Raw genomic sequence first — 57,671 nt, 5'->3', positions numbered from 1 at the left:
GGTCAGATGCCTGTGCGGTGCTGCCACGGCGCGGTGAGCAGGTCGAAGCGCTACGTCGAGTCACGTGCTGGCTCGCTGAGCGCGACGCCGAACGGGGGGCGTGATGAACGCAAGTGAGCGCTTCCCGCTGCTGTCGACGATCGAATCTCCCGCCGACGTGCGGCGGCTGCCGGCGACGCAGCTGCGGCCACTGGCCTGTGAACTGCGCGAATTTCTCATCGAGACCGTCAGCCGCATGGGCGGTCATTTCGCCGCGGGGCTCGGCACCGTCGAGCTCACCATTGCTCTGCATTACGTGTTCGACACGCCGCAGGACCGAATCGTCTGGGATGTCGGCCACCAGGCATATCCACACAAGGTGCTGACCGGTCGGCGCGATCGCCTGCACACCATCCGCCACAAGGGCGGTCTGCTGCCGTTCCCCGGGCGGCAGGAATGCGAGTACGACACCTTCGGCGTCGGCCACTCCAGCACGTCGATCAGCGCGGCGCTGGGAATGGCGATCGCCGCTCAGCGCAGCGGCTCGCCGCGCAAGATCGTCGCCGTGATCGGCGACGGTGCGCTGAGCGCAGGCCTCGCTTTCGAAGCGCTGAACCATGCAGGCGCGACCGACCTCGATCTGCTGGTAATCCTCAACGACAACGAGATGTCGATCTCCGAAGCCGTCGGAGCGATCTCGAACTACTGCGCGAGCCTGCTGTCGGGCCGGTTGTATTCGCAGCTGCGCGAGCGGAGCAAGCGCGTGCTGCGCAATCTGCCGAGCGCGTGGGAGCTGGCGCGGCGTTCCGAGGTGTTCGTGAAAGGCATGGTGCTGCCGGGGACGATCTTCGAGGAGATCGGCTTCAACTACATCGGCCCGGTGGACGGGCATGACGTCGATACGCTCACCGCGACGCTGCGTAACGTGCGCGATCTGCGTGGCCCGCAGCTGCTGCACGTGGTCACGCAGAAGGGCAAAGGCTATGCACCTGCCGAGAGCGATCCCATCAAGTGGCACGGACCGGGCAAGTTCAACCGCGAGACCGGTGAGATCTTCAAGGAGCCGGCACCGGGGCTCACTTACTCACAGGTGTTCGGTCGCTGGATCTGCGACATGGCGCAGTCCGATCCACACATCGTCGCGATCACGCCGGCCATGCGCGAAGGCTCGGGCCTGGTGGAGTATTCGAAGCGCTTTCCGGATCGCTACTTCGATGTGGCCATTGCCGAGCAGCACGCGGTCACGCTGGCGGCGGGACTCGCCTGCGAGCAGTGGCGTCCGGTCGTGGCGATCTATTCCACATTCCTGCAGCGTGCCTACGATCAGCTGATTCACGACGTCGCCTTGCAACGCCTGCCGGTAGTGTTTGCGATCGACCGCGGCGGGCTGGTCGGCGGCGACGGCGCGACACATCAGGGTAGCTACGACCTGACCTATCTGCGCTGCATCCCGAACATGGTCGTGATGGCGCCGGCAGACGAGAACGAGTGCCGACAGATGCTGTACACGGCAACACGGTGCGGCTGTCCCGCAGCCGTGCGTTATCCGCGGGGTACAGGCCCGGGCGTGCCCGTCGAGAACACGATGACGGAGTTGCCGATCGGCCGGGCGCAGACACGCCGTACCGGTCGGCTCAAGCTCGCGGTGCTGGCATTCGGCGCGATGGTTTCGCTCTGCGAGCGCATCGCCGAGCGCCACGACCTCACGCTGATCAACATGCGCTTCGTCAAACCGCTCGACGAGGAACTGATCTTGCGGCTGGCGCAGACGCATCGCGCGCTGGTCACCGTGGAAGAAAACGTCATCGCCGGCGGCGCTGGCAGTGCAGTGAACGAGTGCCTGCAGGCGCATTGCATCTGCATTCCGGTACTGAACTGTGGCATTCCGGATCGCTTCATCGGGCATGGCTCGCGCGAGGACAATCTGCAAGAGGCCGGGCTCGATCAGCGAACGCTGGAGCTTGCGATCCTCAAGTGGTGGCGCTCGCAGTTGCGTGTGATCCGCGCCAGTGCCTGCGTCAGTGCGTAGCAGAGCGCATCGAAACAGTGCGCGTTCGCAAGTCACGGCGCGGCCGACACAGTAACGTTGAGTTTGCGCCGGCACAGACACTCGGGAGTGTCGCTTGTTAGTCGCTTATCTTGCCAATTTCGCGCGCTATCGAATCCGGCGTTGTTCACTGGCCAAAAAACGCAGAGTTGTATGCAACGGTTGCTGTAAGGCGAGGGTTGTTTGGCACTAGAAGCCGCTGGATGGCGTTTTCAGCCGGCGTCGTCTGTGGTTTTCCGGCACGAGCGCAACAAAATTTCCGAGTGTCAGCTACGTTTGTATGCTGAACCAAACATCGGTGTCGATCGCGGCATTCGTGTGAACTCGTTGAATATAAATATCTATTTGTGAATTTCACGACGTAGTGCGCAGCAGGCTGGGCGCTTCCCGCAACATGCGATGCGTCAGTACTCTCCGCGCGGCCCAGGGCGGGCGCCGGACCGACACTCGTTGTCTCCCAAGTTCGCAGGGCGTGGCCATCGCAGCGGCGCGATGAGCCGCTCACATGTTTCTAAAACATCCAAGAACCGCGGAGAAACAGTTAATGACCTGCAACAAGGTGATCCAACGCGCTGTGCGGCGTGCACTATTAACGGGCATCGCAGCTGGCCTCGCAGGGCCAGTAGTCGTACACGCTCAGGACCAACAGATCCACGAGGTGGTCGTCACCGGCTCGCGTATCGCCAAGCGAGACGCCATAGCCGACACGCCGATTCTCACCATCGACCAGGAAATTCTGGCCGATAGCGGCCGCAACACCGTCGATCACTACCTCAATACGCTGCCGCAGATTTCGCCCAGCTTCGGCTCGCAATCCAACAATCCCAGCCAGAACGGCCGCGCACACATCGATTTGCGCGGACTGGGCATCAACCGCAACCTGGTCCTGATCAATGGCCGTCGCGGCATGGGCTCGGGCATTCAAAGCGGCGGTGGCGTGGTCGACGTCAACACCATTCCCGCGGCGCTGATCGAGCGCGTCGAACTGATCACCGGCGGTGCCGCCGCGACCTACGGTCCGGACGCGATCGCCGGCGTGACCAATTTCATCCTGAAGAAGAACTTCGACGGCTTCGCGGTGAACAGCAGGTACAACATCACCGAAGAGAACGACGGTCAGGAGTGGGGCGCCGACGCGACGTTCGGCGGCCAGTTCGCCGACGGCCGCGGCAATGCCGTGTTCAACATCAGCTACTTCAAGCGCGACCCCATCTACAAGGGCGCTCGCGAGTTTGCCCGCCACGCGTCCAACACGACCGTCGCGTTCCCGAACGGCTCGTGGACGACCGGCGTGAATACGCCGAGCGCGGCCGCGATCGGTCAGCAGTTCAGTGGGCCGTGCGCCGCCAACGGCGGCTTGGGCGGCTTCGGCTTCAACCCCGATGGCTCGATGTTCTGTACCGGCAACGCCACCCTGCCGATCGTCGACTACACCGGTCCGGCGGAGCACAAGGCCCAGGCGTTCCCGCACTTCTCGTTCGAGTTCGAGCCCGACAACATCCTGGTGTTGCCGATGGAGCGCTGGAGCCTGTACTCCAGCTTCGACCTGGAAATGAACGAGCACTTCAAGCCGTACGCGACCGCGCAGTTCACCAACTACAACGCCTTGCAGCAGCTGGCGCCGACACCGGCCAACGGCACCACGGGCTTCACCATTCCGGTGACCAATCCGTTCGTGCAGGCCAATCCGCAGCTGATGGCGCTGCTGGCGTCGCGAGACAATCCGAACGCACCGTTCGCTTTCAACAAGCGCTTCAACGCGCTGGGCGGCCGCACTGGCTACAACACTCACGACGTCTGGCAGTTCACCCTGGGCACCACGGGCGACATCGTCGGCAGCTGGCAGTATGACGTCTACGCGTCCTATGGCCGCTCGGTGCAGAACGAAGCGCAGGGTGGCAACGTGCGTCTCGACCGCACCCAAGCGTTGCTCAATGCGCCAGACGGTGGCGCCTCGGTGTGCGCGGGCGGCTTGAACCTGATCGGCGCGGCGCCCATCAGCCCCGAGTGCGCGGCCTACATCAGTCTGGAAGCGAAGAACCTCACCACCATCGAACAGCACATCATCGAAGGCGTCGCCAACGGTGCATTGTTCAATCTGCCTGCCGGCGAAGTGCGCGCCGCCATCGGCGCGAGCTATCGCGATCTGATGGCCGACTTCCGACCGGATAGCGGTCTGCAGCCGGGCATCGTGGCGGGCTTCAACCAGCAGCTGCCGATGAATGGCCAGCTGAACTTCACGGATGTGTTCGGCGAACTCTCGATTCCGCTGTTGTCCGGACTGCCGTACATGGAGAGCCTGTCGTTGACGCTCGGCGCTCGTACCACCGACAGCAACGTGACGGGCTCGGATGAGACCTGGAAGAGCACGCTCGACTGGACGATCAACCCCTGGGTGCGGATGCGCACGGGCTTCCAGCATGCCGTGCGCAGCCCGAACATCAACGAGCTGTACGCGCCGGAGACCAACAACTTCCCGACCTTCACCAACCAGGATCCTTGCAATACCAGCGGCCCGATCGCGGCGTTGTATCGCAACGGACCGAACGCAGCTCAGGTCCGGGCGCTGTGCGCGGCGCAGTCGGCGGTCGCGGGTGGCGCGGCCTACGTGCAGCCCGCGGGCCAGGCCAACGGTCTCGTTGGCGGCACTGCGAATCTCACACCGGAGAAGGCGGAGTCCTTCACCTTCGGTGTGGTGCTCAACTCGCCTTGGAACAGCAGCCCGGCGCTGGAGCGTCTGTCGCTGTCGATCGACTACTGGTCGATCGATCTGAAAGACGTGATCCTGCCGTTGGAGGCCGCGACCATCGTGCAGCGCTGCTTCAACTTGAACGGCGCCAACCCGACGTACGACATCAACAACCAGTGGTGTCAGATGTTCAATCGCGACGCGGGCAACGGCGGCGTGATCGAGTTGGAGCAGTTCTCGGCGAACCAGGCATTCATCAACACCAGCGGCATCGACCTGTCGTTGAACTGGGGCCTGGGTCTGGGCGGCTTCGGCGAGCTCGGCTTCATGCTGGTCGGCACCTGGCTTGAGAAGTACGAACAGCAGACCGACCAGGCCTCGCCATCCTTCGACTTCGGCGGCACCATCGGCGCGCTCACCGGCCAGTCGCTGCCGGAGTGGCGGGGCACATTGGTGACCAGCTACTCGTACGACAACCTCAACGTGCAGGCCACGACCCGGTACATCGGCTCGATGGATCATCGCAACACGAGGAACGGCGGCTCGCCGATCTCGAACACCGGCGTGCCGTCGACGTGGTATGTCGATCTGTCCGGTCGCTACGAGTTGACGGAGGCCGTTCGGCTGCGTTTGGGTGTGACCAACCTCACCAACCAGCTGCCGCGTCTGTACGTGCCGAACGTGCAGTCGAACACCGACCCGGGCCTGTACGACGTGCTCGGTCGCAGCTACTTCGTCGGCTTCGAAATGCGGATGTGATCGTCCTCACCGGATGATCTGTCCGGGTCGATTGGGGCGGAGAGGGAGCTCCGCCCTGCTTTACGTTGCTGCCGTGGCGCCCGGCGCCGATTAGAATCATGGCAATGAAAATCATGACTCGCTGTGTCTTTGCTCAGTGCGCGTTGGTGTGTGCTGCCCTCGCGCACTCATCCACACCGGATCCGGTCGCTGCTTGTCGTGCCAGGCATGCGGAGCAGCCGTCCGAGCACATCGCCTGTCTGGAACGAGAGCTGCGTGCCCGAAGTGATGCGCCCCAGGAACAAGCCATCGCTCAGCCCAGTCTCGGCGCCGAGCAGGTTCGCGCGGGCCGCTCGGAAGAAAGCGTCGACCAGATAATGGTGGAGATAGAAAGTGCGACTTACGGCTTCGAAGGCCTCGGGCTGTTTCGCATGACGGACGGCCAGGTCTGGAAAGCCTCGGAGAGCACGCCCCGCGAACAACGCCTCGAACCCAGCAAGCGCTACACCGCGCGCATCCAGCGCGGAAAAGTCGGCGGCTACAGAATGCACGTCGAAGGCGTGCGGCGGATGATCAAGGTCAGGCGTGTGGAATAGGGGCTCCTTGCCAATTCTTGGAATTGCGAGCCAATGCATGAGTGAGGAACGCACTCATTTGCTTCGGTAACGGCGCGGAGGCGATTTCAGCCTGTACTCAGGCGCGAAGTGGAATCTGTTCCAGTGGATCATGGCCGGCTCTGTATCTGTTCCAACTTGCCGCGCCTGCCTAGGCTTCATCTAGCACGTTCGGCTGACCACCCGAGTCCTTCAGGTCGGTCTGCCGTATGGATGAGAGATGAACATCAGCGCCATTCTGACCAGTACATACATCATTTCGATTCTGGGCCTTCTGGTTTTCATTTGGTCGCTGCGCAAGGGGGGCGGGCAGTCGCGGCCGACTGGCGGGCGTGTAATTTTCGAGCCTGGTGAAGTCGGGCAGATCGAAGAGCCGTCTGCCGATGCCGCGAAGCGCCAGTTACTGCAAAACATCAGCGATGCCGGCGGTGCTCACGCACTTGGTCCTGTCGAGTCGCGTGTGCGTCATGACGCCGATATGTCCACGGCAAAACCGGTGCTTCTGTTACTGAGCACCGCTGTGATCTGGTTGGTGGTCGGTTCGGTGGCGGGGCTCATCAGTTCTGTCAAGTTGCACGAGCCCGATTGGCTGGTGCGCCACGCCGTGTTGACTTTCGGGCGGCTGCGTAGCGTCCACTTGAACGCAGTTGCCTACGGCTGGACTTCCCTTGCAGCGCTAGGCATCGCGACCTGGTTGTTGCCGCGCCTGTTGCGAACCCCTCTGCGTGGCGCCCATTTCACGTATGCGGGGGCGCTACTGTGGAACATCGGCTTGATGCTCGGCCTGTATTCCGTCGCAATGGGAGTCACCGATGGCATGGAGTGGCTGGAGATCCCCTGGCACATTGGCGGACTGTTCGCCATAGGTGGCGCATTGATGGGGGTGCCGCTGTTGCTGATGCTGCCCCGCGCCCAGGTCGATCACCTTTATGTGTCCGTTTGGTATATCGGTGCGGCTCTGTTCTGGTTTCCGATCTTATATGTGGTCGCCAAGATCCCTGGTTTGCACGTAGGCGTACAGCAGGCCACGATGAACTGGTGGTTCGGCCACAACGTGCTGGGCTACTTCTTTACCCCGATGGCTCTCGCGGCGGTGTATTACTTCGTGCCGAAGGTCATCGGCCGACCCGTCCAGTCTTACGATCTTTCGTTGTTGGGGTTCTGGACCCTGGCGTTCTTCTACGGACAAGTCGGCGCCCACCATCTCATCGGCGGGCCGATTCCCGTTTGGCTGGTCACTCTGTCCATCGTTCAAAGCGTCATGATGGTCATTCCCGTCATTGCGTTCTCCGTCAATCAGCACCTCACGATGCGCGGCCACTTCAGCGCGCTGAAGTACTCGCACACGCTGCGGTTCGTGTTGTTCGGCGCAATGATGTACACGGTTGCTTCGGTGCAAGGCTCGATGGAGGCGCTGCGCGCAGTAAACAACGTCACTCACTTCACTCACTTCACCGTTGCCCATGCGCATCTTGGCATGTACGGTTTCGTAGCGATGGTGCTGTTCGGGGCCGCGTACTTTGCCATGCCGAGAGTGCTGGATATCGAGTGGCCCAGACCCAAGCTCATTTCGCTGCATTTCGGCTTGGTGCTGGCGGGTTTCGCTGTCTACATCATTGCTCTGAGTGCTGGGGGATGGCTGCAGGGGTTGGCGCTGCTGGATCCGGCACGCCCCTTCATCGACTCGGTCACGCTGACGCTGCCGTTTCTCAAAGGCCGTTCACTGGGCGGTCTGCTCATGACAGCAGGGCACTTGGTGTTCGCGTACCACTTCGGCTTGATGTTCGTAGCTCGACTGTGGCCCGCGTTCGTGCAAATCCCATCCGACCCGCCACGGCTCAATGCTCAGGCACAGAGCTGAGGTGAATCATGAATAGCGGCTGCAAACTCATCGCCGGTGCCCTCACGACGATGGCGCTAGCTACCAGCGCAATGGTGGTACTGCCTTATCTTCAGGTTCGTGACTTGGATCCTCCGCAGGAACTGCAACCCTACACTGCGCAGGAGCTCCGCGGTCGCTCGCAGTACATCACGCTTGGGTGCATGTACTGCCATACCCAACAGCCTCGGGGGGCGGAGAGCGGCGTAGATTTTCAACGTGGCTGGGGGCGCGCATCGCTCCCCCAGGATTACACGTACGACTCTCCACACCTGCTCGGCACGATGCGCACTGGCCCGGATTTGCTGAACATTGGGGCGCGGCAGCCGAGCATCGATTGGCATCTCGGACATCTGTATCAACCGCGGGCGTACGTCGTGGGCAGCAACATGCCTGCATTTCCATTTCTGTTTGAGCACAAGCTCCAGGCAGAGGCAGGGGAGTACGCGGTAACGCTTCCGCCGTCCGAAGCGCCCGAGGCTGGAGTGATCGTCGCCCGGCCCGAAGCGATGGATCTCGTGAAGTATCTGTTGTCGCTCGATCGCACTTATCCGGCGCCGAGCGAGTGACAGCGAGGACTCACACCATGAACAGCAGCCAAGTTCGTCATCGCGAGCGACCTGAGCCGCATGAAGCCGATGCAGGTATTCCTGGTTACATCTTTGGCTTGATCGCGGCGCTCGTGCTCTGGGGCGCTTACTATTTGTGGACCGCGCCGATGCAACGAGATCTGCGCATTCCAGCAGCCGCGACCACGGTGGATGGGGGGCAGCTCTTCGCGGCGAACTGCGCGGCGTGTCACCAGCCGACCGGTCTGGGTCTGACTGGTGTGTTTCCGCCCCTGGCGGGCGCCGAATGGGTGACCGGCGATCCGCGAGTGCTCGCACAAATTCTCCTCCATGGAATCAATGGCACATTGGCGGTGAAAGGAACTCTCTACTCGGGGGCCATGCCGGCGTTTGGAACGCAGTTCGACGATGCGCAGTTGGCTGCGATCGCCAGCTATATCCGCAGCAACTGGGGCAACAATGCCGAGCCCGTGCACGCCTCACTGATTGCAAGCGAGCGTGAGAGGTTCGCCACTCGTCAGGCCCCGTGGAACGGGCAGAACGAACTCGAGTCCACGATCATGGACGGTAGTTGAGTTCTCCGCATGCGCTCCATTGCAGCACTCCTGGTTGTGATGCTTGGCAGCGCTTGGGCTCTTGGGTGGGCCACGGACGGGTACAGCGCTCTGACCAGTGAGCAGGCGAGACGCAACACAGTCGCACGTGAGCCGCGCGTAGTTCCGGACGCGCGCGTGACTTTGCACGACGGTGTGCATGTCTCGCTTCGATCGCTCGTTGCGAAGCAACCGAAGAGCACGCTCATCACCTTCGTGTACACGCGTTGCACGACGATCTGTGTCGCACTTGGCTACGAGTTCAAGCGCCTGCAGGAGCAGATCGCGGACAGTGGGCTCTCGCAGAGCGTTCAGCTCCTGAGCATCAGCTTCGATCCTGAGCACGACACTCCACAAGTGTTGGCGCAATATGCCGGTCGCATGCGCGCTGATCCTGCCATCTGGCGCATCGCCACGATCGAGGATGAAAGTGAATTGGAGCAACTGCTGGACACCTTCGGTATCGTCGTCATTCGCGACGAGCTCGGCGGCTTTCAGCACAACGCGGCGTTTCATGTCGTCGCTCCCGACGGCCAGCTCTCTGAAATCGTCGATCTGGCGAAGCCGAATCAAGCTCTGCAACGCGCGCTTGCGAGGAGTGAGCGATGAGCGCTCGATCGCGTCTCCTCGCGTTGGCCGTGCCGATACTGCTGATGTGCGAGCCGCTGCGGACTCAAGCCGAAGCGTCTATGTTGCGTCACATGCTTGCAGTGTTTCCGTTGCTCTTTGCATCAGGATACGTTTGCGCGGGCGCGATTGGGGAGCGGGTTCGTGCAGCATTCGCACACTGGGATAGTCACGGCATTTCCGGGCTGGTGTTCGTGAGCGCGGTCTTGACGGTCTGGATGATTCCGAATGCTCTGGACATGGCCACGACCGGACTGCCCGTCGATTTGGCGAAGACCGTTTCGGTGTTCGCGGCTGGGCTCGTCTTTGCGCTATCTGTGTCGCGGGCGAGTGCGGTCATCCAGCTGTTCTTTGTCGGCCAGTGGGCGACCATGACGATCTTCGTTGGCGTGCTGTTTCAATCTCTACCAAGCCGGCTGTGTGCTGCGTATCTACAGACGGATCAGGCGCGAACGGGGGAGGGGCTCGTGGCGCTTGCAACCATCGTCGCAGGCACTTGGGCCTTCGGTGCGTGGCGCACACAAGCGCGTGAGAGCCAGCAAGCATGAAGCTGTACGAGCAACTGGTTGAAGACCTGACACGTCTCATTCGCGAAGGCGTTCTGCGGCCGGGCGATCGCATGCCATCGGTACGCAAGCTGACACGCTCGCATTCGGTCAGCCCAGGCACGGTGTTGCAGGCCTATGGTGTGCTGGAAGATCGCGGGCTCATCGAGGCTCGCACACGCTCCGGTTACTACGTTGCCGCACGCCGCAGCGCCGGCCTGCGCCCACCTTCTACTCATCGACCCGATGGCTGGTCGACGCCAGTGGACGTGAGCGAGCTGGTCTTCCATCTGCTTGCCTCCACCAGAGACCGCGATCTGGTCCCCTTCGGATCGGCGTTCCCAAGTCCACTGCTGTTTCCGTTCAAGCAGCTCCTCCGCGCTTTCGGATCGAGGGGTAAAGAGTTCGACCCGTGGCAGACGGTCAAGGCGCTCTCGCCGGGGAATTTGCAGCTGCGGCGGCTCATCGCGCGCCGCTATCTCGAAGGAGGGTGCTCGCTGAGCCATGAGGACATCGTCATCACATCCGGCGCAATGGACGCCTTGACGTTGTGTTTGCAGACGGTGACGCGACCTGGCGATGTCGTCGCGATCGAAACGCCCACCTTCCCTCCAGCATTGCAGGCCATAGAAGCAGCCGGCCTGCGCGCAGTGGAGATTCCTACCCATCCAATTCACGGCGTCGACCTGGACGCACTTGAACAGGCGCTACGGCGCCATCCCATCAGGGCTTGCTGGTTCATGCCTACGTTTCAGAACCCCCTGGGCAGCCTGATGTCCGACGCGGACAAGAAAGCGTTAGTCGAGCTGATAACGCATCACGACGTTCCTTTGATCGAGGATGATGTTTACGCGGAGCTGTACTATGGGAGCGAGCGCCCAAAGCCGGCTAAGGCCTACGACACCGCTGGCCTGGTGCTGCACTGTTCTTCGTTCTCCAAGAATCTGGCGCCGGGATTTCGCGTAGGTTGGGTCGCGCCCGGGCGCTACGCGAAACAGATCGAGCAACGCGCACTGATCAGCTCTCTTTCCGCCAGTGTTCCTGCGCAACTGGCCATCGCTGAGTACGCCAAGAAGGGCGGCTATGAACGGCATCTTCGGCAATTGCGACATACGCTCGGCGTCCAGCAACAGCAGATGCTGGAGTCGATCAGTCGGTACTTCCCTGAAGGATGTCGAGTCACGAGTCCCGCTGGTGGCTATTTTCTGTGGGCGGAGCTTCCGGCGACAGTGGATACTTTGGAAGTGCATCGCGAAGCGATGGAGGCGGGTATCAGCATCAGTCCAGGTCCGATGTTCTCTGCAAAGCGCGAGTTCCGCCACTGCCTGCGCCTGAATTACGGCCACCTCTGGTCAGAGCAGATCGAAAAGGCGCTGCAGGATCTGGGGAAAATCATCAGTCGTCACACCGCATCTGGGGCGAGCTAGAGCGATAGTCGCCTATCGTCGACAGGGCCGCCGATGTCTTCTCAGAGGATTTCCACCTGGTCGATGTTCGCCAGATCCTGACCGGTCGACTCGAAGCGGATCGTGTTCGAGGAGGTGTTGTTGAGCGTTACGCTCACGTCCTGCAGTGCCCAGGTAGTCCAGGCACCCGTCGAGTTGAACGTGATGTTCGTGCCGACTCCATTTACGACCAGGCGTCCCGTGCGCGCAGCTGCAACACCGAGGGCATACCGGATGCGCAGCGTCTTGGAACCACCGCCGCGGCCGTCGATGTTGTTGATCTGTGAAAAGCCGCCCGTCGTCGATGCGTTCACGTAGCCCGTGCCGTTGAATCCTGCATTCGTGCTCTCGAAGACCGTGCCGCCGCCCACGGTGCCATTCTCGGTTTGATAGACATTGTTCGCAGGACTGCCTCCGCATACGTTCAGCACGGCCGCGGCTTCCTTCAGGCCCTTGCCCGATCCCGCGGCGTTCAGCGCTATGCAACGCGACACATCGGGCGAATACGTGGTGTACGTGTACGGTAGTGCGATCGGAAACGTTGCTGTCGTCGTCCAGTCGGTTGCCTTTTGACATGGCGTGCTGCCGGAGCAGGCTGTCCAGCGAATGTTGAAGCGCGCGTTGTCTGTAGAGCTGCGGGCGTTGTTATTGCGCAGGTCCCATTGGCCGAGGATCGATGACTGCGAGAACACCGGGTTGAGCGCATTCTCGAAATAGTTGTTTTCGACCAGGACGTGCCCACCCATGCGCGGGTTGATGCCGCTGCCCGTGATGTTGTTGTAGTAGTTGTTGTAGACGTGCACATAGCCAAAGCGCTGGAAGGGCAGGCGCGAGCCGACGTTGTCGTAACGATTGTGCGCATACGTGACGCGACGCTCGGCGCTGTCGGTGTCGCTCGCGCCGATCAGGCCCACCTTCGCATGGTCGTGAATGTAGTTGTACGAGACGGTGATGAAGCTGGCCGAGTTCTTGATGTCCAGCAAGCCGTCGAACGTCGTATCGTCATCCGGCGTGCCCGGGCAGTTGATGTTCCGCGTATACAGCTCGTTGTGATCGATCCAGACGTGGTGCGCATTCGCCTCGATGCCGATGAGGTCTCCGTTGCTGGCGCCGCCCGGCAGCAGGCCGATCTTCATGTTGCGCACGATGATGTTGCCGGACGAGCCTTTGATGCGAATGCCGAAGTTCGCGGACGATCCATCCAGGCCGAGGACGGTGATGTCGTTCTTGCTACTGATCGACAGCTCCTGCGCGGGCTTGCTCCACTGGCCACAGATGTTCGCGAGGATCGGCGCTTCGTCGAAGGTGCCGTTGTAGTGCAGAACAAGGCCGCCGCTGCCCGAGTAACCATTGACGGCTGATTGCGCAGCCGAGAGCGTGCTGACCACGACCGGCGTGGCATTGCCGCCGCCGGTGACGTTGCCAGCGAAGCCAGGGACGACGGCCTTCGCGGGTGCCGCGCCGAGCAGCGCGGTCACCACCAGCACCTTCGCATGTCGAAGTTTCATCTCGTCCTCCTGTGGCTCGACTTCCTTGTCGATTTGGATCGTTCCCGTTACGGAGAGATCTTGCCGACTCCGGCGTTGCCCGTGACGATCGATGGAATGTTTGCGGAAGGGTCGAGTGTGTACGAGTAGGGCACCGTCACCGTGCACGTCGAGTCGAACTGGCCATTGGCAATCACCGGAATCACCAGCGCGCCATTGCCCACCGAGCGGCTGTAGCTGATGGAATCCAGCGTGTTTGACCGGGTCTGCCAGCAGCCGGCTTGCGGGGAATCATCCGAAGCAAGCAGCGGATTGTTGGAATTCTTGAAGTAGTTGCCTTCGACGAGCACCCGGCCGCCCATGCGCGAGTTGATGCCGTGGATCATGTCGCTGTTGCTCACGTTCGACCAATAGTTGTTATAGGTGTGCACCAGTCCATGGCGCAGCAGCGGCGTGCGCTGCTCGATGTTCTCGTACCAGTTGTGATGGAACGTGATGTTGGTATTGGCAGCGTCGTCGTCGCTCGATCCGATCAGACCGGCTCGGCTCGAGTTGCGATAGTGGTTGTAGGACACGGTGACGTTCGTGACGCCTGCCTTCATGTCCAGCAGCGAATCGTAGCCGCTGGATTCGCCACCGCTGGCTTCCAGGGTGTTGTGGTCGACCCAGATATTCGTGACCGAAGACTCCATGCCGATCGCGTCGCCGCCGTTGGAAATGGGCGAGCCGCTCTTCTTGACGTTCTTGATGTGCAGGTTCTGGATGATGATGTTCGAGGTATTGCGCAGATGAATGCCGATCTGATCCAGCACGCCGCGATTGGCGACGCCGATCAGGCTGACATTGCTGACGCCCTTGAACTGAATTTCCGTGGCGGTGGTATCGCAGCTGCCGGTGGCTCGGGTGGTATTGGCGTGCGTGATCGTCCCGTCGACTCTGATGATGAGCGGCGTGCTCACGCTGGCCCGAGCGCACAGCGCAGCGTTGATTTCGGCGCCGGTGCGTGCGGTCACTACAGCGCCACCTGTGCCGCCCGTAGCGGTCCTGCCAAATCCGACTGGACTGCCAACGCTGCCGCCGCCACCGCCGCCGCCCGATCCGCTCACCGTAATGGCAAAGGTTTGCGTCGAGCTTGCGCCACAGCTGTTGGTGTACGTCGCGGTCGCCGAACAGGAGGCAGTCGGATTGACAGTCTGCTGGCGCGCCGTCCCGGACGTGCCGCAGCCGCTCCACGACCAGCTACCGCCCGATGACGGCGTTGGAGCGAAGCTCACTTGTGCGCCGGAGCTGATGGTGGCGCTCGCGGTCTGAGTCCCGTTGATGAAGGGAGTGATCGCTGTGGGATTGCATGTGCCGCCGCCGCCGTCCGTCGCGCCGTACGAGCAATAGCGCGGAGTGCCGACATTGATCGTTGGAAACAATGAAGCGGAGCAGGTGAGTGGCCCGGTCAGCGTCGCATACACGAACGTGCCTGCCTTACCGTACGCCACCGATCGAGTGCCGCTGAACGTGCACGTCTCGCCCTCTTTGGCGCACTTTGTATAACCCGTTGGATAGTCGGTAGCCGCGTACGCGCCGCTTGCAAATACAAACAGCGCCGTGGCGCATAACGCCCTGACAATCATGAGCAGTCCCCCTGAGGTTCGATGTGTTCCGTCACGTGATGAGTGCGCAGCGGACGGCGTCGCTCGCCGCGCTGCCCTCATCATTCGGCGGCAACGCTAAATGCCGCATGACACCGGTGGCAAGTGGGGGATTCGCCGGGTGAGTAGCGAATTGCGTACGCGCACGCGGTGCTGAAACAAGCAGAGGCCTGTCGGCGAGAGTTTTTTTCTGCACGTCCTCTGGCACGCGTTTTTTTGGTTATTGGTTATTGGGCATGCTCCTCATACGCACTATCTTCGCGAGCTCAGCAGCGCTAATAGTCGTCGACGCAAATCCTGCTGCAGGCAGGGGATGCAGACCGCAGGGTTTGCCGTCATAGAAACCTGCACATTCCTCGTGCGAAGGAGACCAGCCATGGCCACCTACATCTCGCTGCTTCGATACACCCAACAGGGAATGGAGAAGATCAAGGAAAGTCCCGCCCGACTCGATGCGGCCCGCAAGGCCTTCGAGCAACTTGGCGCCACCCTCAAAGCCTTCTATCTGGTCACCGGGCAATACGATGCGGTCGTGATCGCGGAAGCCCCTGACCCGGCGACGATGGCGAAGGCATCTCTGGCGTTAGGGGCTCGCGGCAACGTGCGAGGCGAGACGCTCCTCGCTTTCACGGAAGATGAATTTCGCAAGATCGCTGGCGCGGTGCCGTAAGGCGCACTGCAATGATGCTTCCATCGTGGCGACGGCAGGCAAGAGGAATCCGCTCATGGCCAGATTCGTGGAAGTCGCGAAGAAGTCGCAAATTCCTGAGAACAGTGTGATTGGTGCCGAGGCTGAGGGAAAACTCCTCGCGTTGGTGAACCTCAACGGCGAGATCTACGCGCTCGATGACGCCTGTCCTCACGAGGCGGGTCCGATGTCCGAGGGAGCGATCGAAGGCGACGAGATCGTTTGCCCATGGCATGCGTCGCGCTTCGACGTGAGGACCGGTCGCGTCACGATGGACCCAGCCGTCGCAGGGCTCGCCACTTACAAAGTGCGTGTCGTCGGCGACGCCGTGGAGGTCGAGCTATGAGGTGGATGGAGCCGCCGGAACTGTTCACAGCTCGACTGTTTCTTGCCTGCGCCGCTCCATCGCCTTTGCGACTGCCTCGGCTCGTGTGTGTGCCCCGAGCTTGCGCAACAGCGACTCGATATGAAATTTGACGGTGTGGAGCGAGATCCCGAGCTCGCGCGCAATGGCTTTATTGCTGAGTCCCGCACCGATCGCGTCGATTACGTCGAGCTCGCGCGGCGTAAGGACGCTTTGAACAGCAGAATCGTCGAGCTCTTCGAAGCCGCGGCGTGGAGCTGAGCGGGCGGGCCGAATCGATAAGCCGGCTACCAGTGCACGGAGCGCCGCGTCCACTTGTCTCGGCGGGGCGTCCCACGGCAAATGATTTTCGGCGGGTGATCCCTCATTGCGGAATACGAGGGTCGGTCGCGACGGCGATGTTTGTTTCGCATCGCTGACGATCACGTCCGACTGTGCTGAGGCCACGACTCGATGACCGGCGTCTGCGACGAGCTTCGTTAGCGCCGCGCGTCGCGTTTCGTCCGTGGCGAGCACGCCGACGAGAAGCGGCATCGCATCGAGCATGGCGTCGCGCGCCGCAGGGCTTACGGACGAATTCCGATTTGCGCTGCCAGTTTTATGATGTGTCCGCCGCGTATGAGTCTCAGCTCCACCGATTGGCCGATGTTCTCTTCACTCAGTCGCGCCACGAGCTGGCGCATGCCGCGCAGGGCGATGCTATCGACCGTCAACAGAATATCGCCCGCAGTCACGCCCGCCTTTGCGGCAGGCCCGTGCTCTGCGATCGACATGACCATCATCGCGATCCGCTGACCTGCCTGGTCGACGAGCGCATCGGGTACGGCAATCGGTTGTAGCGCAACGCCGAGCCAGCCGCGCGCGACTCGTCCGTTCGCCACCAATTGCGGCACGACGCGGGTCAGCGTCGCGGTCGGAATCGCGAGTACCTCGCCGGGGCGGCCGAGTGTCGACATGCCGACCAATGCACCGGCAGCATCGACCACCGGTCCTCCTTCTTCGGTGCGATGGAGGCGAATATCAAGGGTAATCCGTTGATCGATGCTCCCGCCGGCCCGGCTGAACCAGCGATCGCCGACACTACGCACCGCGCCGACGCGCACGGCCGTCGTGCCGTCGAAGTTCGCCGCAAGCGCCAGCACCAGGCCGCCGATTCTCGGTAGTGCTGGACTACTCGGGCTCACGTCGATGCGCTCGCTCGGTCGCATGACGAGAATGTTCGTACCCGCATCGCGACCGATGATCTGCGCGCGTGTCGAGCGTCCGTCAGCGGTCACGATCTCATACTCGTCGCGCTCGCCGATGGTCTGCTCAGATGCAACGATCACATCCGGCTGCCAAACGAATCCGCTGGTGTGTCGATGCGAGGCGTTGCGAATTGCGACGACGCGATCTTTCGCCGTCGCGACGATCGCTTCGATTGCCTGTGAGAGTGGCTGCAGATTGTTTGTTTCGAGATTCATCGATCGGCTCCGCGATAGCGTGGTCGTAGCCTGCGCGCGAGCGGTCGGAGATGCCCATCGGTTGAATGACCGGGTGCCCGGTCATTCGGCCAGGTGCTCGCGTCCGTGAGCCACGCGAACATCGACGCATGATTCCTGCACCTCGTATTGAGCCGGAAGCGCTCGATCCATACTCGGAACTCGTCGCGCAGGCGTTCGATTGCGTGAGCCCGGCGGTCGCAAGTATCACGGCCCGTGCGTCGAATGGCCGCGCTCTCGGAGCTGGCTCTGGCGTGCTCTATACGCCGGACGGTTACTTGCTGACGAACAGTCACGTCGCCAGCCAGGCGAGCGAGCTGACCGCCACGCTTACCGACGGTCGCGAAGTCAAAGCCACTCTGGTCGGCGACGATCCCGAAACCGACATCGCTGTGCTGCGCCTGACGGGCAGCGGCTTCGCCTACGCGACGCTCGGCACGTCGTCGACATTGCGCGTTGGGCAACTAGTGATCGCGATCGGCAATCCGTTTGGCTACCAGGCAACGGTCACCGCTGGCATCGTCAGCGCGCTCGGCCGCAGCTTGCGAACCCGCTCGGGCCGGCTGGTCGAGAGCGTGATTCAAACCGATGCGCCGCTGAATCCAGGCAACTCCGGCGGTCCGCTGGTGGACGGGGCTGGCCGGGTGGTCGGGATCAACACCGCCATCGCGGGCGGAGCGCAGGGAATCTGCTTCGCGATCGGCATCGACATCGCAGCCAACGTCGCCGCGACGCTGATGCGCGAAGGGCGGGTGCGCAGGAGTCGTCTCGGGCTGGCTGGCCAGACAATTTCGCTCGATCGACGCATTCAGCGCACGCTGCAACGACAAGTGCAGACGGCAATTCTCGTGCTCGAAGTTCAGTCAGACGGACCCGCCGCGCGCGCGCAGCTCGACCACGGCGATGTGCTGCTCGACTTCGACGGCGCGCCGATCACCGGTCTCGATCATCTGCATCGGTTGCTGACGGTAGAGCTTGCGACGCGCGAGATTCAGATTCGCGTGCTCCGGCGCGGAAAATTGGTCGATACCACGATCCGGCCAATGCTCGGTTGAGCCCCCACGGTCCGGGGGAGCGTTCCGGAGTTGTGGAGAGCATCGGCATCCGCCAGCATTGGCTGCACGATGTGCGTGTGATGGCGCACCAAGTCCGGCAAAATTGCCGAACTGCTGGTGCGCGACATCGTGCACGGCCGCCGCATCGAGAACAAGGAAGCGCTGGCCAATGAGGAAGCGCTCGATCTGCCGTTGAGACCTGCCACAATTACGTTCATGAGCCAAGATTTGCACTATACCGTCAACCCGCTGCTCGGCCGGGTGGCGCCGCCGCCCATTGCGGAAGCCCGTAGCTGGATCAACGGGCGTCGTTTCCCTGCCGACAAACCGCTGATCGACGTCTGTCAGGCAGTGCCCGGCTATGCGCCGCCGGCGGCGCTGACCGATCATCTGGCCAGCCTCATCGGTGAGCCGGAGACGTGTCGCTACACTGATATCGAAGGCATCCCGCCGTTACGCGAGGCGCTTGCGGCCGATATCGCGCGAGCCTACGGCGGTAAGGTGACGGCGGATAACGTATTGATCACCGCCGGCTGCAATCAGGCCTATTGCCTGACGACGCTGTCGCTGGCCAAAGCGGGGGAGGAGATCATCCTGCCGCTGCCGTATTACTTCAATTATCAGATGTGGCTGGATATGCAGGGCATCCGCGCCAAGCATGTCGCCTTCCGGCCGGATAATGGCGGTGTGCCGGACCTCGATGAGGTCGCGGCGGCGATCGGTCCGTCGACCCGGGCGCTGGTCATCATTTCACCCAACAATCCGACCGGCGCTGTCTATTCACCGGCAGTGTTACGCGGCTTCTATCAGCTCGCGAAAGCGCGCGGCATCGCTTTGATCCTGGATGAGACCTATCGCGATTTCATGCCGCATGACCAGGCGCCGCACGACCTGTTCCAGGACCCGGACTGGCAGGGCACGCTGATCCAGCTTTACAGCTTCTCCAAGGTCTTCTGCATGACCGGCTATCGCGTTGGGGCGCTGATCGGCGCGCCGGCACTGGTCGAAAACGTTGCCAAGGCAATGGATACGGTGGCGATCTGTGCGCCGCATATCGGGCAATTGGCTGCCCTGCGCGGGCTCGAGGCCCTCGGCGATTGGCGACGTAGCAATACCTTGCTGATGCGCGAACGCCTCACGGCTCTGCAATCGGCGTTGAGCCGTAGCGATCTGGGTTATGAGCTGATCAGTGCCGGGGCCTATTTCGCCTACGTCCGGCATCCGCATCGGGGCCAGAGCGCTGCCGATGTGGCGCGCCGCCTGGTCGATCGCCACAACCTGCTGGCTTTGCCGGGCGCGATGTTCGGGCCGGGGCAGGAAGACTATCTGCGCGTCGCTTTTGCCAATGTGGAGAAGGAGTGGATGCCGCAGATTGCCGCGCGTCTGGCGGCTGACGCCGCTTCGTGATCGACCCGCCGCTCGAAAAGAGCGGGGTTACTCGGTTCGATGGTCGTTACCACCACTCCCCAACCAGGAAAGAGTAACCCCGCAAAGTCGTGTGCGCGGGATCCGGCGAGGCCGGATCCCGCTGGCGCTCTTAGAAGCGCTTGCTATACGACAGGCTGGCCTGCGAACCCTTCTCGCCGAAGGTCTGCAGCGACAGGTCGAGATTGCCAGCATCGCCCATGCGGTAACCCACGCTGCCCAAGACGCTGAACTGCGTCTTGCCCAGACCCGGATTGCGCACTGAGAACGCCGCCGCCTCGCCATTCACGCTGGCACTCACGTCATGAGCGTCGCCGCTCAGATCGTGGACGACGTTGGCACCGGCGCGCAGCAGCCAGCTGTCGGACAGATTGCCGCTGAGTTCCAAGCCGGCGAGCAGTGCCGTGCCGTCCTGCTTCATCGAGCGCACCGACAGTGCATCGGTGATCGATGCCCGGTTGGTCTCGTTGAAGTTGTCGACCTTGACGCCGTAGCTGGCCACTTCGAACGAGGAGCGCAGGCTCAGTCGCTCGAAATTGGCCAGGTGCATCACGCCGACGCCCGCGAGCCAGGCGCTCGAGTCGATGCGATTGGCCCGGGCAGTACCGTCGCTGGTCTGGCGTGAGGCATCTGTCTTGTATTCCGCGTAAGTCACGCGGCCCGACAGATACAACCCTTGCACCGGCAACGTCTTCGCTGCCGCCACCGAGCCGATCAGGCCGTCCGAGCTGCCACTCAGGGTGCTGTTGCGATTGCGGCCGTTCTCGATGCCCAGGCTCACCTTGCCGATCAGACTCTCGCCCGTGCTGTAGCCGATCTGCACGCCGTCGGCATCCAGATCGTAGTTGGCGTAACCGCTGTTACGCGCTTTGCCGCTACGGGTGTAGACGCTCGCAATGGCGCCGCGTGCCTCACCAAGGTCGCTGCCGATATCCGCCTCAGGCATGAAGAACAGAGCCTGCCGGCCTTGCTCGATCAGGCCGGTGTAAGCCTCGGGCGAGGCCATGGCGAAGATCGATGAGCTGTCGGTGCCGTTGGCGTAGGCGTTGGCCAGCCGTTCGAGCAGCTTGCCGCCGCTGAACTGGCGAACGCCACCCGCGTCTTCGACCATCAGAGCGTCCAGCATGGCGCCTTCGTTGCGGCGACGTGCGACGTGGCTGTAGAACTCGCCATAACCGCCGCTGCCCAGGCCGATGACGCTGCCGGTGCTGACGTTGAATAGCGCTTCGTCGCCGTCGGTCTTCTGCACGCTCGCGAACTTGCCGGAGACCTGGCCGTCGCGCACGTTGAACAGCTTGACCGTCTCGCCGCGGGCGAGATCGTCGCCAGTGCCGTAGCGATCGATGACCAGCGCAGCGCCGTCCTCGATGCGCAGGCTGCCGCTGACCGAGATGGCATCGTAATCGACGCCTGCGACTCGGTTGCCAACAGTGCCGCCCACTTCCAGTTGCGTGGTGGACTGGTTGCCCAAGGTCAGGTCGGCGAACTGCAGGCTGCCCGGAGAGTTGCCGGGGTTGAGCCACGAGTTCGCACCCATCACCACCTGGCCGGACAACGCACCGTTGCCGGACAGCACACCGCCACTGATCTCGGTGCGGCTCGCGTTGACGCTGCCCCGAGTGGTGGGATCGAACGGATTGCCGAGGTGCAGGACCGGCGCCGCATCCGGGCTGGTGGCGTCGGACCTGACCACGATGTTGTTGGCGTTCAAGGTGCCTTGCACGTCCAGCTTGGCGGTATCGCTCACCTGGACCGAGCCCGACTGAACCGTGCCGCCGGCGGCGATCTCCAGCAGCGAATTGCCGCCCAGACCGACGCGATCCGATACCACGGAGCCGCCCGTGGAGACCGCCAGAGTTGCGTTCTCATGCAGCTCCACGGCCGGGAATTGCAGCCTGGCGCCGCTGCCGACCGTCGTCGATGCCTGCGAGTCTTCACCGCCCAGAGTGAACACGCTGGTCGGGTCGAGCGAGATCAGGTCGTTGTCGAGCTGGAACGAGCCGCTGCGCATGTCGAGCGCGCCGGAGCCCAACACCGTACCGGTGAAGTTGCCGCCGTTGCGCACCGTCAGACGGTTGGTCGCACCGAGGTCGATCTGGCCCGCACCGCTCAGCGAGAAGATGCTCTGGTCGCCTCTGACCAGTTGCAGAGTGCCGATGATCTGCTCATCGCCGACCGTAGTGCTGTTGACCACCACGCCCATGCTCTGATCGAGGATGTAGCCGCCATCCAGGGCCACCGTGCCCTGATCGATGACGAGTTCGCCGCCGATGTTCACCGAGCCCACCTCGCCATTGAGGGTGAGGGTGCCCGCGCCGGTCTTGACCAGCGAGCCAGCGCCCGTGATCTGGCCACCGTACACGCTGTTCTGCGCCTGGTTCAGGGTCAGAGCATCGGCAGCCTGATCGAAGTGCAGGACACCCATCGAACCGCCGTTGAATCCGGTGGTCGTCATTGCCTGGCTGCCAGACACGTTGATGACGCCATCGTTGGTCACGGTTCCGGCGCTCGTCAGATTCGCGGAGAGCTGTGTCGTGCCCGCGTTCGCCAGAGAGGCGACGTGCTGGTCCGTTGCGACGTTATAAGTGCCGCCGTTGATCACCGCGCCGACCGTGTCGGCGGTGCCCGCCTTGAAGGTCGCGCCACTGACGATTGCGATGTCGCCATCGTCGGCCAGCGTGCCCCCGCCTGTGGTGTCCAGCGTACCCGCCACAACCGCGGTGCCGCCCACATGGCTGCTGGCGCCGGTCAGTGTCAGCGTGCCCGCGCCCGCCTTGATGATGGCGCCCGCACCGCCGAACGTTCCGTCGAAGGTGCTGTTGCCGCTCTGCTCGATGCTCAGGACGTCCGACATCCTGGTGAGTTCGAACGCTCCGCTGCCGGTCAGCGACGGAGTGGCGAGGGTGCGCTGGCCGCTCACTGCCCACAGGCCGTCGTTCACGACGTTGCCGGCGGTGATCTGGCCGAGCTGGAACACCGTGCCTTCGTCGTGGTTGCTCAGCAAGCCGCTCACCGCCAGGGTGCCAGCGGTGTTCAACAGAGCGTTGGCGTTGTTGGTCAGGTTGGTGAGCGAAGTGGTACCGAGGTAGGAGAGCAGTCCGCTATTCACGGCGTTGCCTGCGGTCAAGCTTCCGGTCGACATCAAGTGGCCGCCCGTGGCAACGGATGACGACGTGATGTTTTCTTCGCCGACCAGCACCAGGGTGCCGCCGTTGATCGTGACGCTACCACCGCTGGTGCGCATCAGACGTCCGCTAGCGCCGGCAGTGCCCAGTGTGGAGACCACGCCGGTGTTGAGAGTGAAGGCGCTGAGCTCGTTCTGGCCTGTGAGGTAAAGCGTGCCCGCGTAGCCGGCGCTGCCGACTTCCAGGCTGCCGTTGGTGAGTTTGCCGCTCAGGTAGGCGGTCTGCCCGGGAGTCGCATCGGCAGACAGGCTGCCGTAGACCGCAACCCTGCCGGTGTTGCCGTTGAGGTTGATGTCGTTCTGCAGATCGACCGAGCCCTGGCTGTATTCCGAACCGAACACCAGCGTCGAAGTGTTGGCGAGGTAGGAACTGCCCCAGCTCAGCGTCTGTCCGGCGGCGCCACCGGCGGTCTTGCCGAAATTGACCGTGATGCCGTTGGCGTTGCCGGCGGCGAAGCCGCCCGCGCCATTCCAGCTGAATTGTCCCGGCACCAGCGTGCCGGCACGCTGAGTCACGTTCTCGCTCAGCAAGAGCACGCCGGCGTTGCCTGTATTCAGTGAGCCCAGCCCGCCCTGACCGCTGAAGACGATGGAGCTGGTCGGATGGATGCCGCGGCCCAGAGTGGTTTCGAGCGTGGCGCCTTCGAGGATGGTCTTGCCCGAGTAAGTGTTGGTGCCCGCCAGTTGCACCAGGCCACCGCCGCCGATGCGCAGATCGGCGCCGGCACCGGGAGCGTAGCTGCCGCCGGCAATGCTGGCGCTGCTGTCGTCGGCAATCTGCCCTTCGATGCGAATGACCTTGCCATTGCCCGGTGCCAGCAGAACATCGGACCCTCTCATCATGAAGATGTCGGAACCCGCCGCCTGGCCGGGTGTGCCGCCGTTGTTGCTGGAACCGGCGAGCACGGTGTTCTCACGGAACAGCACGTTGCCGGTGAGGGCCAGCGTACCGCCGTTACGCACGAAGATGGCGCCGCCAAAGCCGGAGCCGCCACCGCCGAACAAGCCATCGCCGTTGCTGCCCACGCCACCGCCGAAGCCGCCGAGGCCGCCTGCGCCGGTATCGCCATCGCTCGCGTTGCCAGTGCCACCGCCCGCGCCACCGGCGCCGCCCGAGCCGCCGCCTGCGCCGAAGCCGCCAGAGCCGCCCGAGCCACCAATACCGCCGTCGCCGCCGTCGGTATGACTCAGCGCGCCGCTACCGCCGCTACCGCCCGCGCCGCCGGCGCCACCACCATAGAAGGTGGAACCGTTGCCGCCGTTGCCGCCGTTACCACCGGCGCCGCCTCGTCCAGCAGTGCCATTGCTGACGTCGAGGCCCCATTGCGTGAGGTTCGCGATAGCGATGCCGAGCTGCGCGTAGGACACGGCAGCTGCCGCGACGTGAGCAGCCGACAGTGCGGGGTTGGGTGGGAAGGCAGACAGTGCACCGACCGCGGCGGCCGTTTTCTGAGCCGCATCAGCCGTCTTTTCAATCGTCTCCCGGGTCATCTCGTAGTTGAATGGAACACCGCCGCTGCCGTTGCCACCGTTGCCGCCGGTGCCGCCCGCCCCGCCCATGCCGTCGGTGGCGCTACCGCCTTTGGTGCCGTCGCGGCCTTCGCCGTCGGTGATGTAGACGATGCCGACAGGTGCGTTGACGCCCCTGCCGCCGTTGAAACCGTTGATCCCGTTGATGGCGATGCCGTTGAGCGAGCCGCCGACGCGATAGGGCGAGCTGGCGCTGAAACCATCGACCGTCCCTGTCGGTGTGCTGGACAGAGTGATGACGTTGCCGTTGATGGCGGTGATCGTGGTTCCCGCCGGAATGCCGCCACCTTCAACTTGCATGCCCACCACCAGGCCCGCGGCGCTGAGCAAGGTCAACTGGCTGCCGCTCTGTGCGGTGATGCGCTTGGAGGAGAACTCGGTGGGGTTGCCGGTGAGATTCTGGCTCAGGGTGACCACGCCGGTCGCGCTGTCGATGGCGGTGATCGTGGTGCCGGCGGGAATGCCGTCGCCGCTGATCACTGCGCCGATCTTCAGGCGACTGTCGACCGCGGTCAGCTGGATGGTGTTCTGGCCGACCACTGTCGCCGGCAGGCTGCCGGTGAATGCAACGGCCGAAGACGAAATAGGCTGCGACAGCGTGACCTGATTGCCGTTGATGGCGGTAATCGTGGTGCCGGCCGGAATGCCGGTGCCGGTCAGGGTCATGCCGACCGCGAGTCCCAGACCCGTGGCCGGCAGCGTGATCTGCGTGCCGCCGTTCGAGACTTCGAACTGCGAGGCGTTGAAGCTGCGGACGTCGACCAGTCTCAGAGTCGCGTTGCTGCCGCCGGTCGCGATGTTGTTGCTGAGCCTGATGCCGGTCACGGCGTTGGTGGCGGCATCGCGCGTGACTTCGGTAATCGTGGTGCCGTCCGGGATGCCGGTGCCGACCACCGACATGCCGGCAATGATGTCCGAGGGAGCGAGCGAGCCGAAGCTAGCGACGCTGATGGAGTTGGTGCCGGCATTCAAGCTGGCGCCGCTCAGGTTCTTGATCGCGCTGCTGTCGACGGCGAGCGCCGAGTCGAACGTGACGTTGCCGCCGGTGATGCCACTGATCGTGGTGGAGCCGCCGACGCCGGTCATGGTGACCACTGCGCCCGACTTGATCAGCGGGTTGTCGGAACTCATGACTGCGCCCGACACGGTGATGTTGCCGCCGCCATCGACCGACAGCGTGGGCGTGATCGCCAGCGCGCTGACTGCCGTCACGTCCGCCGTCTTGTCGAGCAGGGTCACCGTCAGACCGGCGATATTCACGTCGGGCGAACTGCCGCCTTCGCCGCCTTTGACGACGTTGTGCAGGAAGCTGACGTTATTCAGATGCAGCGTGGCACCGCTGTCGACGAAGAACACGCCGCCCAAGCCTGCGCCGCCACCGCTGCCCGCGCCGCCCTCGGTGTAGAAGTTGGTGTAGACGGCATCGCTGGTCTGCAGGTTGCAGGTGGAGACGCCGATCATGCAGCCTGAATTGCCGTTGCCGTCGATCAACGCTGTCTGCGCATGTGCGCCACCTGCTGCGAGCAGCGTAGCCAGCACGGCGCGCCGGACAGTCTTGGAACGCGACGACTTGCCGCGACCTCGCGCGGTTTCTGCCACGGCGACCCAGGCGTTTTTCGCCGTGCTCCAGACAAGACGGTACACATGATTCAGAGAGGGATAGCGCATACGACGAAGCTCCTTAAGGTGCGAGCAGGGGCGGCGTCGGTGCTGGCGCGATCCTGTAAAAGATCGCGTATCAATGTGATTTAGTTCACATTTTTCGCCGACCCTGTGCGGGTGCGGCGGAATCTAGGAAGACCCGCAATCGTCAACCTTGCGGAACATTGCCGAAAAACCTCAGCGCGACTTAAGGGCCCAGTGTCGGCGCGGTTTACAGGGTCGGTATGCCGCGTGGATCCGGTTCCGCCTAAGCTCACGTCAGGGTTTCCCCCTGACTCCTGGCTGCAGCGGCGTCTGAGAGACCTGCGTCTCAGTCGATGACGACGGCGCAGCCGAGCTGATAGCCGTGCTTGCGAATGGCGATGAGGGGATTGCCGGTGGCGCCGACCAGGGTGAATTTGCGACGCAGGCGGCTGACCGGGACTTCCAGTGCCATCTTGCCCGAGCTGTCGAGCCAGCCGAGCTGTTCGAGAAGTTGCCAGGTTTCGAGGCGCTGACCTGGTGCGCGCACCAACGCCGCGAGCAGCGTCGCATCCTGCGCCGTGAGTGACGTCTCGCCGCTCGGGCCACGCAGCCGCATCTGTTTCAGATCCAGGCTGAAGCCTTGCGGTGTCGGGTGACTCGCGCGCTGGAGTCGCTTCCCCAGCGCCGCCGCCGCCGCGCACAGCTCTTCAACCGATACCGGCTTGGTCAAGTAGAGGTCCGCTCCGCACTCATAGGCGCCGAGCTTGTCGTCGAGCCGATTGCGCACACTGACTACGATCACTCCGAGATCCGGGTGACTCTGCTTCAGACGGCGCGCCAGGCTGACGCCGTTTTCGCCCGGCAGATTGACGTCGACCACGACGAGATCGAGCGACTGATTGCCCAGTGCTTCCTGCAAGCATTCGGCGCTTTCGACTCCGGTGACCCGATGTCCCCGACTCTGCAGGGCTTCGACGGTGATGAGGCGCAGCGCCTCGTGATCTTCGACGACGGCGATGTTCAGACAGGGATCCATCACGCAGAAATCCATAGGGTGAAGCGGGCGCGCTCGTGAACTTGCTCGTAGCTCAGGCGCGTGCCCAGCAGTTCGGCCAGATGCCGGACGAGGTACAGGCCGAGGCCTGAACCGGTGTACTTGTGGGCGTGCGGGCTGCGGTAGTACTTCTCGAACAGCTTGTCTGGATCGGGCAGGCCGGCCGGGCCGGCCTGGTTTTCGATACAAAAGCGGATGAGTGTTTCTGCGTCGTCCTGCTGGCGCTCGATGCGGCAGTCGATGTCCGACCCCGGCGCGGAATATTTGACGGCGTTGTCGACCAGATTGGCGAGGATGATCTTCAGCAGGCGCCGATCGCTGTCGATGACGGGCACCGTGTCAGTCGTCAGGCGCAGCCGCTGGGAGGCCGGCGAGGCTGCGAGGATCTCGGCCAGCAGATCATCCACTCGGCACGGTTCGCGATGAGGTATGAAGCGGCCCTGCTGGAGCAGATCCAGTTGCTGGCAGCGCTCGACGACGGCATCCATGTCCTCTAGCGTGGTGAGCGCATAGCGCCGGGTGCTTTCGGAAGCTTCCGGCAACTGAAACACCATCTTCACAGCGGCGATCGGCGTCTTCAGTTCGTGCGTGAGCATGTCCATGAAGCGCGCTTGTTCAGAGGCGCGCTCGCGCTCGGCGTCGAGCAGGGTGTGCGTCATCCTCGCTTCCATCTCGGCGCGCCGCCGCGCCTCGACCAGGCTGCGGGTGCGCTGATGCAGGATTGCGCACATTACCGCCGCGGCGACTATGCCCTGACTCAGCGGCGCATCGACGATCCAGTTGACGCCGGAAGAGAGCACTCCTAGCAGAGGCATCATCATGAGGGTGAGTGCGCCGGCTTGCAGCCAGACCAGCCCGCAGATGATACGACGCTCACGCTGGGGCCCTGCGCGCATCGTCAGCGCGATGATCGGTGCAAGCCCACCGAGCAGCAGGACGACGTCGCCGTTGATCTGCAGCGCGAGCGCGGTCCGGCCCGCGCCCATGAGGCAGAACTCGACGATGACGACGAGCAGGAAGCCATCGAGAACACGCAGCATGAGAGGGGATGCAGCGTAGTCTCGAAACACCTGGCGGTAGAAGAGTGCGCCGGTTGCGACGCTGCCCACCACCAGGATGCTGGTGAGCGTGTCATTCCACTGGGCATGCGCGGCGGGAATGAAGTGGGCCAGATAGCCATTGAGCGCTACGAACGACGCGATCTGCGTCGTCAGGTAGAGCAGGAACACCGCCGCCAGATGTGAGCGCAGGTTCATGAGGCCGAGCAGCGCGAGCACGACCATCGACAGCATGACGGCGAGGTAGCTGGCGTGGGTCAACTGCCGGATGAGATCGTCGGTGCGCGCGGCGGCTGGCTCGAGCGCCTGCACTGCAAGGAGCGAACTGCTGGTCGTCTTGAGCCGCAGGTAGTAGGTCGTCTCTTCCTGCAGCGACGTCACGAGAAATCCGAGCGTGGTGGCCGGACGGTCCGGGTTGGCGTGGCGGTCGCCGGTAGCGCGCTGTAGCCACGCTCCTGGCCGTGCCGGGTCTGGCTCGTAGAGCACGACTTCATCGAGGAAGGTCGGCCGGATGCGCAGCTCGAACGTCCCACCTTCTCGTGGCGCTCGCACTGTGATGCGCAGCCAGTGGACCGCATCGGTGAAGCCGCCGACGAGGATCGGCCCGGCGTCTTTGAACTCGCGCTCGGCTACTGTCTGGATGTCCAAATCACCGTCGCGGTCCACCAGGATGGCGCGCGAGGTGACCAGATCCTGGGCGCAGGCCGAGGCGCCGAGCAGGAGTCCCAGTAACAGGGTGACGACGAGAGTCTTGAAATACGGGTGCAACGTCAAGGCCGGGAAAAAATTGCCGGATTGAAAAATGCACCGGTCCTGCCGCAGGGAATCCATCACAGGTAATGGTACATGGGGTCGGCGCGCTGCGTGTGTATGGCGAATGCCGAGCAAGTATTGCATTTGCAGTTTGACCACGATGTGATTGCGGTCGTGACTTGCCCACCGGACTGCCATTGAGAGACGAAATGCAGCCGCCAACCATCACGCACCTCCAGGATCGAGGCCTGTTCTCGTTCGATCTTTCGTCGCATTGGTAGCATCAGATCGAAGCGGACGGCAAGCAGGTTTTCTGGCAAACGGGGCTGAGCCAGCATCACTGCTTGCGGCGCGCTTCGAACTCGATGATGAGATCGACATCGTCACCGACCCAGCCGTTCGCGACGCCGTAGTTCATGCCCCATTCGCTGCGTTTCACCGTGCCACGCAGCGACACGCCCATGACATACGGCTTCGGATCGTTGCCGATCGGATAGATGCCGCTCTTGTTGAGGGTGCCCGTGAGTTGCAGCGGTCGCCGCTTGCCGAGCAGTTCGAGCTCCCCGTCGACGCGGAAAGTTTTGTCATCGGTCCAGGTTGCAGAGTTGGCAGTGAAGGTCATGCGCGGAGTACGCGAGGCATCGAGGAAATCGGGGCCGCGCAGGTGACCGTCGCGTTTGTCGTGCCCGGTAAACACGCTGCCGGTCTCGACGATCACTTGGACATTGCTGAGCTGGCGCGTTGCCTCGTCGAAGGTATAGGACCCTGCGGCTTTTCTGAAAGAGCCCAGCGTGTCCGCATAGCCGAGATGCCGGACGAGAAAGGCGATCGTGAGATGTTCGGGATCGATCTCGTAGCGAGCGTCGGCAGCGTGTGCGGGCGCCGCACCGACGAGTGCGATCGCAAGGACGATTTGTAAGAAGCGCAGATGAGCATGAAAGCGGGTGTTCATACCCAATATTGAATCTCTCCACGCGGTCCCGTCCAGCAGCGAATTCCGCGCAAACGCAGCGCCCAATCGCCGGCCCTGGTGGTTGGTTTTTCTCGTGAGACGTTGCGCACAGATCGGTACCCGGGCTGCTCTCACAATAGCCACGGTCCTGCCTGCTGGATGCGGCGCATGCGCGCCATGGCATTTGAACCACGGTGAAAGCGCAATGTCTCGTCGAACCGTCTTGCTGTTGGGTCTGCTCGCCAGCGTCGCCGCCGGAGCGTGGCATTTTCATCGGACTCAGCAGACGCAGGCCATGCCGAGCTCGGTTGCGCGCGAGGATGGGCCGCAAGCGGTTCAGCCAGCGGCGCCGGCATCCGAACAATCAGAAGATTCATACATCGAGGACGATGCAGCGCTGCTGGCGCCGTTCGTTCCGAGACTCAGCCGGATGGCAGAGGCCTTCTACACAGATCTCGGCATCGATGTGCGAGTGATCACGACCGACGCCGCCGCGACCTCGATCGAGGTGCAGGCCAACGAGATTTTCGAACGCCGGCAGATTGGTCGGCAGGCGCCGGTCGGCGGCCTGTTAATTATCCTGAATCCACGTCTGGCGAAGGCGCGCATCGAAGTTGGATACACGCTCGAAGGTGCGCTGACCGACCATCACATGGGACGCATCGCGCGCGATCAACTGGCACCCTATGTTTCGTACGGTGCTGCCGGGATGGCCGTCATGGACGTTCTGCACTATCTGCGCGATCACGTTTATCTGTCGGCCGCACTGGGGCGTATATCCCTGCCCGAAGACATGCGCAACGCCAAGGCCTATCTCGAGTACGAGCGATATGTATCGGGCGGAGCGGGTGCGCGAACTGCGCTGTCGAACTTGCCGGTCGATGCCGATCTGAAGGTTACCGTGCCGCCTGAGTTGCGAGGTCGCTATGCGCCGTCGCGCGACGTCAAGGAATCCGTTGAAGCATTTCTGCGCGCTACGGCCGATTTCGCCGGCGATCCAACACTGGAATTGTTCACGGACGGCTCGCGCCTCATGCGCGCGCACTATCCATTGGCGCCGTTCGAGGAACTGAAAAGAGTCGAGCGCATCGAGGCGTCGAAGCCGCTGCAATACCTCGTGGAGGGCGACTATGCGGTCGCGACCAGCCAGCGCCCGGCGCACGGCTTCGTGCCGATCCTGCTTCATCGCCAACAAGGGCTGTGGCGCATCGACCAGGTGGAGACCTGGAAGAATTTGTTCTTCGATAACGAGGGCAACTACTTTCTTCGCAACTCCAATACCCCGTACGGCTTTGGCCTGAAGCAGTTCGGCTCTGGGCGGTACTACGACATGGCAGCCGTGCCGCTACGTGACGTATCCCTCGGGCGCTGGCTGGATGAGCTCGATCGCAACGACGATGTGATCGCGTCGCTGTGGCGGGCCGAGCTGTGGCTTCGGAACGGTTTCGTATTTCCTCAGGCGTTCACAGATTACGAGAGGGCACGCCAACTTGCCCCGAACGATCCGTGGGTGCTCGAGACGCTGGGCGAGCGGGCGCGATATCTCAGCTTTCCCGAGCTTGCGATACCGGCATTGGAAGCGATCGGGCGCGGGCTGGAAATTTCCTTGGCCGAGGCTTACAACGAAATGGGCGATCGCCAGGGCGCCGGCCGATGGATCGACAAGGCGCTCGAGGAGAATCCTTACGATGTGCGCGCTTTGCAATGGCGAAAACGTCTCGCCGAGAAGCAGGGGAATAGCGACCTCGCGCGCCGCACGCAGGAGCTCATCGAGGCACTCACGCAAAGCGCCGAGCGTCCCGACTGGCCTGTCATGTTGTACTTCAATCCAAACATGCCGCGGTTCGAGCCGGATACCACCCTCCAGGTCGATGGCACGAAGGTCTTCGATCACAGCAAGTTCGGCGTCACGCTACAGAATGCGAGTCATCGCACCGTCGAGATTGAAAGCGTAGCGCTGACCAGTGTCGGCAACGCTGCTCCCAGTGGACTCGGAGACATCAAGGACTATTGGCGCTACCCGCAGGGCAACCATCGTCTTGGTCCCCGCGAGCACGTGTACTTCGACAAGCAATGGGGCTTCACCGTCGACACCGGACATCGTCACGTGCGCTATGTGTTTCGCACGTGTTGGCGTGGCGTGGGCTCTGACACGCGTCAGTGCCGCACGCAGTGGGTAGACACGATGCCTTACATTCCGAACCCGCAATGACTGGCTACGGATACACCTCGATCTCGCGCAGCTGATAGTTCTGCAGTGATGTGCCTCGCTTGTGGGCGAAGATGCGGACGTAGCGACCCAAGCCCGTCAGTCCGCGGACATCGTCCACGCCGCCATCGCCAGCGCTCGTCTGGTAGATGGTGGTCCAGGTCGTGCCGCTCGTCAGCGTCTGGATCGTGTACTCGGATGCATGGGCGGCATCCCAATTCAGACGTACGCGCGAAATGGGATAGCGCTGTCCGAGATCGACATAGATCCATTGCTTGTCATTGCCCGGTGCGCTGCTCCAGCGAGTCTCGGTGCTGCCGTCCAGCGCATAGGAGGCGGGAAAGCCGCTCTGGGTTGAGCTCGCATACGCCGGCTTGCCTTTGGCGACATCCTTTTGCGCCTGGACGGCAGCCATGATCCCGCCGAATTCTTTCCAGCCGGTGGCTTCCAGAGGCCGCAAACCGCTTAGAAACGTTGCGTCATCGCTGCCCGAGGCCTGCGCCCAGATTTCAACCATCCGCAACTGCAGACCTTGCTGCGCCCCGGCCGCAAGTCGCTGTGCGAGATAGAGCGGATAGTCGCCTTCGTCTGCAGGTCCGCCGCCGCGCGTCGTGACGCCCGAATTGCCGGTGCCGGTTTCCGAGAGGCCGAACGGCTTGCCATGTTCCAACGCGAAGGAGATCGCGGCAGGGATGCCCCAGCCTCGCTGCTGGTTCCAGTAATCCGCAGCCGGGTAATCCCAGATCTGGGTGCGGTTGACTGGATTGGCGAGCCATTGAGCCAGCGAGACATTCTGCTCGCTGCTCCAATCGTAGTAGGCCGTTCCATCCGGTGAGCGAGTCGCGTTCCATATCGGGCTGTAAGCGGTGGGCGCGACGATGTCGACGTAACTGTCGCCGGGATAACTACTCTCCTCGGCGATGCCGTGGTTCGCGTACGAGGCAGTGGGGCTCCACACAGTTTCGATCGTCATGTCATGAGCAGCGGCATAGTTGCGCGCCACAGTGGCCACATGACGCCATGCCGCCAGATATGCGGCCTTCGTCGCGTCATTGCGGACCTGCCAACCATACCAGTCGCCGTTCTGCTCCCAGCCGACGCGCAGGTAGATCTTGCGAAAACCAGCGTTGCGGAATGCGTCGAAAATGGCGGGCCAGACGCGATATCGGCCGGTCGCTGCATCGTCGAGATCGTACTTGCCGTTGGCAATGTCGTTCATCATTCGCACAGCTTCCGCTTCGCTGTACTTGCCGTGGTTCGGATCGTTCGCAGGCAGATTGCGCCGATAGGCGCGATGATCGTCGGTCAGGCCGACGCTGACCACCGGAATGATGTCCGGTCGACCTTCGGCATCCAATCGATTGAGATGCTCGGCGGAGCACAGCTTCGCCAGTTCGCCGGCGTGCCAGGCTGCATTGTTGCGCCACTGTGCATCGTACGTGCCCGAGCTCCAGATCGGCTCGCGATAGTCGATGAATACATTGGTGGAGTTCGGCTGCTGCTTGATCTGTTGTACGAACGAGTCGTAACGCGGCTGCGCCTTGCTGGGGGTGGGATCGCCCATGAAGAACGCGGTGCCGCTGAACTGATCCTGGGCGTGCGCGGCAAATGCGCAGACCAACGTCGACAAGACAAAGGGGGCGAATCGCAATTTCACTCGGCGCTCCGTGTGTGAGTCTTTGGTTGGGATTTTTTTCCGGGAAATTTTTTCCCGTGACATCCGCGACGCCGGTGTAGCGGCCGCTCGACGAGCATAGCGAGCACCACGGCACCACCGACATCGTCGCAACCGTGTGAATGCGACTCAGAGAAACTGCGCAATGACTTGCAAGCAGGCGTCGGACGTCGCTGCCTGGGGACGGGCGCTGGTTGCTAAAGAGTCCCTCGGTCTCAAACACCTGCACCGGCACGCACGGCGATGACGATGAGCGCCAGAAAGCAGATCAATTGAATGGTGAAGAACGAAAATCGCACGGCGACGAAGGCGTCGGTCTGCTCATGAGACACGTGGACGAGAGATTGGCAGATGCGAGCGATCAGGACCGCTGTGCACAGATAGTTCACGGCAGCGCTGTCGACTCCAATGACGGATATCACGAACACAATGGCGCCGAACACCGGCAGGTTCTCGACGCAGTTCGCGTGGGCACGCGTGCCGCGTCGATACCAATCCTCACCCTCGAGCCGATCGCTTCGAAACGAAGCGATCGGCGCTCTCCGAAACAGGATGTTGAACCACCGATACACGCCGACGAACGCCATCAGCAGCAGCAATGTCCATGCGGCAAAGCCGAGCAACATCCACATCGGGATAGTCATGGTCGTCATCCTCATCGATCGGCAGCGATGATCGGGGCCAGCGCGGCCTGGATCCGCAACAATTGAGAGGACGTCGTCATGCTGGTCAGCAGCCGGTGAAAGTGCGGATGCTGCACGCCTGAAATGATGTACTGCCAGCGATAGGCGCTGAGCACGGTGGTTCCGATCCGCGTCGTCTCATCAGCGCTGAAGCGGCGCGGAACATTGCGAATGAAGTATTCCGCGTCGGCTTGTGCCTGCGCCTGCAGGATGCCATTGACGGCCGCTACCAGTGCAATCAGATCGTTCACCGCCCGATCGCGATCGGGCGGCGACAATCTTGCGTCCTCGTCCCGCCATTCGAGCTCATCGAGCACGACATGTCGGCTTTCGTCTTTCCAGTGGTACTTGAAGACATCCTTGAACAGCGGGCACAGCTCGTCGCGAGGACCGATGCTCTGCGCGTAGTGCGCCTGCACGAACAGTTCGATGTGACAAGTCAACGCCAGCACGGACCAGGTGCTCGCCGCGAGCACCGCACGCGCCACGTCGTTGGGATCGGCCGTTTGACGATAGCCAGTAGGCAGTTGCGCACCGATCATCGTCTCCATGCGTCGAAACAACTCCTGATGCTTGATCTCCTCGGCGGAAAAGCGCACTAACGCTTCGAGCGCAAGCTGATCGTCGAAGGCGTGCGCCCGCCCTTGATCGAGCATCTTGGCGCTGATGAAACGTTCGACCAGCCCGAAGACATACGCATAGGTGCGACCCTGGATTTGACTGAGCAGGCGCGCCTCGTCGGCGGCAAGAAAATCGAGACGATCGACCCGCGACAGGGCGTCGGGCAGGAACTTGCGCGAGAAGTCGAAAGTCCGGTCGCGAATCAGATCGCGATCGATCTGCCATTCGGATTGCTTCGACAGACTGACGAGTTTGCCGTAACGGGCGGTGTGGTTCGATCCGGCGGTGAGAGCGGCAGCAATGGCGTTCATGATGAAATCCTCTTCGCAAGGGTTTTTCGGCCGGTGCTAATCTAGGCACTCCCTTGCCGGGGATGAATGGCCGCTGCGCCGGACTTCATGCTCCAGGCTCCTGACACAGATGGGCCAGCGTTGGACGCGTTCTCAGATGTCTTGCGGGTGATTCGCCTGGCCGGTGGCGTTTTTCTAGAGGCCGAGTTCACTGCGCCGTGGTGCATCAATGGGAAGGTCTCTACGGACCTTTGCAAACCGTTTCTGGTCACTCCACGGCACATCATTGCATCCCATTTCGTCGCTCAGGGTCACATGCGACTGCGAGTCGACGGCGATGAGTTGGTCGACGTGCACGCCGGCGAACTCGTTCTACTGTCGCGCAACGACGAGCACTCGTTTGGCAGCGATTTGAACGCGGCCGCGACTCCTGCCTACCAGATCATTCAGCCGCCTCAGGCCGGCGGCATCTCGCGTATCAAGTACGGTGGCGGTGGGGAGGCGACGCAAATACTGTGCGGCTATCTCGGCTCCGAAACTTCTTTCAGTCCGCTGCTTTTGTCATTGCCGCGGGTCTTGAAACTGGATGTGCGCGCAACTGCTTCGGGCGCCTGGATCGAGAGTTCGTTCCGCTTCGCTGTGAGCGAGATCGCGGCGGGACGGATGGGGTCGGCGACAGTGATCGCGAAACTCTCCGAGCTATTGTTCGTCGAAGCCGTGAGTCAATACGTCGCGAGTCTGCCCGCGGAACGACGCGGATGGCTTGCGGGTTTGCGCGATCCACAAATTGGACGTGCGTTGGCGTTGCTCCATGGCCGTCCGACTGAGGACTGGACCGCGGAAGCCCTGGCGCTCGAGGTGGGCATGTCACGTTCCGTGTTCGCCGAGCGTTTCACCTACCTGATTGGACAGCCACCGATGCATTACCTGTCTCTGTGGCGAATGCATCTGGCCGCGCAACGCCTGCGAGAGGGTCACGAGAGTGTGGCGCAGGTTGCCGTTGCTGTGGGTTACGAGTCCGAGGCGGCCTTCAGTCGCGCATTCAAACGTCAGTTCGGCACATCGCCCGGTGGCTGGCGTGGGAAGGGCTAACGCGGGCTCGGCACGAAGCGACAGCCGCCGGGCACAGTGCTTTCCAGTCGACGGCAGTTTGCGGCGATGTCGTCGGGGGTAGGGCGATGGCCTGCGTCGATCCATTCGTTGAGCGACGTCAGCAGAGCCATGTACTGCGTTTCGGCGAGCTTGGAATGTCCGTGCTCGTCCGTAGCCGTTTGCACCAGCAGATTCGAGCGACCCGCCGCGGAGACCACGCGGGCGTAGTCGGCTTCGAAAGCGAAAGGAATCGTTGGATCGTGAAGCGCGTGCATCGTTACGGTCGGCAGCACGATCAGGCCGGATAGATCCGCATCGTAAGCGAGCTTCGCGACCGCGCGCGGATCGGCAGTGAAGCGTTCGACGCCGGCATTGAGCGCGGCATCGTCGTCCGAGCCCGTGTAGGTTTTGTTTGAATTGTCGAACGGGTTGAGTCCGTCCAGTCGCTCGTGCACCAGGTCGCGAAACGTGAGCGTTGACCAGCTCATGTGTGAGACCAGTTGTTTCTCGGCGATACCGGTGACGCTGAGAATGTTACGCAGTCGTCGCTTCTGTTCGGAGCTGCGCTTGGCAGGCGCCAGGGCGACTCCCGTGCAAGCTTCGACGCGGCGCTGTATCTCAGGTCGCGTGAGTTTGGAATCCGCGGGCAGACCCTGCCACATTGGATAGGTCGGCTCACCCGACGCCGGCAGATTGCGGCAGTAGTATTGATACACCGCGCGCAGGTCGGCTCGAAAACCATAGGCTCGCGTGCCCCCCGCTAGCACGCCGCTGGTCAACATCACACCGTGGTAGTTTGGCGCGCCTTCCGCATCGAGAGCGTAGAGCTCGGCGACCTTCGCTGCGACATTGCCACCGTACGATTGGCCATGTAACACGGTGCGGCTCGGCTTGCCGAAGGACTGCAAGAACAGCTCGCGACTGTGATCTACATCGGCGGCCGCCATGCGCACGCCGTAGCCGCCGCGTCTGTAAGTCGAGCTGACCCAGGCATAGCCCTGTCGTACGAAGACGTCGAAGCGCTGCATGTCTTCGATCGCCTCTTCGACCTCGGGCACGTTGAGGCTGGGGCCACCGTGCGCGTGCACGATGAGCATCTTGTTCCACTGTTTGGGCACAGCGACCCAGACCCAGGCGCCGTGGCTGTCACGAGTCGAATGACAGGTCGCAATGGACCTCACCGATTCCGGGCACTCGGATGCCGAGAAGACCGTTGCGGTGCTTGCTGTCGCCGATTGCGTCGATGCGGCGCTGGAGGCCAGTGCCAACGCCGTCGCGACAGAGGTCGCGACGGCTGCCAGTGTGCTGATCATGCCGGTCTCTTCAGAACGTCTTGGAGAGATTCATATACCAGAAGCGTCCCCACGGCACCTGCACGGAGCCGAGGTAGCCGCCGTCGGCGAGCGACGGGCCTTCATCCGTCAGATCGCGCACGCCCAGACGTATCTTGGTGTTGGAGGCAAAGCCCGCATCGGCAAATTCATATTGCGTGTACAGGCCGGCGACCAGCTGCTCGTCCACGACCCACGGCTCGCCGGTGGCGCTCAATAGACCGATCTGCTCGACCTCGCTCACATAGTTGAGCGTCAGGCCGAAGCGCCAGGGGTCGATGTCCCAGATGAACGAAGAGCTGGCTTTCCACTCGGGGCGACCGTTCTGCGCGATCAGCTGTCGCGAGTCGGGCAACGGCGTCAGCGCATCGATGAGACCTTCCTCGCGAGCCCGATAGAGCGAGTCGACGATCGGTCCCGGTGCGCGGGTGAACTCGAGCAATTTCGCGCCATTCAATCGCACCGTGAAGTCGCCGAACCGCGTCCGACGCAGCGACCAGGTGATGCCGAAGTCGATGCCCTCGACGGTTTGCGGCAGCAGGTTGATGAATTGGTCGCTGACTGAAATCACGGTGCCCACCGGAGTCAGTCCGGTGCCGGCGAACAAGGCTTCGTCATCCGCATTGACGGGCGAGCGAACCACCGCCGGGTTGGAGCCGCCTTGCAGGCGATTCAAATAGTCGAGCGCCATCGCGGTGGGCGCGCCGAGCAGGCCGACGATCTGTTCCTGTTCGATCTTCCAGCGATCCACGGTGAAGGTGAAATTGCCCCAGCTGTCCGGCAGGAACTTCGGTTGGAACACCAGGCCGATGGACTGATTGGTGCTCTCTTCGGGCTCCAGGTCGGGATTGCCCGAGACCAGCAGCGAGATGCTGTTCGCACGGACGCATGCGTTCATCGATGCAATACGCCCAGCGCGGATGTCTGCTTCGCAACGATAGAAATCGTTGGGCGTCGACAGTCGCGCGTACTGCGTGGCATTGGTCTGCTCGAGGTTGGGTGCGCGGAATCCTTCGGAATAGGAAGCGCGAACTCGCACGCCGTCGACGATATCCCATCCCATCGCAATCTTCGGCTTGGCGACCGAACCGAAATCTGAGTAGTGCTCGTAGCGGCCCGCCACCTGCATGTCGAGCGAGCGCACCAACGGGATATTCATATCCGATGAAATGACCGGGACGGCGAACTCCAGATAAGCCGCGCCCACGGTGCGGCTGCCGCTGGTGTCGGGATTCGGGCTGACGGCCGAAATATTGGAGAGATTGACCTCGCCGCTCACCATGTCGACGAACGTGTTGGTGCCGTCGAGGTTGGCGTCGCGATTGTCGCGCTGAGTTTCACGCCGGCCTTCCACGCCGAAAGCGACACCGACCGAGCCACCGGGCAGCGAGAAGAGATCGGCAGTGGTCACTTTGAAGTCCGCGAGCGTCAGCGACGAACGTGACACGCGCTTCATGTCGAAAGTGATCGCGTCGATGGCCGCCTGCGAGCTGGGCGAGCAGTCGCCGTAGCTCAACGTGTCAGCGCAGCCACCGCCGAATGGGTTGTATGCATCAGGCGTGGACAGCGCCAGCTGCTGCTGAAGCGCGGTCATGTTGATGTTCGGTGAGATGTCCTTGGCTTCCGCTTCGGAATAGACCACGGCGGATTCCCAGTCGAACTTGCCCCATTGCCCGCGCAGGCCGGCGACGAAGCGCGATTGGAAGTTCTTCACCGTGACGTCCTGGAAGCCGGCATCGACGAAGCGGTAGTTGCCGAGACGAATCGGCAAGCCCTCGGCAGGAACGTTTGTCAGGCCGGGCAGACGATTCGGATTGGGTGTGCCATCGGCGAACGCGACCGGGCCGAATGGGTTGTAGTAGTTGCTGGCAGGAATCCACAAGCCGTTGAGATTCACGACCGGCGGTTGTGTCGCTCTGCTTTCTGCGCCGTAGAAGCCGACTTCACCGAACGCCGTGATGGAAGAGGTGAGTTCGTACTCGCCAGTGAGATACAGGTTCACGCGCTCGACAGCGGGGCGCACCGTCGTGTTGTAGCGAGTGTCGTAACGCATGTCGCGGTTCACGCCGCTGTAAGCAACCGTGCCGCGCACCAGGCAGATGTCATTGGCCATCGCGACGCCATCGCAGCCGATACTCGATGGCTGAACGTGAAATGCGCCGGCGGCGGTCGTCAGCGCCGTTGTGCCTTGTCTGATCACCGGCGTTCCCGCAGGCACGCTCAGCTGCGGCCACGGGGAATGTGACGAGCGCCCGTCTGGCACCGTGGAATTCGCAAAGCCGGGATAGTTGCTGAAGAACGAGCGCATGTCGTCGCTGCGTGTGAAACTCTGATCGGCGGCGTCGAGCGAGCTGCGATCGGTGTAGTTCAGGAACACTCCGATGTGGCCGCGCTCGAAGCGCTGCCCGCCGTGCAGGTTCATTTCGAACTCGCGCAGGCCGGTGCCTTCAGCGCCGCCGTACTGCGTGCTGACCGACAATCCCTCGTAGCCGCTCTTGAGGATCGAGTTGACGACGCCGGCGACAGCATCGGCGCCATAGATCGCCGCTGCGCCGTCGAGCAGCACTTCGAGGCGCTCCAGGCCGGCAACGGGCACAGCATTGGCGTTGAAGCTTTGCACCGGCACCGTGCCGGTGTCGGAGGTTCCCTGGCTGGTCGGGTGCGGCACGAGACGTCGGCCGTTGAGCAGTACCAGCGTGTTGCCGACGCCGAGCGAGCGCAAGTTGACGGAGTTGACGTCGCCGCGCGCGGAGTTGCTGGTCTGTGGATTGTTGGCCGCTTCAAACAACACATCGCCCATCTGCGGAATCGAGCGGAACAGGTCATCGCCACTGATCGCGCCAGTCGCTGCGATTTGATCCTGATCGATGGTCACCACGGGCAGCACGGCGGCGACTTCGCTGCCGCGGATGTTCGTGCCAGTGACCACGATTTCTTCGAGCTGTTGGGCGGGCTCGGCGTCGGAAGCGGTCTGAGCCCACACATTCGTTGTGGTCGTGAGTTGCACCAGCGCGCTGGCAAAGAGCAGCGGACCGGTCATCGGATTGCGTCGCATACTGAAAAACTCCCCCGTCTTCGGATTATGAATTGGGCTGATCTGCCTGTGGCTCGGACAGGACTGGCTCGGTGGCACGGCCGTGCAGCGCTGCGTCGAGCATTTCGCGATCGAGCTCGCTTTCCCAGCGCGCCACCACGATGGTGGCGACGGCATTGCCGATGAAATTGGTCAGCGCGCGGCATTCCGACATGAAGCGGTCGATGCCGAGGATCAGGGCCATGCCGGCCACGGGCACGCTGGGAACGACCGCGAGCGTGGCGGCGAGTGTGACGAAGCCGGCGCCGGTGACGCCCGCGGCGCCCTTTGAGCTGATCGCGGCAACGAGCAGCAGCAGCAGTTGATCGCCCAACGACAGGTCTACGCCGGTCGCCTGTGCGATGAACAGTGCGGCCAACGTCATATAAATGTTGGTGCCGTCGAGATTGAACGAATAGCCCGTGGGGACCACCAGGCCGACCACCGCCTTGCCGCAGCCGGCGTGCTCCAGCTTCTTCATCAGATTGGGCAGCGCCGATTCCGAGGAACTGGTGCCGAGCACCAGCAGCAGCTCCGAGCGCAGATAGGCGATCAGCCGCAGGATGGAAAAGCCATTGAGGCGGGCTATGAGCCCGAGCACCAGCAGGATGAAAATCGCCGATGTGAGATAGAAGGTGGCGACCAGCGTGGCGAGATTGACGATGGTGCCGATGCCGTACTTGCCGATGGTGAAGGCGAATGCGCCAAGCGCGCCCAGCGGCGCGGCTTTCATCAATACCGCGACCAAGCGAAAGACCACTGCGCTGGCACTTTCGAGCACCGCCAGCAGCGGCCGGGCAGGGGCACCGACCAGCGAGATGCTGATGCCGAACAGAATGGCGACGAACAGCACCGGCAGGATGTCGCCGTCGGTGAACGCCCCGACGAAGGTCGTCGGAATGATGCCCATGAGAAACCCGACCAGGCTTTGCTCATGCGCCTTGGCCGCATAGTTCGCCACCGCGCCCGTATCTAATGTCGTCGGATCGATGTTCATGCCGGCGCCGGGCTGCACGACATTCGCGACGATGAGGCCCACCACCAGCGCGAAGGATGAGACGGTCAGGAAATAACCGAAGGCCTTGAGCGCGACGCTGCGCAGCGCGGTCAGGCTGGACATCCCAGCGATCCCGGAGCTGAGCGTCAGGAAGATCACCGGCGCGATGATCATCTTCACCAGATTGATGAAGGCATCGCCCAGCGGTTTGAGCTGGACGGCGAATTCGGGCGAGAAGTGACCGAGCAGGCCGCCGATCACGATGGCCGCAATCACCTGCACGTACAGAGAGCGATGCAGAGGCGTGCGGACAGCATCCCGCAGCGGTGCATTGGTGTTAGTCACGGCATGCATCCGTGTTCCCCCCTTCTCGTTCGTCGGCTTTGTTCGGCGGTCGCTATCGTGCGGGCGTTGGAGCATGGCTCGCAAGGCGCGCTGTCAATTGTGATAAGTTGCTGTTTATACTTTGTTTATTGGTATTTTGGCGGGTGTGTTTGTGCGGAAAACTGCACACGATGAGACCGGGGTGTGTGATGATCCGCCCACTCGGGGGAGATCGTTGTTGTGATCATCGGTGAGAGCCCACGTCGCATCGTGCGCCATGCGCTGATCGTTGCCATCGTTTCGCTGACATGCGCGCTGATCGTGGGAGAGGTCGGAGCCCGGTTGGCATGGCAACAGGTCGAGCAGCGCGCGCGAACCGACGTCGCTCTGCGGGCTGCCATGCTTCGGAGCGAACTGGATCGGCATCGCTCGTTGCCCTTCGTGTTGGGTGACGATGCCGAGGTGCGTGCAGCGCTGCGACTTGGCGAGCGCACGCCGCAGACTGCTGCTGCTTTCGATGCCTTGAGCGCACGCTTCGAGCGGCTCGCCGCGCATGCGGGTGCGACGACTGTTTATTTGATCGATGCGTCGGGAAGAACGATTGCCGCCAGCAATTGGCGCACGCCCGCGAGCTTCGTCGGCGAGAACTATTCGTTTCGACCTTACTTCCGTAACGCGATGGCCGAGGGCGCGGCCGAATTCTTCACGCTGGGCACGGTGAGTCATGTGCCAGGGTTGTATCTGGCACGTCGCATCGATGAGCGTGGCGGCGGCGCGCAGCTTGGCGTGATCGTAGTAAAGGTGCAGTTCGATGCGCTCGAAGCTCAGTGGCACGGTGTCGACGACGAGGCGTTCGTGACCGACGCTCACGGCGTGGTGCTGATTACCAGCGAGCCAGCGTGGCGTTTCACGGCCACGCGCCCGCTCAGTGCTCCAGAGCAGTCGTTGCTGATGAGTGCCGAACATCTCGGCCTCGATACGCAGCTCGGCGCGTTTCCCATCGTCGACGAGGCCACGCATGTGTCGGCGCAAACCGCGACGGGCAAGCCCGGGTGGACGGTTCACATTCTGCGTAACGCCAGCAAGGAGTTGACGACAGCGAGAGTGAGCGGCCTGGCGATCGGCGGGCTCGGCGGCGTGCTGCTGAGTCTCGGCGTGATGGCGGCGATCGTTGTGAGGGCGCGGCAAAGAACGATGACCGCGCGTCGCGAGGCTGCACGAGCCGAACTCGAACGACAGGTCGATGCGCGCACTCGCGAGCTGAGCGAAACGAACCTTCGGCTATTGCGGGAAGTGGATGAGCGCGCTCGCGCCGAGGCGAGCTTGCACCGGTTGCAGGACGAGCTCGTGCAGACAAACAAGCTGGCAGTCCTCGGCCAGATCTCCGCTGGCGTGGCTCACGAAATCAATCAGCCGCTCTCGGCGATCCGCAGCTACGTCGACAACACGCGAGCGTTCCTGGCGCGCTCGGATGTGCGCAAAGCCGGCTCGAATCTCGATTCCATCGCTGCACTCACCGATCGCATCGGTGCGATCACGCAGGAACTTCGCACGTTCTCGCGCAAGAGCAGCGCTACGCCGCAGCCTGTGCCGCTCGAAGCTGCGATTGCCGGGGCGTTGTTGCTGATGTCCTCGCGATTGCGTGCACGCAGTATCAAACACGTTCGCAATGGGCAGAGCTCGGCAGTTCGCGTGATCGCCGAGCGCGCCCGGTTGGAGCAGGTGCTCGTCAATCTTCTGCAGAACGCCGCCGACGCGCTCGACGGCGTGCGCGAGCCGCGAATTACCATCGATGTGCACAGCGATGCCGACGAAGTGCAGGTCGAGATTTCCGACAATGGCCCCGGCATCAGCGCCGCAACGCTCGAAGAATTGTTCACCCCGTTTGTGACCAGCAAACCTAATGGCCTGGGTCTCGGGTTGGTGATCTCGCGCGACATCGCCGTGGAATTCGGCGGACGACTCGAATATCTGCGCCGCCCCGGACCGGGCGCGACCTTTGTGCTTGCCTTGAGACGCGCGCCATGACGCTAGATTCTTCCACTGCCCAGGATCCGGCCTGCCGGATCGCTTTCTTCATCGATGACGATCCAGATGTGCGCGCCGCGAATGCGCAGACATTGGAGCTGGCGGGTTTCGATGTGCGCCTCTTCGACGGCGCCGAGGCCGCCCTGGCGCAACTCGACGAGCACTTCCCGGGTGTCGTCATCAGCGATCTGCGCATGCCCGACGTCGATGGACGCACCTTGTTTCAAGAGCTGCGACGGCGCGATCCCGACATCCCGGTCATTCTCATCACCGGCCACGGCGATATCCACGAAGCCGTCGAGCTGATCCATGCCGGTGCTTACGATTTCATCGCCAAGCCGTTTCCCGCCGAACGGCTGGTGTCGAGTGTGCATCGTGCGCTCGAACAACGCAGCCTGGTGCTGGACAATCGTCGCTTGCGTGACGCCGCGCGTCGCGAAGATGACGAGTTGCCATTGATCGGCGACAGCCCCGTGATGGTCGGACTGCGCGCCAGTCTGCGGCAGCTTGCCGATGCCGACGTGGATGTGTTGATCGAAGGCGAGACCGGCGTTGGCAAGGAAGTCGCCGCTCGTGCCTTGCACGCATGGAGCAAACGTCGCACGCGCACGTTCGCTGTATTGAACTGTGCGGCGCTACCTGATGGCTTGCTCGAAAGCGAGTTGTTCGGTCATGAGGCCGCTGCGTTTCAAGGCGCCGTGCGCCGGCGGATCGGCCGCATCGAGGCTGCGCACAGTGGCACGCTCTTTCTCGATGACATCGAATCCATGCCGCTGGCGTTGCAGACACGACTGCTGCGCGTGCTGGAAGATCGCTCCGTAACACCGCTTGGCGCCAACGTGCCGCGGCCCATCGATTTCCGCGTGGTCGCCGCATCGAAAGTCGACCTCGGCGATCTGGCCGCTCGCGAATTGTTTCGCTCGGATCTCTACTTCCGTCTCAACGTCGTCCGCCTGCGAATTCCGCCGTTGCGTGAGCGCAGGGCCGACATCGTGCCGTTGTTCGGTCATTTCCTGACGCTCGCCGCGCAGCGCTTCAGGCGCTCACCGCCTGCCATCACTCGTACGATCAAAGCGCGCCTGTTCGAACATTCCTGGCCGGGCAATGCCCGCGAGCTGCGCAACTTCGCCGATCGCGTCGTGCTGAAGGTGCCGGATGCCGCCGAGGCAGAAGCAGACTCAGTGGAAAGTTTGCCCGAGCGTGTGGAACGTTACGAAGCCAGCCTGATTCGCGACGCTCTACGTGCCACCGACGGCGACGTACGCGCCACCCTCGCCAAACTCGCGATCCCTCGCAAAACGTTCTACGACAAGATCGCCAGACACCGGATCGATCTGGATTCGTTCCGGAGGGGGTGAGTAAGGACCCGGCAGCGGCACCGGCGGAAAGGCTGCGAGTTTTCCGGAACTGCTGCGTGAAGTGACATCGATGGATTGACATTCTGACCACAACGCAGCAATTTAGGTGCACGAGAGCGGCGCAGCCGCCAGAGTGGATCGTCATAACAAGCAACCGGCACGGAGGCCTCCACTCACCTCCAATGGATTACGGAACTTCCAGATGCGTCATTTCCGTGCGGGCCTATCTCGGGCAGGCAGGGCGGTACCAGCTTGCCGGGTTCTGATCGCAGCCGCAGGTCTGCTCGTGTCTGCCCTCGCGACGGCGCAGGCATTCCCTCCTCAGTACGTCAACGCTCTGCAACGGGCCGCCTACTCGATTTTTATCGGTGATGTGAACAACGACGGCTACCCGGACTTGCTAGCCAAGGCAAAGAGCGGTCTCGTGATGATCGACATGGACGTCTTGGTTCCGATCGTGCTCAAGCCTCCCAGCGCGACGTTCGTTCTGCTATCACAAAGCGGCGGTCCCTATGTCCTGGATGCCAACCCGAGCACTGCTACTGTTCGCAGCTCCGTGTGGCAACCTGCCAATTACACCCAGGTATTCGGCGACGTCATGGGAACAGGCAGCGTCGCGTTGTTATTGCAGGCCCGTACGCCGGGCTCGCCCAGCTTTCTAATAACCACTACCGCGTCGAACGGCGCACCCTCGTTGGTCCAGGAGCTCACCACGGCCGGGATCGGATATGATCTGAGCGCAGGCGGCATCACTGTGACGCTGAGCGATACCAATCGCGACGGCCGGGCCGATCTCACGATCCGCTCGAACGGCTTGATCGAAGCCGTACTCACCGCCAGCCAGCAGGGCACCTTCGCCCGGCCAAGTAGCGACACGGACCAGATTCTGGTCGCGTGGCGCTCTTTCTGCGCGGCGCTGGACTCGGGCGATGTGAATTCGGCCGCGCGCTTCATCAGCATCGATGGTCAGGCGATCTATCTGCCGGTCTTGCAGGATCTCGGGCCGACGCTGCGCACAGTCACTGCTGGCTGGTCGCAGCCCAAGGCTATCAACATGAGCACTAGATTCGCTCTCTACGGGCTGCGTGATAGCACGGGGAGCGGCAATGAGTTGCACATGATTCTCTTCATGCGCGAGGCCGGCCGCTGGGTGCTGAGTGAGTTCTGAACGAGCGCATGAGCAAACTGCTGAGCTATCTGGTTGCCGTTGGCGTGCTGGCACTGCTGCTTGCGGGTTACTACGTCACGTCCAGCTTCTGGATGTCGTCGGAAGCGCGGGCGCGCGTGGTCGATGCGCAGACGGGTCAACCCGTGCCCGATGCGATCGTGCTTGCCACCTGGGAGGTGAAGGGGCTCGAGGGTTACTCGTTCGGTCCGCTCGTCATGTTCGAGCTGACGACAGATGTGCAGGGCGCTTTTTTGCTGCCGGCGTGGGGCCCTCGTTTGTACACCGGCAGCGGTGAAATTCGCGGCTCCGAGCCGGTGGTTAGAGTTTTTAAACGCGGTTACTTGCCGGCGGTGCTCAACAACAAGTCACCGCCTACGCGTTTCATCAAGCCGAGCATCGATCGTCAGGTGATCCAGTTGCAGCCATCGAGCGTGCCGCTCGCGGAATACGCGCGTCAATTGGAGCCGTTCCGGATGTCGATTCTATTTCTCTACAACGCTGGTCATTGCGAATGGCAACGAGCACCGCGCACCACGGCGGCGATGCATCGATTGAAGAGCGAATTGCAAGGCACCGATGCCGCGAGCGCATTTCGTTCCGTGGATGAAATCTTGGGGCCGCCCGAGTGCGGCTCGGCACGCGAGTTCTTGAAGGAATATCTGCGATGAGACGTGTCACCTCGACGATCCATTGCGCGGCATGGCTGATGCTATCGACCAGCACGGCCTTCGCTTACGAGCCGACTACTCACCAGGTTCTCTCGCAACTGGCGGCGCAACGCTCGAAGGTGTACAGCGATCCCGCCTTGCTGCCTGACCTGGGCGTGTCGGTCAGCACCAGTTTCACGCTAACCAATATTCTTGGCCAAGCGGCCGGTACCGCCAACGCCGGAGATATCATCGCCTTCGGGTCGGACCTGGAGGACTATTACGAGAAGAGCTGCAACTGGAAGAATCCAACGACGCTGGGCTGGATGCGCGTGTTCAATCATTTCTTCGATCCTCAGCATGGCGGCCGCGCACTCACGGTCTCGGGAGCGGCGATCGGCATACCATCGCCGAACTGGGCATTGGAAGATGGCGGCGACGTAACGACGGTGTGGGGACCTTGCGCGGAGATCGGGCGCAATCAAACCTATTCCTATCGGCAAGCGCAGGATCACCTCTACAACTCGCTGACCGGCCAGGCTGCCAACTATCGCCAGCAGGAAATATCCATCACGTTGCAGACGCTGGGGCACGTGATTCATCACGTTCAGGACATGGCGCAACCCCAGCACGCACGCAACGATAAACACAACGAACCGGACCAGGCGTATTACGAGGTCTACACGGATGAGTTCGTCAGGACGAAAATTCCTGATATCATCGCCGGTAGCCCCCCATATCGGATTCCTGAGTTCCCGCGTGCGCGGCAATACTGGGTCAGCGACACAGCGCCTGCGTATGTCGGCATGGCGGAATTTTCCTCGAACAATTACGTCAGCTACGGAACGAACTTTGCGTCGAGCCCGGGCGGTTCCATATTGCCGAATGTACTGTTTCCGTACCCGAACGCTGCCAACGCCAATGGCACGCAGAAACGAATCGAAGCGCGTTCGATAACGCTTAGGTACTCTGACAACAGCACCGACGCAGGCCCCGTCAATGTAGTGCTTGGCGATGTGTACGACGGCAATACCGGTGCGCACAACTCAAATCAGATTCTCGCGGTGGCCTCACTGCTTGATCGCCCTTCCCAGAGCGCGTTGTCACGTCGGGTGTTCAAGATCACACCAGTCGTGTTTGAAGATAACTATCGAATCCTGTTGCCTCGAGCGGTGGCGTTCTCGGCGGGACTGATCAATCATTTCTTTGCCGGACGTCTGGATGTGACGCGCGCTGCGAGCGGCAGCGGATGGACCATCCGCAATCTGTCCGGCGAGACCATGACAGGAACATTCGCCCTGTATTACGAGGATAACGCGGGCATTCGGTACGCCATCAACGCAGCCTCTTGGACCGGTACGCTCACCGCGAACCAAATGACGGCGGCGCTGCCCGAGCCACCCGCTTCCGCCGCCAAACTGATCGGTGTTTTCAAAGGTACCATCGGCGCGGAAACTGCCTTGACGCGCGTCGCGGGTAAGGTGGTCTCATTCGCGCCGCCGCCAGTTGCATGCGCCGGCACGTACAAGATGACGGGTGGCATCAGTGGTTTGGACATCACTCGCGAAATGGGGTCGACATCGGGGACTGTGCAACTGAGCTTCGAGGCGTATTCGATCAAGGACTCGCTGGTCGTCAACGCGGTGAACCCGGCGAACACGCAGCTGGCTACGACCAGCGGCATGGTTTCAGGGCTGCACAAGAGAACCTTCGCCTTCAATCCGGCCACGCTGGGAACGACCAAGGCGCGAATTCGCATCGTTGGTAGCGATGCAGATACGGTGTGGAATGTGGCGATGAGTTGTCCGGGCAAGAGCCTGAGCGCTGAGGACTTCCCGCCGAGCCGCCAAGTGCGCTTTGACTTCGGCTCGACGTTGAGCAATGCATCCGGCAGCTGCCAGGCGGACTTCTACGTCGACGACGTTCGCATCGGTCTCGCGTATGTCTCCGCCGCCGGCGGCACCTCCCTCACGGCATCGCTCACCCAGGGACCGGGACACGGCGCTGAATTCAGAAACTTCTCCTGCACCAGCAACAACAACAATCTGCTGGTCGGGTCGCAGTACACCGATCCGAGTGGGACGGTACGGCTGCAAAACATGAACGTCACGGGCATTCGCTACTTCGACGTTCGCTGAGCGCAAGAGCCTGGCGCCGCATCGGCGCCAGGTATCTGTCGCGAATTTGTATTCCTCGTCGCAGCGACGATCGTGAAGCGCACTCCGGCGCGATCCAGGAAGTAGCCCGCCGCGAGCTCCGCTTGTCCGGCATGTCCCCGAGGCGCGGCTGCAATCGAGCATCCATGCGCTGAGAACCTTTGGGGATCCGCCGCTCGAAGCGATGCCGATCGGCAAGCTCATCCGGCATTGCGAGTGACGATAGGTCAACGGATAGGCCGCTTTCCGCCGATGGGATCCGGCGGATCGGCAAGATTTTGCCGATTCTGCTGCGCATTCCCCTCGCGCAAGGGGTGAGTACTCAAATATTCAACTGGTCCCGACTTCCGCGTCGGGGTCTGTACGTTCGTGGCATGGGGATTGCACCCTTGGCAGCCGGGCACAGACGAACGGTTATCCGGCCGGGAAGTAGCAGAAAAATGGGACAAATTGAGCTGGCAGTCGATGCCGACATTGCAGCAGCAGCGAACAAAGTTGCGCCCCTCGATGCCGCGGACATGCGTCGGCGTCTCAAGTCGATCTTCATCGGGTCGGTAGGCAATCTGGTCGAGTGGTACGACTTCTACGCCTACGCGGCCTTCGCGCTGTACTTCGCGCACCTGTTCTTCCCGGGCGACAACGTGGTGGTTCAGCAGCTGAACGCTGCGCTGCTGTTCGCGTTCGGTTTCATCGTCCGGCCGATCGGCGGCATGCTGTTCGGGCATCTGGCCGACAAGTATGGCCGGCGCACGGCGCTCACGCTGTCGGTGCTGTTGATGTGTTTCGGCTCGTTGATGATCGCCGTGACGCCGACCTACGCCTCGATCGGCATGGCCGCGCCGGTGATGCTGTTCCTGGCGCGCCTGATCCAGGGCTTGAGCCTGGGCGGCGAGTACGGCACCAGCGCGACTTACCTGAGCGAAGTCGCGCACGAGAATCATCGCGGTTTCTTTTCCAGTTTCCAGTATGTGACGCTGATCGGCGGCCAGCTGCTGGCCATCCTGGTGCTGTTGCTGCTGCAGAAGGTGTTCCTGACGCACGAGCAGTTGATGGACTGGGGCTGGCGCATTCCCTTCGTGATCGGCGCCTGTCTGGCGATCGTCGCAGCCCTCATGCGTCGCGACCTGCACGAGACCACCGCGTTCGTCGAGGCCAAGAAATCCTCCAAAGGTGAAAGCTCGCTGAAGGCGCTGATGAAGTATCCGCGCGAGGTGATGCTGGTCGTCGGCCTGACCATGGGCGGCACCGCGGCGTTCTACACGTACACCACGTACATGCAGAAATTCCTGAAGCTCTCGGTCGATCTCACCAACGACCAGACGACCATGGTCACTGCCGGCTCGCTGTTGTTCGCGATGCTGTTGCAACCGATCTATGGGGCGATTTCCGACAAGATCGGCCGCAAGTGGTTGCTGATCGGCTTCGGCGTGGCCGGCACGCTGTTTACGATTCCATTGCTGACAGCATTGCAGACGGCGCAAGGTCCGCTGCATGCGTTCATCCTGATTGCCGCCGCATGGATAATTGTGTCAGGCTACACGTCAATAAATGCGGTGGTGAAAGCGGAGCTATTCCCCACTCGGGTCCGTGCAACTGGCGTCGGACTTCCCTATGCAATCACAGTGTCGATATTCGGCGGTACCGCCGAATCCCTGGCGCTATGGTTCAAATCGATTGGCCACGAAAGTTGGTTCTACTACTACCTGACCGGCTGTATCGCAACGTCGCTCGTGGTCTACTTGTTCATGCGCGACACCAAGACGGCATCCGCCATGAACCGGCATGACTGACACTGACGCACATCGCCAGAAGGGGGCGACGCAAGCATCAGATTGGACGAGCAACTAGCCGCGAACATCCGCACGATCCTCGCTCATGAAGTTCGCGGCCAAGACTTTGCAATCCCTTCGCGTTCGTCGCGCAGCGGTGGCGATGCTGATCGCTGCGGTGATCGCCGGATCCGGATGGCTCGCCTACGAGCTGGCGCTACAGTCCGGGTTCGGCGGCTTGCAGCGTGCGGCGGATGATCGGCTGTCGTTGCTGCAGCTCACGCTCGACGCCACGATCGAACGATTCCGCTACCTGCCCACGGCGCTCGCTCAGGCGGCGCCGATCGCGGGCATCTATGAGCATCCCGATTCGCCGCAGGCAAGACAGGCCGCGAACCAGTATCTGAAATCGTTGAACGATGCGGCCGGCTCGTCCGACATCTATGTGCTCGATCACAGCGGCGTCGCGCTGGCGGCCAGCAACTACCTCGACAACAACAACTTCATCGGCCAGAACTACGCGTTCCGCCCGTACTTCACCGAAGCGGTGAACAGCGTCGAAGGCCGTTACTACGCGGTCGGTGCGACCACGGGAAAGCCCGGCTATTTTCTCTGGCATTCGGCCAACGAGAACGCCCAGACCGGGGTGGGCGTGGCCGTGGTGAAAGTGGATCTGCACCCGTTGCAGAACGAATGGAAGAGCACCGGCGCGCTGGTGGCCATGCTCGATCCCAACGGCGTGATCTTCCTGACCAGCCGCCCGAACTGGCAGTACCGGCCCATCTCGCACCTGTCGGAATCCCAGTTGCGGCTGCTGCGCGATACGCGTCAATACGGCCGTGCCATCGACGACCTGAATCCGCTGTTCGACGGGGAGCGCACCGATCATGGCATGAAGGTGGTGCGCATCAAGGAACGCGAGGAGCGCACCAGCCATGAGTACGTCGTCTTCCGGCGGCCATTGCCGAAGCATGGCTGGACGATGGTGGTCCTGTTTCCTTTGCGATCGGTACAGCAGCAGGCTGCTGTGGTTGCGGCTGCCGTGATGCTGGCGGTGCTCGCCGCCTTGCTGACCTATCTCGTCACGCATCAGCGCCGGCAGATCGTGCGCGCCAAGCTCAACGCGCATCACGTCCTGGAACAGCGGGTGACCGAGCGCACGGCGGAGCTGGCTGAGACGAATTCGCTCCTGTCGGCGGAGATCAATGAACGAATCAGGACCGAGCGGGACCTGCGCCTCGCGCAGGACAACCTGGTGCACGCAACCAAGATGGCAAGCCTCGGGCAGGCACTGGCGGGCGTAGCTCACGAGATCAATCAGTCGCTTGCTGCGATGACGACCTACATCGCGGGTGCGCGCGTGCTGCTCGACAGAGACAATAAGGAGTCGGCTCTGTCGAATCTGAAACTGGTCTCTGCAATCGTCACCCGCATGGGGGCGTTGACTCAGCATCTCAAAACGTTCGCGCGCAAGGACACTGCGTCCCGACAGGCGACCGACATCACCGCTGCGATTCGCTACGCACTCAGTCTGGTCGACTATCGCATCGGAGAGCAGGGCGTGACCTTGCACGTCTTGGTTCCCGAACAGCCGGTGTACGTGATCGGCAACGCGGTTCGCCTGGAACAGGTCATCGTCAACCTGATCTCCAATGCACTCGACGCCATGCGTGAGCGGCCGCAACGGCAGCTGACGATCGATCTGGAGTGCGGCGAAGGCCGCGCAAGCCTCAAGGTCCGCGATACCGGCCGGGGCATTGCCCGCGAGCATCTCAGCAGCGTGTTCGATCCTTTCTACACGACCAAGGACGTCGGCCAGGGTCTCGGCCTGGGGCTGTCGATCTCCTACGGAATCATCCAGGACATGGGCGGCGAAATATCCGTCGAGAGCACCTTGGATCATGGCACGACGTTTCGTATTGTCCTGCCGCTCGCCGGCACTCTGGCCCTTCACACCGCAGTGGCAATCCAGACATGAATCCCACAGTCCTCGTTGTCGATGATGAAGAGCAGGTACGCCACTCGATCGCGCAATGGCTCGAACTGGGCGGGCTCACCGTCGAGACGGCTGCAGATGCGGACGCCGCTCTGGCTGCGATCCGGCGCGGCCCTCCCAAGGTCGTGCTGACGGACTTCAAGATGCCGCGCAAATCGGGCATGGACCTGATGCGCGAGCTGCAGCGTTTCGAACCCGACATTCCTGTCGTGCTGCTCACCGCACATGGCGACGTGCCGCTCGCTGTCGCCGCGATGCGCGAGGGCGCCTACGATTTCTTGCAGAAGCCTTATGTGCCTGAACATCTGTCGGCAGTCGTGGCGCGGGCGATCGAACAACGCCGTTTGAAACAGGAACTGCAGCAGCTGTCCGGACGCGTCGCCGCTCACGAAGGATTGCAGGCTCACATCGTCGGCGCTTCGGCGGCGATCGTGCGGGTTCGCGACATGGTGGCGGAACTGTGCCTGCACGATCCCAACGTGATCATCAACGGGCAGACCGGCACGGGCAAAGAAGTGGTCGCACGCGCCTTACACGATTTCGGACCGCGCGCGAAGGCGCCCTTTGTCGCGATCAATTGCGCGGCGTTGCCCGAAGAGTTGTTTGAAAGCGAGCTGTTCGGCCACGAAGCGGGCGCGTTCACCGGGGCGCGCACCGCGCGGGTCGGCAAATTCGAATTCGCGCACGGCGGCACGCTGCTGCTCGATGAGATCGAGAGCATGCCGCTGGCGTTGCAGGCGAAGCTGTTGCGCGTTCTGCAGGAGAGGGTGGTCGAGCGCGTCGGCTCGAACAAGAGCGTTCCGGTCAACGTGCGGATCATCGCTGCCACGAAATACGATCTCGAGGAACAGGGCCGGCAGGGGCGGTTTCGTCCCGATCTCTACTATCGATTGGCGGGCGCCGAGATTCCGCTGCCGCCGCTCAAGGCGCGCGAAGGAGACATCCTGCTGTTGTTCGAACACTTTGCGACGCGCGCAGCTGCAACGGCGGGGCAGCCTCATCGAGCATTGTCGTCATCCGACGTCGAGGCATTGCTCACGCACAGTTGGCCCGGCAACGTGCGGGAATTGAAAAGCGTTGCCGAGCGTTATGCGCTGGGACTGAAGTCGATGGGGCGTACGGTGCCGGAGATCCTGGGCAAGGTGGCGCCGAGTCCGACCGCTGTCGGCGCGGCGCTGGCGGATCGTGTCGCAGCTTACGAGCGGCAATTGATCGAGACCGCTCTGAGAGACCACAGCGGTTCGATCAGCGCCGTCATCGAGGTGCTCGGCATACCGCGGCGGACGTTGAACGAGAAGATGGTCAAATACGGATTGATCAGGCCGGGCCGGGACACCGGTACGCACAACCAGGCCTGACGCCGGCAGGTTTCGGCCGATGTTGAAATTATGGATCGGCGAATTTCCGCCGATCGGCGGAAATCGGGCGTCGCGCCCGGACACCTCTCGCCAAAAAAATACGATGCGACAAGGTGTTACGTAACGCGCAGCGGGTAACGACAAAGTGGCACGTGTGTTGCTACATCTGCTGCATAAGCGACGTCAGGTGCATTGCGATACGCGTGATCTTGTTGGTAAATGACCCTTGTTGATGCGTTGCAGCTAGCCGTCGTAAGTTTGTGCAATCGTAAGGAGCGAGAGCAGCTGGGTGTTCGAGCTCCTATGTTTGAGTAGGGGGTTACATGCGTCTGTTGTCGAGTGAACGGTGTCCGCCGGTGGGGCGAGGGTTCTCGCGCCGGATTGGATCTGCAGCGGGATTGCTGGCCACCATCGCATTGGCGAGTTATTCCGGAACATCAACTGCCGCGCAGAGCGCAGCGACGGCTGCCACGGGTCACGCAACACAGGCGCCCCTGCAGGAGCCGCAGGACACCGGGTCTCTGAATCGGCTGCGGTTGGTGACCGAGGAGCAGTACCTCAACACCGTCCGTTATGTTTTCGGGCCCGACGTTGCTCCCGAACCTCACTTCCCTCCGGCGCAGCGTCGCGATGGTCTGCTCGCGCTCGGCTCTTCGATTACGGGCGTGACCACGGCACAGCTCGAGCTGTATCAGAAGGCCGCGGTGACGATCGCCAACACAGTGGCCGACCCGAAATATCGCTCGTTCCTCATCACCTGTCAGCCCAAGAACGAGAAAGCGGCGGACAAAGCCTGCGCAACTCAGTTTCTGAAGGAAAAGGGACGACTGCTGAATCGCCGCCCGTTGACGCAGCAAGAGCTCGACGCGTTCGTCGCTCAGGCCAACCAGTCCGCCAATCAGCTCAAGGATTTCTACACGGGCATCAGCATTGCGCTCGAGGCCATGCTGGTCAGCCCCAACGTGCTGTTCATCGCTGAGACCACCGAGCCGGATCCGACGCGTCCCGGTCGCCAGCGTCTCGACGCTTATTCGCTCGCCACCCGTATGTCGCTGTTCCTGTGGAATGCGATGCCGGACGACAACGTGCTGAAGGCTGCGGAGAGCGGCGAGATTCAGACGCCGCAGGGCCGGGCACGCGTGGTCGACATGATGCTTTCGAGCCGTCGTCTCGACTCTGGTGTGCGCGCCTTCTTCGACGACATGTTCCACTTCGACGATTTCAATGCGCTCTCCAAGGATCCGGCAACGTATCCGCAGTTCACAGGCCAGGTGGCGCAGGATGCACGCGAGCAGACCTTGCGAACCATCGTCGATCATCTGGTCAACAAGCGCGGCGACTACCGTGATCTTTTTACAACGCGTGAAACGTTCATTTCACCTGCACTCGCCGTGGTCTATGGCGAGCCCGCACCTGCTGGCTGGACGCCGTACACCGCGCCACCCGACAGCCCCCGCGCGGGTCTGTTGAGCCAGGTCAGCTTCCTTGCGCTCCATTCGCATCCCACGCGCTCCTCTCCGACTTTGCGTGGCAAAGCGCTGCGTGAAACGCTGCTGTGCCAGCGCGTGCCGCCGCCGCCGCCGAATGTCGATTTCGGCGCGGTCGACGATCCGAACTCGCCGTTCAAGACACAGCGCGAGCGCGTCGCGTTTCACTTGACCAACCCGGTCTGCGCGGGTTGCCACAAGATCACGGATCCGATGGGCCTGGCGCTCGAGAACTTCGACAGCAGCGGTCGTTTCCGCGCAGACGAAGGCGGCGCCCCGATCGACGCGAGCGGTACGCTCGACGGTAAATCGTTCGTCGGCGTGCCGAGCCTCGGGCAGGTGCTCCGCGATCACCCGCAGCTTACCTCGTGTTTAGTACAGCGCGTCTACAGCTACGGCTCGGGCGGAGCGGTTCGTTCGGAGGACAAGAAGACGCTCGAATACTTCAATGCGAGCTTTGCCGATGCCGGCTATCGCGTGCCGGATCTGCTGCGAACCATTGCGCTCAGCAATGCGTTCTCGGAGATCGTTGAACCGAAGGCGAACGTGCCTGCTGTGAAGACAGCCAGCACCACGAACTAACGAATGAGGGGGAAATACCAATGACAACATTCACACGTCGCCGGGTTCTGCGCGGAGTTCTCCAGGGCGGAGCCGTCACCGTCGGATTGCCGCTGCTGAATTGCTTTCTCAACGACAACGGCAACGCCTATGCCGACGGCACGCCGCTGCCGATTCGTTACGGCACCTGGCTGTGGGGCCTGGGCATGAGCAAGAATGTGTTCGTGCCGAAGAAGACCGGGCCGGGCTACGATCTTCCCGAGGAGCTGGCCGCACTCAAGAACGTGCGCGATCAGGTCAATCTTTACACCAACCTCACGGCCTTTCGTGACGGCGCGTTCTTCTGTCACTTCACGGGCTGGATGGTGTTCCGCTCGGGCACCTCGCCCACGGTCGGCAACCAGGCGCCATCGGAGACGCTCGATGTGATCGTGGCCAATCAGATCGGCCGCACCACGCGCTTCAAGAACCTGACTGCAACCGCGACCGGCGACGTGCGTACCGTCGTGTCCTACGAGAATGCCAACACGCCCAACTCGCCGGAATTCTCACCGCTGAATTTCTACCGGCGGCTGTTCGGCCCGGATTTCCAGGATCCGAATGCGCCCACCTTCTCGCCGAGCCCACTCATCATGGCGCGCAAGAGCGCGCTGTCGGCAGTCTCTGATCAGATCAAGGGACTGGAGCGCAGGGTCGGTGCCGAGGATCGGCAGCGGCTCGATCAGTACTTCACGGGCCTGCGTCATCTCGAGCAGCAGTTCGACCATCAGTTGACCAAGCCTGAGCCGCGCGCGGCCCTGTCTCTTATACACATCTCCGAGCC

Annotated in this window: 41 protein-coding genes (1 of these 41 running past the window's edge); 27 read left to right on the top strand and 14 right to left on the bottom strand. The window is 62.3% G+C overall.

Annotation, left to right across the window (positions count from 1 at the left end; genetic code table 11):
* The 10 genes from D0550_RS27065 to D0550_RS27020 form a co-directional block, all read left to right on the top strand.
* Positions 1-104, top strand: partial view of an isoprenoid biosynthesis enzyme family protein gene (locus D0550_RS27065; protein WP_116812321.1) — the final stretch only. Its footprint begins 616 nt before the window's first position; the window shows 104 of its 720 coding nt (coding positions 617-720); the start codon falls outside the window, past its left edge; the stop codon is at positions 102-104.
* Positions 104-2,008, top strand: a complete 1,905-nt coding sequence (dxs, locus tag D0550_RS27060; protein WP_116812320.1) for a 1-deoxy-D-xylulose-5-phosphate synthase — start codon at positions 104-106, stop codon at positions 2,006-2,008. The genes D0550_RS27065 and dxs overlap by 1 nt, the downstream gene beginning before the upstream one ends.
* A gap of 562 nt (positions 2,009-2,570) precedes the next feature.
* On the top strand, positions 2,571-5,474 hold the full coding sequence (locus D0550_RS27055) for a TonB-dependent receptor domain-containing protein (protein WP_161966077.1): 2,904 nt from the start codon (positions 2,571-2,573) through the stop codon (positions 5,472-5,474).
* Positions 5,475-5,572: 98 nt separating this feature from the next.
* On the top strand, positions 5,573-6,049 hold the full coding sequence (locus D0550_RS27050) for a hypothetical protein (RefSeq protein ID WP_153067364.1): 477 nt from the start codon (positions 5,573-5,575) through the stop codon (positions 6,047-6,049).
* 238 nt (positions 6,050-6,287) lie between these two features.
* Entirely contained in the window at positions 6,288-7,928 is a 1,641-nt protein-coding gene (locus D0550_RS27045) for a cbb3-type cytochrome c oxidase subunit I (RefSeq protein ID WP_116812317.1), read from the top strand.
* 8 nt (positions 7,929-7,936) lie between these two features.
* Positions 7,937-8,515: a cbb3-type cytochrome c oxidase subunit II gene (locus D0550_RS27040; protein ID WP_116812316.1), complete on the top strand. Its 579-nt coding sequence runs from the start codon at positions 7,937-7,939 to the stop codon at positions 8,513-8,515.
* 17 nt (positions 8,516-8,532) lie between these two features.
* Positions 8,533-9,090 carry a c-type cytochrome gene (locus D0550_RS27035; RefSeq protein ID WP_116812315.1) on the top strand — a complete coding sequence of 186 codons (558 nt, stop codon included), beginning with the start codon at positions 8,533-8,535 and terminating at the stop codon, positions 9,088-9,090.
* Positions 9,091-9,246: 156 nt separating this feature from the next.
* Positions 9,247-9,717 (top strand): SCO family protein, encoded by a 471-nt coding sequence (locus tag D0550_RS27030; protein WP_161966076.1) that lies wholly within the window; start codon positions 9,247-9,249, stop codon positions 9,715-9,717.
* The gene (locus D0550_RS27025; RefSeq protein ID WP_116812313.1) at positions 9,714-10,283 is read left to right on the top strand and encodes a hypothetical protein; all 570 of its coding nucleotides are present in this window, start codon (positions 9,714-9,716) and stop codon (positions 10,281-10,283) included. The genes D0550_RS27030 and D0550_RS27025 overlap by 4 nt, the downstream gene beginning before the upstream one ends.
* Positions 10,280-11,707: an aminotransferase-like domain-containing protein gene (locus D0550_RS27020; protein ID WP_116812312.1), complete on the top strand. Its 1,428-nt coding sequence runs from the start codon at positions 10,280-10,282 to the stop codon at positions 11,705-11,707. The genes D0550_RS27025 and D0550_RS27020 overlap by 4 nt, the downstream gene beginning before the upstream one ends.
* Positions 11,708-11,748: 41 nt before the next feature.
* On the opposite strand, the gene D0550_RS27015 is transcribed toward D0550_RS27020, so the two are convergent.
* Both D0550_RS27015 and D0550_RS27010 read right to left on the bottom strand, forming a co-directional pair.
* Positions 11,749-13,233 carry a pectate lyase family protein gene (locus tag D0550_RS27015; RefSeq protein ID WP_116812311.1) on the bottom strand — a complete coding sequence of 495 codons (1,485 nt, stop codon included), beginning with the start codon at positions 13,231-13,233 and terminating at the stop codon, positions 11,749-11,751.
* Between the two features lie 47 nt (positions 13,234-13,280).
* Positions 13,281-14,837, bottom strand: coding sequence for a pectate lyase family protein (locus tag D0550_RS27010; RefSeq protein ID WP_116812310.1), 1,557 nt, complete (start codon positions 14,835-14,837; stop codon positions 13,281-13,283).
* 394 nt (positions 14,838-15,231) lie between these two features.
* On the opposite strand from D0550_RS27010, the gene D0550_RS27005 reads away from it, so the two are divergent.
* Positions 15,232-15,525, top strand: a complete 294-nt coding sequence (locus tag D0550_RS27005) for a GYD domain-containing protein (RefSeq protein ID WP_116812309.1) — start codon at positions 15,232-15,234, stop codon at positions 15,523-15,525.
* Between the two features lie 55 nt (positions 15,526-15,580).
* A complete protein-coding gene (locus D0550_RS27000) occupies positions 15,581-15,889 on the top strand; it encodes a Rieske (2Fe-2S) protein (protein WP_161966075.1) in 309 nt (102 codons plus the stop codon).
* Positions 15,890-15,913: 24 nt separating this feature from the next.
* Here the strand turns inward: D0550_RS27000 and D0550_RS26995 are convergent, their stop codons facing one another.
* Both D0550_RS26995 and D0550_RS26990 read right to left on the bottom strand, forming a co-directional pair.
* Positions 15,914-16,441 (bottom strand): helix-turn-helix transcriptional regulator, encoded by a 528-nt coding sequence (locus tag D0550_RS26995; RefSeq protein WP_161966074.1) that lies wholly within the window; start codon positions 16,439-16,441, stop codon positions 15,914-15,916.
* A 32-nt stretch (positions 16,442-16,473) separates the two neighbouring features.
* Positions 16,474-17,370, bottom strand: coding sequence for a S1C family serine protease (locus D0550_RS26990; RefSeq protein WP_116812306.1), 897 nt, complete (start codon positions 17,368-17,370; stop codon positions 16,474-16,476).
* A gap of 128 nt (positions 17,371-17,498) precedes the next feature.
* Here D0550_RS26990 and D0550_RS26985 point away from each other — a divergent pair, with 128 nt between their 5' ends.
* Positions 17,499-18,443, top strand: coding sequence for a S1C family serine protease (locus D0550_RS26985; protein ID WP_161966073.1), 945 nt, complete (start codon positions 17,499-17,501; stop codon positions 18,441-18,443).
* A 117-nt stretch (positions 18,444-18,560) separates the two neighbouring features.
* Positions 18,561-19,850: an aminotransferase gene (locus D0550_RS26980; RefSeq protein ID WP_206606571.1), complete on the top strand. Its 1,290-nt coding sequence runs from the start codon at positions 18,561-18,563 to the stop codon at positions 19,848-19,850.
* Between the two features lie 130 nt (positions 19,851-19,980).
* Here the strand turns inward: D0550_RS26980 and D0550_RS26975 are convergent, their stop codons facing one another.
* From D0550_RS26975 to D0550_RS26960, 4 genes are all read right to left on the bottom strand, one after another.
* Positions 19,981-26,250, bottom strand: a complete 6,270-nt coding sequence (locus D0550_RS26975; protein ID WP_116812304.1) for an ESPR-type extended signal peptide-containing protein — start codon at positions 26,248-26,250, stop codon at positions 19,981-19,983.
* Between the two features lie 304 nt (positions 26,251-26,554).
* Entirely contained in the window at positions 26,555-27,244 is a 690-nt protein-coding gene (locus D0550_RS26970; RefSeq protein ID WP_116812303.1) for a response regulator transcription factor, read from the bottom strand.
* Positions 27,244-29,232, bottom strand: coding sequence for a sensor histidine kinase (locus D0550_RS26965; protein WP_161966072.1), 1,989 nt, complete (start codon positions 29,230-29,232; stop codon positions 27,244-27,246). The genes D0550_RS26970 and D0550_RS26965 overlap by 1 nt, the downstream gene beginning before the upstream one ends.
* Positions 29,233-29,410: 178 nt before the next feature.
* Entirely contained in the window at positions 29,411-30,025 is a 615-nt protein-coding gene (locus D0550_RS26960; RefSeq protein WP_116812301.1) for a YceI family protein, read from the bottom strand.
* A gap of 205 nt (positions 30,026-30,230) precedes the next feature.
* Here D0550_RS26960 and D0550_RS26955 point away from each other — a divergent pair, with 205 nt between their 5' ends.
* The gene (locus tag D0550_RS26955; RefSeq protein ID WP_116812300.1) at positions 30,231-32,237 is read left to right on the top strand and encodes a TPM domain-containing protein; all 2,007 of its coding nucleotides are present in this window, start codon (positions 30,231-30,233) and stop codon (positions 32,235-32,237) included.
* Between the two features lie 4 nt (positions 32,238-32,241).
* Here D0550_RS26955 and D0550_RS26950 read toward each other — a convergent pair whose 3' ends face one another.
* The 3 genes from D0550_RS26950 to D0550_RS26940 form a co-directional block, all read right to left on the bottom strand.
* Positions 32,242-33,891: a galactose-binding domain-containing protein gene (locus D0550_RS26950; protein ID WP_161966071.1), complete on the bottom strand. Its 1,650-nt coding sequence runs from the start codon at positions 33,889-33,891 to the stop codon at positions 32,242-32,244.
* 233 nt (positions 33,892-34,124) lie between these two features.
* A complete protein-coding gene (locus D0550_RS26945; protein WP_116812329.1) occupies positions 34,125-34,553 on the bottom strand; it encodes an MAPEG family protein in 429 nt (142 codons plus the stop codon).
* An 11-nt stretch (positions 34,554-34,564) separates the two neighbouring features.
* Positions 34,565-35,524: a diiron oxygenase gene (locus D0550_RS26940; protein WP_116812298.1), complete on the bottom strand. Its 960-nt coding sequence runs from the start codon at positions 35,522-35,524 to the stop codon at positions 34,565-34,567.
* A 120-nt stretch (positions 35,525-35,644) separates the two neighbouring features.
* Between D0550_RS26940 and D0550_RS26935 the strand changes: the two genes are divergently transcribed.
* Positions 35,645-36,595 carry an AraC family transcriptional regulator gene (locus D0550_RS26935; RefSeq protein WP_206606569.1) on the top strand — a complete coding sequence of 317 codons (951 nt, stop codon included), beginning with the start codon at positions 35,645-35,647 and terminating at the stop codon, positions 36,593-36,595.
* Here D0550_RS26935 and D0550_RS26930 read toward each other — a convergent pair.
* From D0550_RS26930 to D0550_RS26920, 3 genes are read right to left on the bottom strand one after another with little or no spacing between them, the layout of a single operon-like run.
* The gene (locus tag D0550_RS26930) at positions 36,592-37,908 is read right to left on the bottom strand and encodes an alpha/beta hydrolase family protein (RefSeq protein ID WP_116812297.1); all 1,317 of its coding nucleotides are present in this window, start codon (positions 37,906-37,908) and stop codon (positions 36,592-36,594) included. The genes D0550_RS26935 and D0550_RS26930 overlap by 4 nt on opposite strands.
* 10 nt (positions 37,909-37,918) lie before the next feature.
* Positions 37,919-40,981 (bottom strand): TonB-dependent receptor plug domain-containing protein, encoded by a 3,063-nt coding sequence (locus D0550_RS26925; RefSeq protein ID WP_116812296.1) that lies wholly within the window; start codon positions 40,979-40,981, stop codon positions 37,919-37,921.
* A gap of 25 nt (positions 40,982-41,006) precedes the next feature.
* Positions 41,007-42,350, bottom strand: coding sequence for a dicarboxylate/amino acid:cation symporter (locus D0550_RS26920; protein WP_116812295.1), 1,344 nt, complete (start codon positions 42,348-42,350; stop codon positions 41,007-41,009).
* Positions 42,351-42,560: 210 nt separating this feature from the next.
* Here D0550_RS26920 and D0550_RS26915 point away from each other — a divergent pair, with 210 nt between their 5' ends.
* The 11 genes from D0550_RS26915 to D0550_RS26865 form a co-directional block, all read left to right on the top strand.
* Complete coding sequence (locus D0550_RS26915) at positions 42,561-44,348, top strand: sensor histidine kinase (protein WP_206606568.1); 1,788 nt, start codon at positions 42,561-42,563, stop codon at positions 44,346-44,348.
* On the top strand, positions 44,345-45,706 hold the full coding sequence (locus D0550_RS26910) for a sigma-54-dependent transcriptional regulator (protein ID WP_116812293.1): 1,362 nt from the start codon (positions 44,345-44,347) through the stop codon (positions 45,704-45,706). Before D0550_RS26915 ends, D0550_RS26910 begins: the two co-directional genes overlap by 4 nt.
* Positions 45,707-45,992: 286 nt before the next feature.
* Positions 45,993-46,874 (top strand): hypothetical protein, encoded by an 882-nt coding sequence (locus tag D0550_RS26905; protein WP_116812292.1) that lies wholly within the window; start codon positions 45,993-45,995, stop codon positions 46,872-46,874.
* A gap of 8 nt (positions 46,875-46,882) precedes the next feature.
* The gene (locus D0550_RS26900) at positions 46,883-47,542 is read left to right on the top strand and encodes a carboxypeptidase regulatory-like domain-containing protein (protein ID WP_116812291.1); all 660 of its coding nucleotides are present in this window, start codon (positions 46,883-46,885) and stop codon (positions 47,540-47,542) included.
* Entirely contained in the window at positions 47,539-49,659 is a 2,121-nt protein-coding gene (locus D0550_RS26895; protein ID WP_153067362.1) for a phospholipase C/P1 nuclease family protein, read from the top strand. Before D0550_RS26900 ends, D0550_RS26895 begins: the two co-directional genes overlap by 4 nt.
* Before the next feature lie 536 nt (positions 49,660-50,195).
* Complete coding sequence (locus D0550_RS26890; RefSeq protein ID WP_116812327.1) at positions 50,196-51,467, top strand: MFS transporter; 1,272 nt, start codon at positions 50,196-50,198, stop codon at positions 51,465-51,467.
* Positions 51,468-51,552: 85 nt separating this feature from the next.
* The gene (locus D0550_RS26885) at positions 51,553-53,424 is read left to right on the top strand and encodes a sensor histidine kinase (RefSeq protein WP_116812289.1); all 1,872 of its coding nucleotides are present in this window, start codon (positions 51,553-51,555) and stop codon (positions 53,422-53,424) included.
* A complete protein-coding gene (locus D0550_RS26880; RefSeq protein WP_116812288.1) occupies positions 53,421-54,800 on the top strand; it encodes a sigma-54-dependent transcriptional regulator in 1,380 nt (459 codons plus the stop codon). The genes D0550_RS26885 and D0550_RS26880 overlap by 4 nt, the downstream gene beginning before the upstream one ends.
* Positions 54,801-54,862: 62 nt before the next feature.
* Positions 54,863-55,033, top strand: a complete 171-nt coding sequence (locus D0550_RS37220; protein WP_116812287.1) for a hypothetical protein — start codon at positions 54,863-54,865, stop codon at positions 55,031-55,033.
* A 90-nt stretch (positions 55,034-55,123) separates the two neighbouring features.
* Complete coding sequence (locus D0550_RS26870) at positions 55,124-56,869, top strand: DUF1592 domain-containing protein (protein ID WP_116812286.1); 1,746 nt, start codon at positions 55,124-55,126, stop codon at positions 56,867-56,869.
* A gap of 20 nt (positions 56,870-56,889) precedes the next feature.
* On the top strand, positions 56,890-57,671 hold a 782-nt coding region (locus tag D0550_RS26865), incomplete at its 3' end, for a DUF1552 domain-containing protein (protein WP_116812285.1).

It is taken from the genome of Steroidobacter cummioxidans, assembly GCF_003104955.1.
This window is presented reverse-complemented; position numbering and strand designations above follow the sequence as displayed.

Bases quoted from the DNA above. Each gene is read 5' to 3' on its own strand.
- D0550_RS26885 (WP_116812289.1), top strand. From the start codon at position 51,553: ATGAAGTTCGCGGCCAAGACTTTGCAATCCCTTCGCGTTCGTCGCGCA.
- D0550_RS27040 (WP_116812316.1), top strand. From the start codon at position 7,937: ATGAATAGCGGCTGCAAACTCATCGCCGGTGCCCTCACGACGATGGCG.
- D0550_RS26920 (WP_116812295.1), bottom strand. From the start codon at position 42,350: ATGCATGCCGTGACTAACACCAATGCACCGCTGCGGGATGCTGTCCGC.
- D0550_RS27045 (WP_116812317.1), top strand. From the start codon at position 6,288: ATGAACATCAGCGCCATTCTGACCAGTACATACATCATTTCGATTCTG.
- D0550_RS26925 (WP_116812296.1), bottom strand. From the start codon at position 40,981: ATGCGACGCAATCCGATGACCGGTCCGCTGCTCTTTGCCAGCGCGCTG.
- D0550_RS26990 (WP_116812306.1), bottom strand. From the start codon at position 17,370: ATGAATCTCGAAACAAACAATCTGCAGCCACTCTCACAGGCAATCGAA.
- D0550_RS27055 (WP_161966077.1), top strand. From the start codon at position 2,571: ATGACCTGCAACAAGGTGATCCAACGCGCTGTGCGGCGTGCACTATTA.
- D0550_RS26895 (WP_153067362.1), top strand. From the start codon at position 47,539: ATGAGACGTGTCACCTCGACGATCCATTGCGCGGCATGGCTGATGCTA.
- D0550_RS26995 (WP_161966074.1), bottom strand. From the start codon at position 16,441: ATGCCGCTTCTCGTCGGCGTGCTCGCCACGGACGAAACGCGACGCGCG.
- D0550_RS27005 (WP_116812309.1), top strand. From the start codon at position 15,232: ATGGCCACCTACATCTCGCTGCTTCGATACACCCAACAGGGAATGGAG.
- D0550_RS26975 (WP_116812304.1), bottom strand. From the start codon at position 26,250: ATGCGCTATCCCTCTCTGAATCATGTGTACCGTCTTGTCTGGAGCACG.
- D0550_RS26890 (WP_116812327.1), top strand. From the start codon at position 50,196: ATGCGTCGGCGTCTCAAGTCGATCTTCATCGGGTCGGTAGGCAATCTG.
- D0550_RS26880 (WP_116812288.1), top strand. From the start codon at position 53,421: ATGAATCCCACAGTCCTCGTTGTCGATGATGAAGAGCAGGTACGCCAC.
- D0550_RS27020 (WP_116812312.1), top strand. From the start codon at position 10,280: ATGAAGCTGTACGAGCAACTGGTTGAAGACCTGACACGTCTCATTCGC.
- dxs (WP_116812320.1), top strand. From the start codon at position 104: ATGAACGCAAGTGAGCGCTTCCCGCTGCTGTCGACGATCGAATCTCCC.
- D0550_RS27010 (WP_116812310.1), bottom strand. From the start codon at position 14,837: ATGATTGTCAGGGCGTTATGCGCCACGGCGCTGTTTGTATTTGCAAGC.
- D0550_RS26960 (WP_116812301.1), bottom strand. From the start codon at position 30,025: ATGAACACCCGCTTTCATGCTCATCTGCGCTTCTTACAAATCGTCCTT.
- D0550_RS26910 (WP_116812293.1), top strand. From the start codon at position 44,345: ATGACGCTAGATTCTTCCACTGCCCAGGATCCGGCCTGCCGGATCGCT.
- D0550_RS27000 (WP_161966075.1), top strand. From the start codon at position 15,581: ATGGCCAGATTCGTGGAAGTCGCGAAGAAGTCGCAAATTCCTGAGAAC.
- D0550_RS26955 (WP_116812300.1), top strand. From the start codon at position 30,231: ATGTCTCGTCGAACCGTCTTGCTGTTGGGTCTGCTCGCCAGCGTCGCC.
- D0550_RS26940 (WP_116812298.1), bottom strand. From the start codon at position 35,524: ATGAACGCCATTGCTGCCGCTCTCACCGCCGGATCGAACCACACCGCC.
- D0550_RS26900 (WP_116812291.1), top strand. From the start codon at position 46,883: ATGAGCAAACTGCTGAGCTATCTGGTTGCCGTTGGCGTGCTGGCACTG.
- D0550_RS26945 (WP_116812329.1), bottom strand. From the start codon at position 34,553: ATGACTATCCCGATGTGGATGTTGCTCGGCTTTGCCGCATGGACATTG.
- D0550_RS26870 (WP_116812286.1), top strand. From the start codon at position 55,124: ATGCGTCTGTTGTCGAGTGAACGGTGTCCGCCGGTGGGGCGAGGGTTC.
- D0550_RS27015 (WP_116812311.1), bottom strand. From the start codon at position 13,233: ATGAAACTTCGACATGCGAAGGTGCTGGTGGTGACCGCGCTGCTCGGC.
- D0550_RS26985 (WP_161966073.1), top strand. From the start codon at position 17,499: ATGATTCCTGCACCTCGTATTGAGCCGGAAGCGCTCGATCCATACTCG.
- D0550_RS26930 (WP_116812297.1), bottom strand. From the start codon at position 37,908: ATGATCAGCACACTGGCAGCCGTCGCGACCTCTGTCGCGACGGCGTTG.
- D0550_RS27035 (WP_116812315.1), top strand. From the start codon at position 8,533: ATGAACAGCAGCCAAGTTCGTCATCGCGAGCGACCTGAGCCGCATGAA.
- D0550_RS27050 (WP_153067364.1), top strand. From the start codon at position 5,573: ATGGCAATGAAAATCATGACTCGCTGTGTCTTTGCTCAGTGCGCGTTG.
- D0550_RS27025 (WP_116812313.1), top strand. From the start codon at position 9,714: ATGAGCGCTCGATCGCGTCTCCTCGCGTTGGCCGTGCCGATACTGCTG.
- D0550_RS26970 (WP_116812303.1), bottom strand. From the start codon at position 27,244: ATGGATCCCTGTCTGAACATCGCCGTCGTCGAAGATCACGAGGCGCTG.